This is a genomic window from Stenotrophomonas sp. STEN083, assembly GCF_056759195.1.
In genome coordinates this window covers 1-44,259 of record NZ_JBRRCU010000034.1, presented here as the reverse complement: position 1 = coordinate 44,259, position 44,259 = coordinate 1, and the positions used below count along the sequence as shown (strand labels likewise).

Sequence of the window (44,259 nt, the reverse complement as noted above, 5' to 3'; positions counted from 1 at the left end):
GTGTGTTTGGGGCGTTGCTTTGCTGGGAAAGGTATTTCGGGGTCTCCCTGCCGGCTAGTTGGGGGGGGCACTACCGAAAGCAGCAGAGCAAACCCCTCCCCGGCCCTCCCCTTCGCTTTGCGAAAGGGAGGGAGCAAACCCCACCGTTACTTTGGCCTCATAAACCCGAGCCGGGTTTCAGGCGATAATCCGCCCAGCGTCGGCGTGTTGCCTGCGCACTCCCCCGTTTCGGAATTGCAATGAGCGAGATTCGCAAGGTACCGGCCTCCGCCGGTGCGGAATGGCTGCTGACCGGTTTTGGCCTGCTCAAGCGCGCGCCACTGGCGCTGGGTTCGCTGGGCATCCTGTGGGGCGTCGGCACTTCGCTGGTGCTGTCGCTGTCGATGCTGGTGCCGGCACTGGGCACCGTGGTGCAGCTGCTGCTGTTGTTGGCCGGCCCGTTGTTCATGGGCGGCATGTTGTGGGCGATCCGCGAGGTCGACCAGGGTCGGACCGCCAAGCCTGCGCACCTGCTGCAGGGCGTACAGGAAGGGCGTGCGCCGCACCTGTTGGTCGCCCTGCTGCCGCAGCTGTTCGCTGCCCTGCTGCTGGGCACGCTGCTTCTGGTGCTGGTTGGCACCGACGGCCTGCAACAGCTGTCGGTGGTGATGGTCAAGCTCAACGAGCTCAGCCAATCCGGTGCACAGCCGGACCCGGCGCAGATCGAGGCACTGGTGGCGACACTGCCGGCAGGGCGCATCCTGCTATGGCTGCTGTTGCTGATCGCCAGTTTTGTGGCCGTGACGCTTGCGCTGTTCGTGATGCCGCCGCAGGTGATGTTCGAGCGCTCCGGTGGCATGCACGCGCTGCGCGAAAGCCTGCGCGCCAGCATCCACAACCTGCCTGCGATGCTGGTGTTCTTCGTGTTGGCTTTCATCGCCATCTTCGCGATCTATTTCGCGGTGATCATCGTGGCGCTGTTCATTGGCCTGATCGCCGGCCAGGTCGCTGCCATGGCCATCGCGCAGTTGTTGCTGATGGCGATACTGATGCCGGTCTTTGCCGGTGCCGTGTATGCCGCGTGGAAGCAGATACTGGCGCCAGCCGATGCGACCGGCCCGACCCCGCCGCCGGTAAGCAGCGGTCACGTGTTCGAAGCCTGATCCAAGTTCTCATTTTGCTTGCAACAAGGCCGTGCAGAGATGCGCGGCCTTGTTGTTTCAGACCGTGTCGCGGCTGCGCTTGATCAGGTACATGGCCTGGTCGGCAGCATGCAGCAAGGCATCAACCTCGGCACCGTCCGCCGGGTAGGCGGCCACACCAATGCTGGCGGCGATCGCCAGGGTGAGTTCTTCACCGTCACGCAGGTAGTGCATCGGTGCCTGCAGCGACTGCGTCACCCGCTCCATCAGACGATGGGCGTCGTTGATGTCATCAAGCTCTTCCAACACCAAGGCGAACTCATCGCCGCCCAAACGGGCCACGGTGTCGTTCTCGCGCAGCGCACCGCGCAGGCGTGCAGACAGCTCGATCAGCACCGCATCACCAGCACCGTGACCCCAGGTGTCGTTGACCTCCTTGAAGCGGTCCACGTCCACATAGACCAGCGCGAACATGCCACCATGGCGCTGCGCGCGGTGGTGTGCGCTCTCCAGCCGGTCCATGAACAAGGCGCGGTTGGGCAGCCCGGTAAGCATGTCGTGCATGGCCAGATGGCGCATTTCCTGCTCCATCTGCTTGCGCTGCTCGACTTCGATCTCCAGTTGGCGGTTGCGCTCGGACAGCTCGCTCAGCGCATCACGCAGCGCCACCCGGTGCCGGTACAACTCCAGGAACACCTGCACCTTGGACAGCAGGATGGTGGCCTCCAGCGGCTTGGCCATGTAGTCCACCGCGCCGAAGCCATAACCCTTGAGCCGGTGCACGTCGTCGGCGTAAGTGGCGGTGACGAAGATGATCGGGGTCTGTCGGGTGGTTTCTTCCTGCGACAGGATCTCCGCCACTTCAAAGCCGTTGATGTCCGGCATGTAGACGTCCAGCAGCACCAGCGCGAACTCATCGTCCAGCGTGGCCTTCAGTGCATCGTTGCCGCAGGCCGCCTCGACCACTTCCACGTCGAGCTTGGCCAGCACCCGGCGGATCACCAGCAGGTTGGCGGGGTTGTCATCTACGGCCAGGATTTTGGGGCGTTGCACTGCCGCCGGCTTGGTCACGAGCATAATGCTTCCAGCAAAAAGGGAATTTCGGGGAGAGGCAGGCAATGGTCGGCGCCCGCACGCTCCAGTGCAGCGGCCGGCATGATAGCCACTTGTGCCGTTTCCGGATCCTGAACGATCAGTGTTCCAGCGAAGCTTCGTATCCGCGCACACCCTTCGGCGCCGTCGGAATTTGCCCCAGTCATCAGTACAGCCAACAACTGTCCGCGCCAGACCTCAGCCGCAGATTCAAACAGAACATCGATGGAAGGGCGTGAAAATGCCACTCGCGGGTCGATGCTCAGGGCAAAACGGCCATTGCGCTCCATCAGCAGATGGTATCCCGAGGGGGCCACATAGACCCGCCCCGGCTCAGGCAGCTGGCGCTCTTCGGCCTCCTGCACCGGCAAGCCACTGCGGCTGGCCAGCAGCTCGCAGAACACCCGCATATCCTCCGATCCGCTGTGGCAGACCACTACCATCGGCACCGGCAGCGGCCCTGACAGGCCGCCCAGCAATTGATGCAGGGCGGCAAGCCCGCCCGCCGAGCACCCCACCACAACGGCTTGTGGAGGCTGCCCGGACGCTGTTTTCACAGTAAGCCACCGGCGTTGCGGTACAGCCGCAATTCGGCATCCAGCGGCACAAAATCGCGCGCACTGGGGGCGAAGCGGATCGACTCCCGATTGCCCAGGCACAGGAAGCCGCCGCGGCTGAGGCTGCTGCGGAACAGGCCCAGCACCCGGTCCTGCAGCGTGTCGGAGAAATAGATCAGCACATTGCGGCACAGGATCAGCTGCGCCTCGGTGAACACGCCGTCGCAGACCAGGTTGTGGTTGGCGAAGGTGACCCGCTCCTTGAGCCGCTCATCCAGCTTCATGAAGTCGTAGCGGGCGTGGTAGTAATCGGACAGCGTGTGACGGCCACCGGCCGCCAGGTAATTCTCCGAGTACAGGCGCGCATCGCGGATCGGGAAGATGCCTTCCTGCGCCTTGGCCAGCGCTTCATCGCTGAAGTCGGTGGCGTAGATCTGGCAGCGGTCGTACAGCCCGGCTTCCTTGAGCAGGATGGCCAACGAATAGACCTCCTGCCCGTGCGCGCAGCCGGCCTGCCAGATATTGATCTGCGGGTAGGAGGCCAGCACCGGGAACACCTCGTCACGCAACTTGCGGAACACCGCCGGGTTGCGAAACATTTCCGACACCGGCACCGACAGCTTGGCGATCACCTGCGGCACCATCTCGTCTTCACGCAGCACGCGCGCGGTCAGCTCGCTGACGCTGGACAGGTTCAGCCCATGCGCCAGCGCCAGTACGCGCCGCTTCAACGAGGACGGCGCGTAACCGGTGAAGTCATAGCCATGCCGCCGCGACATCGCGGTGATGAAGGCATCAACTTCGATGTCGTCGATGTCATCGCGCAACGCTTGCGGAGCGATGGGGCCTACTTTTGCAGCCATACACGCATCATCGACAACAGCTTGTCCAGATCCACCGGCTTGGTGAGGTAGTCATTGGCACCGGCATCCAGGCATTTGTCACGGTCGCCATGCATCGCCTTGGCGGTGACAGCGATGATCGGCAGGTTGCTCCACTGCGGCAGCTTGCGGATCTCGCGGGTGGTTTCGTAGCCATCCATGCCAGGCATCATGATGTCCATCAGCACCAGCTCGATGGACGGATTCTCCTCCAACTGCTGCAGCGCCTTGTAGCCGTCCTGTGCCATCGACACATTCACCCCACGCGCGCGCAGTGACTTGGACAGGGCAAACAGGTTGCGCATGTCGTCGTCGACCAGCAGCACCTGACGGCCGCCCAGATTATTGTCGTCGGACGGCGTGGCGTTGGCCCCACGCGAGCCAATGCTGTGCAGGAACAGGCTCACTTCATCGAGCAGGCGCTCGGGCGAGCGCTGGCCCTTGATCACGATGCTGTCGGTGTACTGGCGCAGCTTGAGGCTGTCTTCGCGGCTCAGGTCCTGGCCGGAATAGATCACCACCGGCGGCACTGCAACCAAGGTTGCCGCCTTCTCCAGGAATTCGATGCCGGAGATGCCGCCCAGGTTGAGATCCAGCACGATGCAGTCGTAGCTATGGGTGGCGATGCGCTCCAGCGCTTCTTCGCCGGAGGCGACCTGGTCGATCTCCACATTGTCCGCCTGCAGCAGTCGGGTCAGCGCCAAGCGCGAATCCGGATCGTCGTCGACCAGCAACAGCTTGCGCACGATCTTGCCGGCTACATCCAGCAGATGGTCGAAGGCGGCAACCAGCGCCTTGCGATCCACCGGCTTGGTCAGATAGCCGACCGCGCCCAGCGCAACACCGCGCGCGGCTTCATCAACAGCGGAAATGAAGTGCACCGGGATCGCCGCAGTAACCGGATCATGCTTGAGGTGCTGCAATACCGACCAACCGTCCATGCCCGGCAACATCACATCCAACAAGATGCCGGTGGGACGATAGCGCCGCGCCAGCTCCAGCCCGCTCTCACCATCGGCGGCGGCAAGCGCGCGGTGGCCCTTGCGGCGGATCAGGTCGACCAGGATGCGGGCGAAGGCCGGATCATCTTCCACCGTCAGGATCACCGTCTCGCCGGCGGCAATGGCGTGGCGATCATCGGGAATCCAATCAATCAGCTGCGCGGTAGCGACGCGCGCCGGGCCCGGCGTGGGCGCAGGCCGCTGCTCGCTGCTGGCCTGACTCGCAGCCACCGCGCTGTTGATGGCAGCCGACAACAGCGGCAGCACCAGGCTGAAACTGCTGCCCTTGTCCTGCTCGCTGTCGACCACCAACTGCCCGCCCAGCAACTGCGCCAGGCGCCGCGCAATGGCCAGGCCCAGGCCGCTGCCACCGTAATGGCGGCTGGTGCTGGAATCGACCTGCTCGAAGGCCTCGAAGATCGAGTCCAGGCGATCTTCCGGAATACCGATACCGGTATCACGCACCGTCAGCGCCACATGCTGGTCGTCGGCGGCCGCACCGATGCGGGTCAGCATGGCACTGCTGGCCATCGCCATATGCAGGGTCACCGAGCCTTCGCGGGTGAACTTGAAGGCATTGCCGAGCAGGTTGTTGAGCACCTGCTGCAACTTGGAGCGATCGGTGACCAGTGCCTCGGGCATCGACGGGTCCACCTCGATGGCGAACTCCAGCCGGTTCTCCATCGCCATATGGCGGAAGTGGCGCGTCACCTCGCGGGTGATGGCGTCGATCTTCACTTCTTCGCGGTGCACGTCCATCTTGCCGGCCTCGATCTTGGACAGATCGAGGATGTCGTTGATCAGCCGCAGCAGATTGGAACCGGAGTCGTGGATGACCGCGGCAGCTTCCACTTCCTCCACGTCCAGATGCCCGCTCTCGTTCTCGGCCAGCTCCTTGGACAGGATCAGCAGGCTGTTGAGCGGGGTGCGCAACTCGTGCGACATATTGGCCAGGAAGTCGGTCTTGTACTGGCTGGCACGTGCCAGCTCCTGCGCCTTGAACTCGGTTTCGCGCTGCAATACCTGCAGCACGTCCTTCTGCTCGTTGAGCACTTCGGTCTTCTGCCGCAGCTCCTCGTTGGAGGCCTGCAGCTCCTCGGCCTGCACCCGCAGCTCCTCTTCGGAAGCGGACAGGCGCTGGGCCTGCTCTTCCAGCTCCACAGTCTTACCCTGCAACTCTTCGTTGGTGGCGCGCAGCTCTTCTTCCTGCGCCTGCAAGGCCAGCTGCGACACCTGCAGCTCTTCGGCCTGGGCGCGGGTGTGGTCCAGCAGCAGCTGGGTCTCGTCGGCGCGGCAGATATTGTCCAGGCCCAGTGCCACGGTCGGCAGCACCGAGTCGATGAAGGCTTCCTGGGTGGCGTCGAAGTGGCCGAACGTGCCGAACTCGAACACGCCCAGCAGGCGGTCCTTCAACAGCAGTGGCACCGCTACCAGATGACGGGGCTGCGCCTCGCCCAGCGCCGAATGCACGCCAAAGAAGTCGTCAGGCACCTGCTGCACGCTGATGCGCTTGCGCTCCAATGCCGCCTGCCCGATCAGGCCATCGCCAAGCCCATATTGCAGGCCGAGATGCTTGCGCCGCTGGAAGCCATAGCTGCCCTGCAGGCGCAGCTGCTTTTCTGCTTCATTCCAGGCAAAGAACACCCCGATCGGCGCATCGATACGCGGTGCGATCTGCGACACCAATGCCTGCGCGTAGTCATCCGGGGTCTGTGCGGTCTGCAGCTCTGCGCCAACTTCGCCGACGCTGAGCTTGACCCAGTTGGCGTCACGCGACTCCAGCGAATTGCGCCGGAACACCTCCAGCGCGCGCGCGATCTCGCCGATCTCGTCGCCGCGATTCAGGCCATTGATCTCCACGTCCAGATCGCCGTTGGACAGGCGTGTCATCTTGTCGGTCAGGCGGTTGATCGGATTCACCACCAGCCGCGAAATCATCCACAACGCCAGGATGATGATGACGAAGCCGAGCACCAGCAACACCAGCGAAATCGTGTGCGCGCGGGCGATCCACTGGCTCATCTGGCCACGGTCGCTGAGCAGCTGGGTCATCTCCGCGTCGTAGATCCCGTCCAGCGCATCGGCCAGTGCATTCCCCTGCCCGCCGGCACTGAGTGCGTCCAGCTGCTGCACCTCGGTAAGCTGCGCGGCACCGGCGGCCGGACGCAGCACAGCCATCAGTTCGTTGTCCCAGTTGCGGGCCTGTGCCTGTGCAGCACGCAGGCGCTCGGCCACTGGCTCGGTGCCGGCGGCGGTGAGCGCCGCGGTCAAGGCGGTATCACGGCGCTCGCGCTGTTTGGCCAGCAGGTCCATATGCCGCTCGCCGTCACCAAGCAGGTAATTGCGGACCGCGATCTGCTGCAGGCGCACGGCCTGGATCGCATCCTCGACCTGGCGGATCACCTCGATCTGCACGCCTTCGTGGCGACGCGCGTCGTCGTCCCGCCCGGAGGTGCGGTAACTGACCACGCTGGTGGCCAGGAAACACAGGAAAACCAAGCCAAATGCCGCCAGCATCTTGCTCAGCAAAGGCACGTTGTTGATCCAGCTACTCTTCTGTTGCGTCATGCAGGTGTCCCCCGGGGTGCCACCACGCCTGCCAATCCGCGCGGCCTCTTTTCAGTGAAAATAGCGCAGATTGCTGAAGACCGCCTGCTACGGTTGAATCAGGGTTTCGCGGTCTTGCCCTGGTCGCGCGGCTGCAGCCAACGCGAGGCATGTATGCCCAGTTCGTAAAGGAAACACATGGGTATCGCCAGCATCAGCTGGGACACCACGTCCGGCGGGGTCAGCACCGCCGCCAGTACAAAGATACCGACAATCGCGTAACCGCGGCCTTCACGCAGCTGCTGCGGGCTCACCCAGCCCAGCAGGACCAGGATCACCATCGCCACCGGCAGCTCAAAGCTGGCACCGAAGGCAAAGAAGATCGCCAGTACGAAATCCAGGTAGGCATTGGCATCCGGTGTGATGGCGATCACATCCGGGCGAAAGGTAGTCAGGAAATGGAATACCGCCGGCAGCACCAGGAAATAGGCGAAGGCACAGCCGATATAGAACAGTGCAACCGCCGAGCCCAGCAGTGGCAGCGCGAGGCGCTTTTCACGGGCATACAAGGCTGGCGCCACAAATGCCCAGGCCTGGTACAGCAGCCACGGCACCGCCACGAACAGGGCAGCAAAGAAGGTCAGCTTCAGCGGCGCGAAGAATGCACCGGCTGGATTGGTGGCAATCATCGATTGCCCGGCCGGCAGCTGCGAGATCAGCGGCATGGCCAGATGGGTGTACAAGGTGCGCGAGAAAGGCATCAGTGCCAGCAACACCACGCCCAGACCCAGCAACCCGCGCACCACCCGCGAGCGCAGCTCGACCAGGTGTTCGATCAGGGTGTTTTCGTTGAGATCCGCCGCACTCATGGCGTCCGCTCCTGGCTTGGCGGGGCCTGCTCGGCGCCTGACGGCGCATCACCCAAGGGGATGCTGCGGTTCAACTCGGGGTCGATGGCCGCGTCACTGACTGGCGCCGCGGCCGCATCCTGCGGGGCTGGCTCAGCAGCTGCAGGCGATTCCCCATCGGCCGTCGCTACCGGACGTGGCTCAATGGTGCGCGGCTCGATTACCCGCTCGGCAGCCGATTCCGGCAATTCCACTTCGCGCTTGAAGGCATCACCTTCATTGCGCACCTGCTCGGCCTGGTCGCGCAGCCCGGCCTCGGCCTGCTGCATCGACTGGCGTACATCCTGCAGATTGCGCTTGAGCTCCTCGGCGTGCAGCTCGCGCTCAAGCTCCTGCTTGACCGAATCCCATTGGTTGCGCGCACGGCGCACCCACAGCCCGGCAAACCGCGCTGCCTTGGGCAGACGTTCCGGGCCGAGGACCACCAAGGCCACCACTGCGATCAGCAGCAGTTCGCTGAAGCCGATATCAAACACGTCGCGCGCTCAGGATCAGCGCGCGTCGCGGTCGTGCTCGGCCTGCTTTTCGCCGCTCTTGTCGGCATCACGCGATTCGTCGCCCAGCTGAGCCGCCGGCTTGTCCTCGTCACGCATGCCCTTCTTGAACTCTTTGACCGCACTGCCCAGATCCTTGGCACCGCTCGTCAAGCGCTTGGTGCCAAACACCAGCAGCACGATGACCAGCACGACCAACCAGTGCCAGATGCTGAAACTGCCCATGATCTGCTCGCGTTATCTGTGTGGAGGTTGTCGAGCATAGCGCACAAGGTCTTAACTGATCGCTATGCCAAAGGTCAGTTGCCGCCGTCCAGGCTTTCGGTGCGGATCTCGCCTTCGGAGACCGGCTGGAAGCCCTGCTGCGGCGCCGGTTCAGCGGTGGCGTGCTGCAACGGTGCGGTGGTCGCGGTATCGACGCCAGCGGTATTGGCACCATCGGCATTGGTTGCCGGTGCCTGCACGCTGACCGCATTGCTGCGCGGCGCACTTGCAGCCACCGGTGCAACGCTGCCCTGGGTGCCACGCTTTTCACGCGCGGCATAGGTGGACTCTTCCAGACGGTCACGGAAGGACACGACGTCGGAAGACGGCGCCGTATTCAGGCGGCCTTCCAGGATCATGCGCGGAGTGGTGTTCTGGCCATAGGCATCGAGATTGGCGGCATCGTCGATCTGCAGCACCGCACCATCCAGTGCGACACCTGCAAACAGGCCGCGCGCGCGCGACCACGACCAGATTTCAGCCTTGAGCTGGCCATCGGTGGCGGCCGCGGCATTGCGGCCAACCGGGCCGGCGGCAACGCCAGCATCGGCGCCGAGGGTGAACTTGCCGTTGACGATGTTGTCCAGGCTGCGGTCGTTGCGGAACACCAGGATCACATCTGAAGACTGCACACCGGCCTGGAAGCCGATGCTGCCGCCGGTAAGCTTGATGAATACCGGGTTGGACCAGCTGCCATCGGCCATTTTCACCGACATCAGCCCGTGGCCGCGGCGCCCGCCCAGCACCAGACCGGCCTTGATGGTGTCCGGCAGGACGATGATGGCGCGGCCTTCATCCAGCAGTTTGTCGGGGATGGACTGCTCGGGAATGTTCTGGATTTCACTGAGCACCCGCACCGCATTGCGGGCACGTTGATCTTCCTGCGGACCGGCGACGGCAGTGGCGGACAACAGGCTCGCGGACAACAGCAGCACAAGGCACGGCAGGCGGCGCATGGGTAACTCCGTAGGTCGATGCATAGAAAGATAGCGCAAGTGCCTGAAATTAGTAGCGTGGCTCTGAATAGCTGGTGAGCGGGCGTGAGGCATGAGCACCTGTAGTGCCGAGCCATGCTCGGCAGGGGGCGCTACTAGTAAAGCTTCTGCCGAGCATGGCTGGGCACTACACCAAATCCGTAGAGCTCCCTTCTCCGCCCATACCTGCGAAAATGCCCGGATGTCCAACGCCCCCACTACCGCGTTGCTCGCGGTCAATCTAGGCACGCCCGAGACACCGACCGCTCCTGCGGTGCGGCGCTATCTGGCGGAATTCCTCAGTGACCCGCGCGTGGTCTCGATCCCGGCCTTGCTGTGGAAACCGCTGCTGTACGGGTTGATCCTGCCGTTGCGCAGTGGCCGCTCGGCACAGAAGTACGCGCAGGTCTGGTTGCCGGAAGGCTCACCGCTGGCGGTCCATACCCGGCGCCTGGCCGAAGCCATGCAGCAGCAGCTGCCGCAATGGCGGGTGCATGAAGCCATGCGCTATGGCGAGCCGGCGATGCTGTCGGCACTGGACGCATTGGCTGCCGAGGGTATCCAGCGCATCGTGGTGTTGCCGCTGTATCCGCAGTACTCCACCACCACCACTGCCTCCATCGAAGACCGCGTGCAGCAATGGCAGGCACGCAACCCGAAGGTGACGGTACAGACCATCCGCGACTACGCCGACGACCCGGCCTGGGTCGCCGCAGTCGCCGCCTCCATTGCCGACTACTGGGCCGAGCATGGCCGTGGCGGCAAGCTGGTGTTCTCTTTCCACGGCATCCCGCAACGCCTGGCCGATGCCGGCGACCCCTATCCGCAGCGTTGCGAAGCCAGTGCCAAGGCCATTGCCGCTGCGCTGGGCCTGAGCAGTGATGAGTGGGAACTTGCCTATCAATCGCGATTCGGCCGCGAACGCTGGCTGCAGCCCTACGCCGAGCCACGACTATGGGAACTGGCCGAAAGCGGCATCAAAACCCTGGACGTGGTCTGCCCAGGTTTTGCCACCGACTGCCTGGAAACCCTCGAGGAGGTGCAGATGGGCTTCACCGAAACCCTGGCCGAACGTGGCGCGCGCATGCGCTACATCCCCTGCCTCAACGACAGCGCTGCCCACGCCAGCGCACTGGCAGCATTGGCGGCGGCGCAACCGGCATGAACGCGACGCCTTTTGAACTGCAGCTCGATGGCATCCGCGTGGCCGGCCTGCGCGCTGGCAACCCGGATGGCCTGAAGGTCCTCGCCCTGCATGGCTGGCTCGACAACGCAGCCAGCTTCCTGCCGCTGGCCGAACAATTGCCGACGCTGGACCTGGTGATGGTCGACCTGCCCGGCCATGGCTATAGCGACCACCTGCCACTGACCACGCCGTACACCACCCCGCACGCCATCGTGCAGACCCTGGCCATTGCCGATGCGCTGGGCTGGGACCGTTTTGTACTGCTCGGCCATTCGATGGGTGCGGCAATTGCCAGCCTGATCGCCGCCGTGGCCGGCGAGCGCGTGCAGGCACTGGTATCGATCGAAGCACTGGGCGGACTGACCGCACCGGCCGGCGAAACCGTGCAGCGCCTGCGTGCCTATGTGGAGGCGATGCTGAAACTGGATGCCAAGCAGTTGCGGGTATTCCCCGACCTGAGCGCGCCGGTACGCGCGCGGATGATGGTCAACCAACTCAGTGCGGCCTCGGCACGGCTGCTGATCGAACGCGGGGTCAAACCCGTCCACGGTGGCTGGAGCTGGCGCAGCGACCCACGCCTGATGCTGCCCACCGCGGTGCGCATGACCGAAGAACAGGTCTGCGATGTGGTCAGCGCCATCCTCTGCCCAGTGCAGGTGATCTACGCCACACCGGCCCAGCCCTACTTCCCGGAGCCGGAACGCAGCCAGCGCGCGGCGCTGCTGCCGGATGGTCGCCTGAACACCCTGCCCGGCCATCACCATGTGCACATGGATGACCCCGAGGCAGTCGCGCTGATCATTAGCGACTTCATCGCGGCGTTGCCCGACGCCAGCTGAATATGGAGCCCGGTGCCAATGGCATCGGCTTCAGTAGTAAGCACGGCAGCCGATAACCCCGGCATTGCCGTAATCGAGAAGATGTTCCGCAGCCCCGCAACGGTTGCTGCGCGTCCCACCATCGCATGCCCCCCCGCCCCGCCCTTCGGCCCGGTGTCATCACCGGCCTGATCCTGCTCGCCTGTTGGCTGGGCTGGACCACCAGCAGCGTCGCCGCGCTTGCTCACCGTCCTGGCGGTGACGAAGCAGCGGTGGCAACGCTGGTGGATGGACTGCGCGCGCAGGGGCTGCTGCCTGCGACTGCTGCGCCGTTGGCGATCCGATTGAGCACGCCCGCCTGCGGCTGCGAGCAAAGCGAGCAGGACTGGCAAAAACTCGGCGCCGCGCTGCAGATACACGGCGCACACGCCATCGCACTGAACACAGCTGCGGCCCATGAGTTGCTGGTACTGGCCGCCGATGGTCGCCCGCTCTATGCCGGCCCCTTGCGGCCTTCCGCGCTGGCCTGTGGCCGCAGCGATCCAGCCCTGGCCAGTTGGCTGCCTGCGCTGCTGGCGGAACACAGCCCGCCCCTGATCCTTCCTCCCCGCTGTTCCTGTTGAACCGGAGTTCCCTATGCCCACTCGCCCCCACGCCACGACGCCACCTCCCGACGCCTATTACACGCAGCTGGCCTGCGCGGCGGATCGCATGTTCCTGTACTTCGGCCTGATCCTCGGCCTGGCGTCGTTGGCGCTGGCCCTGTGGTCGGGACAATGGCTGCCGTTCTACGCCGTCAGCCTGCCCTCGCTGGCGCTGATGGCGGTGCAGATCAAACTGGCGCCGGGCAGCCTGCTCAGCCGGGTAACCGTGGCATTGGTGCTGATGGCGCTGGTCGCCGCCACCATCCAGCAGGCCAATGGCCTGGTGGAAATGCACTTCGGCGTCTTCGTGGTGATCGCGCTGCTGCTGTACTACCGCGACTGGATCCCGGTGGTGGTAGCTGCGGCGGCGATCAGTGTGCATCACCTGGCCTTCTACTGGATGCAGGCGCGCGGCCTGCCGGTAACTGCGTTCGCCCCGGGCAGCGGCCTGGATATGGTTCTACTTCACGCCCTGTATGTGGTGGTTGAAACCGCCTTCATCAGCGCGATGGCCGTGCAGCTGCGCCGCCAGGTGCTGACCTTGGGTGCAGCGCCCGCGCGCCTGCGCGCGATGGTGGACGCAATCGCCAACGGTGAAAGCAACGCCGCCATCGGCGACGATCGCCGCTTCGCACCAGGCACCCTGGCCGATGGCGTGCTGCGGATGCGCACCCAGCTTGAGCAGAAGCAGCAGCAGGAAGCCGCACTGCACCACGAAAACACCCAGATTCGCGCTTCGCTGGATGCCTCGCGCACCGGCATGATGATTGCCGACAACGAGCACATCATCCGCTACGTCAATCGCTCGGTGGTGGCTTTGCTGCGCAACCAGCAGGACACCCTGCGCGAGGCTTTCCCCGACTTCAACGTCGATACCCTGGTTGGCAGCAGCATCCACCGCTTCCACGCCAACCCGGCGCGCATCCGCGGCATGCTCGACCAGCTCAAGAAGGTGCACAACGGCCAGATCACCATTGGCCCGGTGCATTTCAGCCAGGTGGTGACACCAGTCTTCAACGCCGACGGTAGCCGCAGCGGCTTTGCGGTTGAGTGGCATGACCGCACCCAGGAACTGCTGCTGGAGAACAGCGTGGCTGATATCGTCGCCGCCGCCTCGGCCGGCGCACTCGACCAGCGCCTGCAGACAGTAAGCGAGGCCGGCTTCATCCAGACGCTTACCACCGGCATCAACCAATTGCTGGAGGTTGTTACCACCACCACCGGCGAGCTGCGCACAATGTTGTCGGCGCTGGCTGCCGGTGATCTGGATCACCGTGTTCGCGGCGACTATGCCGGTGACTTCGAGGCGATGAAGATCGACGCCAACCTCACCGCCGAACGCCTGACCGGCATCGTTGGCCAGATCAAGCAGTGCTCATTGGCAATCAACACCGCCGCGCACGAACTGGCAGCAGGCAATGACGATCTGTCACGCCGCACCGAGCAACAGGCCGCAAATCTGGAAGAAACCGCCGCTTCGATGGAAGAGTTGACGTCGACCGTACGCGAGAACGCAGCCTCGGCCCGTCAAGCCAACCTGCTGGCGGTAGACGCGGCCGATGTTGCCGCACGTGGCGGTGATGTGGTCGGGCAGGTGGTATCGACGATGCGTGCGATCGAACTTTCGTCCAAGCGCATTGCCGAGATCATCGGTGTGATCGATGGCATAGCCTTCCAGACCAATATCCTGGCGCTGAACGCCGCGGTGGAAGCCGCGCGTGCCGGTGAGCAGGGGCGCGGTTTCGCGGTGGTGGCATCGGAAGTGCGCAGCTTGGCACAACGCTCGGCCACGGCCGCACGCGAGATCAAGGAGCTGATCGGCGACTCGATGGGCAAGGTGGAGGATGGCGCCGCGCTGGTCGCACAGGCTGGCAGCACCATGAGTGAGATCGTCGGTTCGGTGCAGCAGGTCAGCGACATCGTCGCGCGGATTGCGGCGGCCTCGCAGGAACAATCGGTCGGCATCGAGCAGGTCAATCACACCGTCGTGCAGATGGATGAAACCACCCAGCAGAATGCGGCCTTGGTGGAGGAAGCCAGTGCGGCTGCGCGCTCGATGGAGGAACAGGCGAGCGCGTTGGCGGAGGCGGTTTCGGTGTTTCGTTATTCGACCGGTGGTGCGCACGAGGTGATGCGCCGGGCGGGGTGGGGTGGCTGTTGCTGTTGCTGTTGCTGTTGCTGTTGCTGTTGCTGTTGCTGTTGCAGGAGCAGGAGCAAAATCAGAAAAAAAAATAAAGGCAGGAGCAAAGGCACCCCTCCCCAGCCCTCCCCTTGCCTGCGGCAAAGGGAGGGGATGGACCATGCACTTGGCGATTATTTCGGCGCCTGCGGTGTCCGCTGTTCTCCCTCCCTTTGCCGCAGGCAAGGGGAGGGCTGGGGAGGGGGGCTTTTGGCTTTTGGCTTTTGGCTTTTGGCTTTTGGGCTTTTGCTGCTGCTTTAGCCCTTCTCCCGCTTGCGGGGTGAGAGGGGCAGTTTGCGAACCACAGGTTCGCTGCCCGTCGAACGCCCTTGCGCCAGCGCAAGGGCCGGGGCGCGGAGCGGGGGTTGGGATGAGGGGACGCTTTTGATCTTCCCGGTAAGGCCCTTGCCGAGCATGGCTCGGCACTACAGTGGCCTTCAGCCCTGCGCCCGCAGCAACTGATGCAAGGTGCTCTTCAACCTGCGGCCTTCCTCGCGCAGGTAATCACGCTCGTCGCGCCACTCAGGAAAACGTGCTTCCACTTCCGCCCAGAACGCCGGCGAGTGGTTGGCCTGCAGCAGGTGACACAGCTCGTGCACCAGCACGTACTCAAACGCAGACGGCCGCGCCAACACCAAGGCCAGATCCAGGGCCATAGAACCGTCCGGCGCCAGCGAGCCCCATTGCGAGGACATCACTTTGGGCCGCAGCCGTGACGGTGCACGCGACAAGCCCGGCAGATAACGCGGCAGCCACTGGCCGACATCAGCACGCACCTGCACTTCGTAGAACTCACGCAGCGCGCGCCGCAATGCAGGTTCCCCTGCACGTGCAGGCAACTGAATGATCACAACACCCGCATCCGCCTCGATGCGGGTAAACCGGCCTTCCTGCCATTGCACCGGCAACAACTCACCGCGCAACGGCAGCACACCGGGCTCACGCAGGCGCAAGGCCGGTGCCAGCAAGCCATCACCGCCCAGCCGCGCCAACTGCTGCTGCAACCATTGCCGGTTGGCCTGCAGGAAACGCTCACCTGAAACCAGGCTTGCCCGCAGCGGCAAGGTCAGCCGTGCACCGCGTTCGTCCACGCTGAGTTTGAGCCGGCGTGCACGCGGATCACGCACGCGCAGCACTTCGATCTCCGCATCGTCCAGACGCAGGCGCACCGTGTCGCGCTGGATCACCGGCGCGGCGGGGGTCATCAGACGGCGAAGCAGACTAACCATGGCTCCAGCATAGTCCCTACCCGGTTACGAAACCGGGTAGGTCAGCAACGGGTTCAGCTATCAGCCTTGCTCAGCTTGAATGCCTGCTCCAACAGCAGGAACAGTCGACGGATTTCACCGCTCTGCAGGGCGAAGCGGGCATCCAGTTCAGCACGGCGGCCTTCCTCGTCAATGTGCTCGAGCTGGTCCAGCGCGCCATCGAGGAATTTCAGCTTGCGCACGATCAGGTCGTCGCCAAGTACGAAGGACAGGTTGTCCTCGAAGATCAGCGCCAGCTTGGTGACCTGCTTGCCGGCATCAAGATGCTTGTCGATCTCGTCGCAACGAAGTTCCTGGTGCTGGCACTTGACCACCGCACCGCCTTCGGCCGGGTCCTTCATCTCGCATTCTTCGCCCAGGCTCAGGCCTTCCGGCAGCGGCTCGCCAGCGATCCACGCGGTCAGGATGGCGCGCGGTGCGACTTCGGCGTTCAACGGCATCGCCGGGAAGCTGCCGAGCATGCCGCGGATGTCGCTCATCACGTTCTCGCCGGTCTTGCGGCTGGAACTGTCGACGGCGACGTAACCGTGCTGCAGGTCGAGGAAGGCATCGGTACGCGAGCTTTTGACGAAGGCGCGCGGCAGCAGCTCGTGCAGCAGGTCGTCCTTCAGGCGCTTGCGCTCACGGCCGCCGGGCTTGCGGCCTTCCTTCTCTTCGATCTCCTCCAGCTTGCGCTGCAGCAGGTCGTTGACCACCACGCTGGGCAGGATCTTGTCTTCACCGCCGACGGTCAGCCACAGCGCATCGCCGATGCGGTGCGAGAACTGGATCTTTTCTTCACGGCCGAACGGCGAGATGAAGCCGCGCGAGGTCATTTCCAGCGCGCCGACCGGCTTGAGCACCACCTGCGGCAGCAGCGTATCGACGTCGGAGAAATCAATGGAGGTTGGGAAACGGAACAGCGTGAGGTTCTTGAAAAACATGGATGTCCTATTTCGTATTCATGGTTCAGGGGCTTGCTTCTCCTCGCAGGAGAAGCTGCTCCGAAGAGCTTGCCGCCATCGAGGCGGGCGGATGAGGGTGATGCGCAGTGCTTGGTTTCAAACCACCGTAGCACTGCCTACCCTCATCCCAACCCTTCTCCCGGAGGGAGAAGGGCTTCTTGATCTTGTTGTTTGTCGCTGCCGTCCAGCCACGCCTGCGCATCAGACTGCTGCGCGTCTTCACGGCGGCCAAGCGCCATGAAATCGAACAGCTTGGGATCGGCCAGCTGCGAGGGACGGATGTCGCCCAGCGCGCGCGAAATCTGCTCGATGCGCCCGGGTGTGTCCTTTTCCCACTGCTTCATCATCAGGCCTACCTGCTTGCGTTGCAGGTTTTCCTGGCTGCCGCACAGATTGCACGGAATGATCGGGAACTGGCGGGTATTGGCGTACTCGATGATGTCCGCTTCGCGCACGTAGGCCAACGGGCGGATCACCACATGCTTGCCGTCGTCGCTGCGCAGCTTGGGCGGCATGCCGGAAATCTTGGAGTGGTGGAACAGGTTCATGAAGAACGTGGCCACCATGTCATCGCGGTGGTGGCCCAGCGCGATCTTGGTGAAGCCATTGGCTTCGGCGTAGGTGTACAGCGAACCACGGCGCATGCGCGAGCACAGCGAACACATGGTCTTGCCTTCCGGGATCACCCGGCTCACCACCGAATAAGTGTCCTGTTCGATGATGTGGTACGGCACGCCTACCGAGGCCAGGTATTCCGGCAGCACATGCTCGGGGAAACCGGGCTGCTTCTGGTCCAGGTTCACCGCCACCAGCTCGAACGGCACCGGTGCCTTCTTCTGCAGCTGTAGCAGGATATCCAGCAAGGTATAGCTGTCCTTGCCGCCGGACAGGCAGACCATCACCTTGTCACCGGCCTCGATCATGCCGAAGTCGGCAATGGCCTGGCCTACCTGGTGACGCAGGCGTTTGCCGAGTTTCTGGTGTTCACGTTCGGCCACGTGCGGATCACGGGCCCGCGGGGCGGGATCGGGCAGGGAAATGACAGCGCTCATCCCCGGCATTCTACCGGCTGGGGCGCGCCTCCACAGCGTCGGCGGCAGCGGCGTTGCATAAAAGCGTAATACCGGCGTCACCCCGCGATGACAGCATTTCTGACTCCCCGTTCAGTTGTTGATTACATCGTGCTCCCTACCCGTCTTGCTTCTGCTGTCTGTCACGCGCTCCTGCTCTCCGCTCTGGCTCCGGCCGCCGCACTGGCCCAGGAAGCCGCCACACCCGCGCCCGCCATGGCCAAGGACCTGGATACCGTCATCGTCACCGGCCGCAGTGGCACCGGCGTGCGTACCAAGGTGGAAACCAGCTATTCGGTGACCAACATCGAGGAAGAACAGCTGCGCATGCAGGCGCCGACCAGCGTCACCGAGGCGCTGAAGTCGGTGCCCGGCTTCTGGGTGGAAGCCTCCGGCGGCGAAGCCAGCGGCAATATCCGCGCACGCGGCATTCCGGTCGACGGCTTCGGTTCGGTGACCCTGCTGGAAGATGGCATTCCGGTGGTGCACGACCCCGCGCTGGGCTATCTCAACGGCGACCAGGCCTTCCGTCTGGATGAAACCATCGAGCGTATCGAAGTGGTGCGTGGTGGCCCGGCATCGGTGATGTATTCCAACGCACCGGCCGGCGCGATCAACTTCATCCCGCGCCAGGTCGGCGACGAAGCCAGTGGCGTGTTCAAGTACAGCGTCGGCGACAGCGGTCTGAACCGCATGGACTTCGCCTACGGCAGCCCGCTGGCCAATGGCTGGAAACTGCTGCTCGGCGGCTTTTACCGGGTCGAGGACGGCGTGCGTGATCCCGGCTTCAACGGCAACGAAGGCGGCCAATTCCGGCTGAATCTGGCCAAGGAGTTCGAAGGTGGCCGCTTCAGCATCGATGCCAAGCACATGGACGACCGCGTCGCCCTGTACCTGGGCATCCCGATGTATACCAATGGCAATGGCGACATCCGTGCGGTGCCAGGCTTCGATGGCAATCACGGCACCCTGGCGGGTCCGGAGACGCGCCATCTGTCGATGAAGACCGCCGATGGCCGTGGCTGGAACTTCGACAACAGCGAAGGCACTCACGTCAAACGTGACCAGCTCACGCTGAAGCTGGAAACCGAGCTTGGCGCAGGCTGGGAGCTGGCGCAGTCGGCACGCTTCAGCAAGACCGACACCATCCGCAACGGCGTGTTCCCGAACTCGCTGACCCCGGCTGCCACCTTCCTCGATGGGCAGAAGAGCCTGCTGGCCGGTGTGCCCGGTGCCACCTCGCTGGGCCTGCGTTACGTCAACGGCAGCGGTGACTTCAACACTGCCAACCAGAACGGCAACGGTTTGCTGGTCATCGGCGGCCTGCGCGGGCTGGACATCCCGGTGCGTGAGTTCGTCAGCGACACCCGTTTGATGCGCAGCTTCGACCTCGGCGGCCAGCAGCACAACCTGACCCTGGGCTATTACATGGCCTCGACCAAGGAAGACTACAGCCGCTATTCGTCCTCGGTGCTGATGGACGCCAGCAACAACGCCAGCCTGCTCGGCCTGGTGGCGCTGGACGCAAGCGGCCAGGTACTGAAGACCTTCACCGACAACGGTGTGTGGCGCTACGGCTACGAATGGAACAACGCTTCCGGTGAACAGAAGACGCATGCCTTCTATGTCAGCGACGAGTGGCAGGTGAATGAGCAGCTGCGCATCGACAGTGGCCTGCGTTGGGAAAAGGCCAGCAGCAGCGGCTGGAACGAGGTCCGCCGCAGCGTCAATGGCGGCACCCTGGCCACCTCGCAGATGCTGACCGGCTCGGGCATGTACGTGAACCATGACCTGAGCTCGGATGACCTGGGTTGGTCGATCGGCGCCAACTGGCAGTTCAACGACAGCATGGGCGTGTTCGGCCGCTGGACCTCGGCCTTCCGCCTGCCCAGCCTGGGCAACTACATCACCCGCAACGACAACTGCGACGCAAGCTCGGCCGAAACCGTGGCCGCTTGCGCCGCCGCCAACGGCAAGGTCGCCGATACCCAGACGATGGACCTGGCCGAGATCGGCTTCAAGTTCGCCAACCCGCTGTTCAGCGCCTACGCGACGGCCTTCTATACCAAGTACGACAACGTCGGCTTCAGCAACTACAACTTCAACCCGAACACCGGCGTGTCCAGCCGCGAAGCCGGCTATGCCAGCACCCGCACCTTCGGCGTGGAGCTGGAAACGGCGTGGTACCCCACCGACTGGCTCGACCTGCGACTGACCGCCACCTGGCAGGACGCGCAGTACCGCGACCTGCGTTACAGCGAACTGGTCAACGGTGCGCCGGTGCTGCGCGATTTCGTCGGCAACCAGCTGATCCGCGTGCCGGAACTGGGCGGGCGCCTCGTCGCCGGCATCAACCTGCTCGATCAGCGCCTGCGCCTGCAGGCCGCCGCCGAGCATCAGGGCGAGCGCTATGTGGATACCGCCAACTCGGTGCGGCTGCCGTCCTACGAAGTACTCAACCTCAGCGCGCGCTACGAACTGACTGATCGCTTCTCGATCTACGGTTACGTGGACAACGTCACCAACTCGCTGGGCCTGACCGAAGGCAATCCGCGCGCCGGTGAACTGTCCAGCAGCGACGCCGGCGCCAGTGCCTTCATCGCGCGCCCGCTGCTGGGCCGCAACTACCGCATGGCCGTGATGTACCGCTTCTGATGCGTAGCTTGCTCCCCGTACTGCTGGCGGCGCTTGCCGCCAGCACCACCGCGCAGGCCGCCGACGTACTGCACTTGCAGGGCACGCTGGAAGGCAAGGACCACCAGCGCTACCTGGCGTTGCCGTTCGAGGTGCCGGCCGGCACCGGACGGGTCGCCGTCACCCTGCAACATGACGGCGCGCAGGACCGCACCGTCATCGACCTCGGCCTGCTCGATGCCAATGGCTTCCGTGGCTGGAGCGGCGGTTCGCGTTCGTCGATCAACGTGTCCCGCTACGACGCCAGCGGCGGCTACCTGCCAGGTGCAATCCCTGCAGGCCAATGGCAGGTGCTGCTCGGCATTCCCAATATCCGCGCCAGCGTGCGGACGCCGTACAAGGTGGAAGTGACCTTGTGGAGCGAGGCCGAGGTGGAGGCCAGCAACGACCGCAACGACCCGGTGCTGCGTGACAGCGCCGGCTGGTACCGCGGCGACCTGCACATGCACAGCACCCACAGCGACGGCAGCTGCAGCAGCCAGCAGGGCCGCAAGGTACCCTGCCCCTTGTTCCTCAGCCTGCAGGCGGCGGTACGCCAGGGCCTGGATTTCGTCGCCCTCACCGAACACAACACCGTCTCGCACCTGGAGGAAGTAGCCCGCCACCAACCGTGGTTCGACCAGTTGCTGCTGATCCCCGGCATGGAGGTCACCACCTTCCAGGGCCATGCCAATGTCTTCGGCGTCAACGGCCCGCTGCCCTTCCGGCTGGGCGAGCAGCTGCCGGACTGGAACAGCCTGCTGGGCCAGCTCAAGCGCAGCGACGCGGTGTTCTCGATCAACCACCCCGCACTCCCCTCGGGCGAGGACTGCATGGGCTGCGGTTGGACCCCGGCCACACCGGTGGACATGGCGGCTGTGCAGGCGGTGGAAGTGGTCAACGGCCATCAGGCCGATGGCCCACGCGCCGGTGTTGGCTTCTGGGAGAAACAACTGCAGCAAGGTCAGCGCATGACCGCCATCGGTGGCAGTGACAGCCACAACCCGGGCGCGGCCAATGGCCCCTCCCCGATCGGCCTGCCGGCCACGCTGGTGCATGCGCCGGCGCTGTCGCGCAACGCCATCCTTGCCGCGCTCAAGCAGGGCCGGGTGGTGGTGGATGTGCGCAATGTCGCCGGCAGTCGCCTGGACCTGTGGCTGCAGAGTGATGCGGGGCAGCGCGCGGAGATGGGCCAGCAGTTGGCATTGCCGGCCGGGCAATGGGCCACTCTGCATGCCGAGCTGGACTATCCGCGGCCGGTGCGAATCGAGCTGATCGTCGATGGCCAGCGCCATCCCGGCAGCGTGGAAACCAGCGCCAATGGTGCGCAGCAGGCCAGTCTGCGCTGGCGCTCGGACGGCAAACGGCATTGGTTGCGGGTGGATGCACGCGATGCCGATGGCAGCCTGTTGCTGCTGGGCAACCCGGTGTACGTGAACTGGCCGCGCTGACCGGCTAAGCTGGCGGCATGTCCGAGCTGCCGCCCATCCACGAGTTGAACCAGCGCATCGCCGAGCTGCGGGCCGAGCACCGCAGTCTGGACGAACGTATCGCCAAGCTGGCCGCCAACCCCGACGACGATCTGGACGCCAAGCGCCTGAAGAAGCGCAAGCTGCAGCTCAAGGACTGCATCATCAAGCTGGAAAGCATGCTGATCCCGGACGAGCCAGCCTGAGCGCGGCTCAACGCAAAACCCGCCAACAAACGGTAGTGCCGAGCCATGCTCGGCAGGGGCTTTCCAATACAACCCCTCAACCCCACAGGGATCGTGGGCGCGGCGTAAGCCGCGAAGCCGGCAGCGTTGAAATCACCGCCATGCCTGCAACCTGATCGAGCCGTGGCTTCGCGGCTTACGCCACCCCTACAAGCCTTGCAGCAAGGCTGCCTGCCGGATCAGTTACAGACCGTAGTCAACGCGGCAATCAAACGCACTAGGCTGACCTGACCCCGCTCCCCGGTCTTGTCATAAATGGTCTTGAGCCGACTCAGCGCCGTACCTTGGGTAATCCCACATTCCTGCGCCGCGACACCGATATCGGCATGCCGATGCAGGGCCGATGCCAATCGCGATTCGGCCTCTGTGAGCCCAAACAACTGTCGCAAGATGGGCTCCAACGATTCCGCCGCCTGCTTGACCTCACGCACGAACACCAGCAATGCGCCCTGCTCTTGCGGCGACCATTGCACAAGCCGATGCGCGGTCAGGACATAGCACGGACGCTGCGCGGCATCATGCAGTATCAATTTCTCCACATCTCCACCCAGCAACTGACTGTCACCGCGCAACGCGCGTTGCAGTAAACCCTGCAACCCCGCCCGGGCACGTCCGGCCACACTCAACAGACCACCCTCGCGGCGCAACAGGCCACATCCCAGCAGGCGTTCCGCAGCCGCATTGCTGCGACAGATGCGCAGATCCTTGCCCAGCATCAACATTGCCACCGGCGAGCACTCAAGTGCCTGCTCCAGCGTGGTCACCTGCTGCTGCAGGCCACTGATCCGCCGCAGCATGGCGTAGGCGTTGATCCAATGTGGGGTCAACGCCTGCAGCAGACCCAGCTCGGCCTCGCCATATGCGCGCTTCAAGTCACCGTGACACATGGACAAGGTCACTGAACTGCTGCCGTCAAACAACCCTACCGAGGCCACCTGCTGGACGATATCCAGCTGCCTGTAATAGGCGTCATGGAAGCCGCTGTTCAACGCCTCGCTGCGGGCCAGAAATGCATCCGTGTTCAACACTCGGCCGATCGCCAACTGCGGTGTAACCCGTTTCATCCACGGGTCCTCGCGCAGGTCCAGATCGGCCAGCAATCCGGCCATGCGGGTAGTGTCCACGCCATGGATATGGCTGACATGCCCCCTGCCAGCGGCAACATCGTGAATAAGCACGCCGGTGATATGGCTGTCGGTGACTTCAGCCAGACGTTGGTTGAATATCTCCAGGGCGGAAATATCCAGTACCGCGGCGTACAGCGACTCGAGCAGTTCGCCCAACCGCCGTTCCTGCTGCTGCGCCGCCGAGGCAGACCGACAGGGCGGTACGTCGATCATCGCTGAGTCGGCACGAACAAGGCTCATTCACGCAGCCCCATCAACACCAGCGAAGGTCGCTCAAACAGCGGCTCCAATCCTGCGACCAGCCCCCCCCATGGGCCTAGCCGGCGCCCGGCGGGGTTGGCAATGCTCCGACGCGATACGAATCGACGTTCTCGTTCCAAGGCCATCCCCCTGTTGTCAAGCCCTGACTGGGAGTGTTTTGGGTTTTTTTGCTGGGGTCAACTGTCATTGACTGACCGCTGCGTGGGTTTCGCTGCAAGACCCACAAAACCAAGGACTTGGTGCCGCAGCGGGGGTGCATTGATGAGACGGAAACCAACCACATCGGCCGTGCGCTTGCTGTGCCCGAGGCCAGGCGTTCATCGGGAGCCGTGGGCCCGCATCACAACATTGCATTCATTCCAATCTAGAGATCGCCATGAAATACACGCACCGCCTGCCGGCAATCTTTCTGTTAGCGGCAACCACATTCCCTGCAAACGCTCAATCCGGATGGCTGGGGAAATGGAAAGAAGCCAGCGATAGAAGTCCCAATGGCATCGAATTCACTGAATTCGATGGCCAAGTCTTAATGACCGGAAGCATATCAATCAATGTTGGAAACAGTACTTACAACTACCCAAGAACTTTGGCCACAACTTTTGTTTTCTCCAAGGATGGGGAGAAGTTCCAGTTCAAGAACAAAGAGGGAGTCACCTACCTGCTCTGCGAGAAACAGACTCCATCCCGCCTTCGCTGCACGTCCACCGATACGTCGGGTGAAGCCGTTTATGAGCGCTCGTAACCCACAGTTGCCGCCGCAAACCAGTGCTACGCCACGCTGGCTGCGACCCTAAGGCGACGTTAACTTGCTGGCGGATTCGGCCACCAGAAGGGGGGGTCAAAGCCGAAACGGGCCGAGCATGACGTCATCAACCAAGAACCGAAACCCAACCCTGCAGCATCCTTGCCCCACGTCCGCTACAGACTGATGCGCATGCGGGCGAAGACCGGCCACTCCCCGCCATTCAAAGGAATCAGGACCACCATGAAGACAATGCCATCAGCGCTGATCATGTTTGCGATGCTCTGCATGCCAAGCACGTCCAGTGCGCAGCATTGGACGACGGATCTGTACCTCTCGAAGCAGTTCAATGACATCAAGCTGTCTGCGACATCTTGCCCGGGAGGTGGGACCAAAGCCTTTGTCATAGGACATCGATCTGACGTAAACAGGTGCATTGATGTCGACTATCGCGCGCAATGTCCTGGACCGCACAATTCCTATGCGCAGGGAACGATGAGGAACTATGTTGGCGGCGCCAGCTGTTATGGCGATTCGAGCGAAATGCGACGTGCGTTGTCGATGACCTGCCAGCCCGAGGATATGAAAGTCTGGGTTACGGATGTCCGCTACTGTCAATGACGACCCTGCCCCGGACCATTTGGCACGCAGTTCAACTGCACCACCTCGCGCCTATACATCATAGTGCTGAGTTCCGTTGGAGGCGCACTGGATGCACGCAAGCGCCTCGCTGGCTGGAACGAGAAAAGCATCTATTGCAACGCATTGGAGAGCGATTGGTTTGATACGGTCTTCGATGCATTGAAATGGATCGCACTTGCCACCACAGCGGCGATGCCTACTGGCGCTCAGATGATCTGTTGAAGAGCGACCTCAGTGATGCAGAAGAGCATCTTCAGGCCCCCCGCCCTGGCGGTTAGCAAGTTTCACACCAGTACCGTTGCCAACCTCGCGGCACAGTGGTTGTTCGCGCACCCCCGCGACCGAAACCTTGCGTATTCGCACCCAATCCAGCACCAACAATGGAGAGAGAGACCATGAGCATCAGTAAGAGGCCATTCGACAGCTTATGCGCGGCAGGGCTTGCAGCGCTTGCAGCGCTGCTTCTGGCAGCACCGGGATGCGCGAACTTCACCCCGCTCGCCAGCAAGCGAACCCTTGACGACGGGTCTACCTGGCTCACCTATGATTCGTCACGTCGCGGAACAATCATCATTCCCGCCGCCTCTGCTGGAAAGTACCGCTTCTGTGCTGAGCCATCACCCGATGTAGCCCTGGTTCTGGCCAGCAAGTTGAAAGCCAGCGGCAAGGTGGTAAAAGGCGCGGAGGCCACGACTGAAATGGATATGTCAGCCAACGCGATGGAACTGGCAGGAAGGAATCATTCTGTTCTTCTTGCACGCGACGCGATGTTCCGTCTGTGCGAAGCCTCTCTCAACAACTCCTTCAGTTCAGCGGAGTATCTGGAGCTCTTCAACCAGATACTGCAGATGACCTTGTCGATAGCAACCACTGATGCGGAAAATGCCAAGGCAAGGGCAGAATTGGCGACCACCCTGAAGGAACAACTGCAAAGAATGCCAACGCTTTCGGAGCAGACACCTGCCGAGACAAAGAGAATTCAGGACACCCTTGAGTCACTGAAATCAATCCGCTGAGCGCAGCTGCGCGTGCACTATCCGCAGCGAACCACACCCATCACCGACGCGTAGTGCCGAGCCATGCTCGGCAAGGAGCCTTGCAGGCAATTTCAGGGCTGTAGGAGCGGCGTAGGCCGCGAGGCCGGCAGCGTTGAAATCACCGGCATGCCTGCGAGCTGATTGACCAGTGGCTTCGCGGCTTACGCCGCTCCTACAAGACAATGGATTTCCGGTAACACTTCAGCGGAGCATGGCTCCGCTCTACGGGGTTGCCGCTCACTCTGCTGGCGGCACGTCCGGCTTCACCGCTTCCGGGCTCACACGTTCGATGGTGTGGCGCAGTTCGCGGCCGAGGATGAACTTGGCGTCCTTGGCCCAGGCATCCAGACGCTCGTCGAACAGCAGCTTGCTGTTCTGGTCCGGCCAGACCAGGCGCAGCTCGCGCATCTTCTGGATGAAGCCACGGAACAGGGTCTTGTCGAAGAACTCCGGTGCGGCCGGTGCGTACAGCAGGCTCAGGCGCTGCGCGGCCTGCTGGCACAGGCTTTCCAGCTCACCAGCGCCGAGCGTGCCCGGGCCGTTCTTCACCAACACCGAGATAGCGATGTAATAGCGTTCGAACGCCTGCTGCAGGGAATGGCCGATCGCGCGCAGACGGAACACTTCGTCGGTCTGGCCGGTGCTGCGCGCGAGCATGCCGCCGTCGTCTTCGCCCACATGCTGGAGCAGGCCTTCGCGGACGAAGACGTCGATGGTCTGGTCGATGCGCGCGGCGAATTCATTCTCGGTCCACGGCAGGAACAGCTCCGCCTGCAGGAACGGGTACAGGCCGCGACCCAGACGCAGCAGGCCGCCACGACTCATGCGGCGGTTGTTCTGGAAGCAGCAAGCCACCCACGAAGACGCAGTGAACAGATGCAGTACGTTGTTGCGGAAGTAGCTCAGCAGCACCGCGGTATCGCCGCTGACGCTGAGCACATCACCCAGCGGGTGCTTGATGCGGGTGAGGACGTTGATTTCCTCGGCGTGGGCAATGATGCGCTCGGGCGAATGCGGGGTGACCGTGACGCGATCGGAGTACGGCATTTCCACCAGCAGCTTCTTGCACAGCTCGATCTGTGCGATCAGGTCGGCCTCACCCATCGCGTGCTTGGGCGTGGACAGCAGCGCCAGCGCCAGCAGGTTGATCGGGTTTACGTCGGCAGCAGCGTTGATGCGCTCCTGGATCTGCTCGGCGAGCACGTCGACGGTGCCGGCCAACCAGCCCGGCTTCTCGTCTTCGGGCACCGGTTGGCCGTCCCATTCGGGCGCCATCTTGGCCAGCACGTCGTTCAGCGCGATGGGTTCACCGAAGTTCACCACCACCTGGCCGTAATTCTGCTTGAGCACCTTGGGGATGCCCCACAACAGCGCCCAGATCGATTCCTTTTCCTTCGGCCGGCCAGTGAGCTCGTCGAGGTAGCTGTTGCCCTCCATCAGCTTTTCGTAGCCGACGTAGATGGGCTGGAACAGCACCGGCTTGCGCGGCTGGCGCAGGAAGGCGCGCAGCGTCATCGAGATCATGCCGCCCTTGGGCTGCAGCAGGCGACCGGTACGCGAGCGCCCGCCTTCGACGAAGTATTCGATCGAATAACCACCGGCCACCAGCTGCGCGACGTATTCACTGAGCACCGCCGAGTACAGAGCGTTGCCCTTGATCGAGCGGCGGATGAAGAACGCGCCGCCTTTGCGCAGCAGGGTGCCGACCACCGGCAGGTTGAGGTTGATGCCGGCCACGATGTGCGGCGGCACGATGCCGCGGTCGTACAGCAGGTAGCTCAGCAGCAGGTAGTCCATGTGGCTGCGATGGCTGGGCACGTAGATGATTTCGTGGCCAGGCGCGGCTTCCTTGAACTTGTCCAGGTGATGCACCAGCACGCCGGCATAGATGCGGTTCCAGACGTGGCTGAGCATGAAGCTGGCCGAACGCACCACCGGGGTGGAGTAATCAGCAGCAATTTCCCAGGCATAGCCCTGCGCCTTCTTCCAAGCGTCAGTGGTCTTGGAGTTGTCGCGCTTGGCCTGCACAGCGATGGCTTCGCGCACCGAATCAGCTTCCAGCACCTTGTCCACCAACAGGCGGCGGGTGGAAAGATCCGGGCCGATGATGGATTCGCGGATGCGACGGAAGTGCGTGCGCAGCACGCGCTGCAGTTTGCGTACGGTGCGCTCCGGCTCCAGGCCTTCATCGACGGTGCCGCGCAGCGACACCGGCGGGGCGAAGCGGACAATGGTGTCGCGACCGTTGAGCAGGATCGCCAGCAGGCGGCGGAAACGACCGACCAGCGCCCAGTTTTCCGAGAACAGCACCGCGAACCAGCCGCTCTGCTTGTCCGGGGCGCGGCCGACGAAGATCGACACCGGCACCAGGTGCACGTCCAGGCCCGGATTGGCGCGGTGCGCCTGCAGCAGCTTGGCCAGCGAATCGGAATGGGTCTTGGCGCCACGCTGTTCGGGCAGCAGCATGTTGTTGCTGGAACGGCGTGACAGCGCCACGTAGGCGCGCTTGCGCCCGGTCGGGTCACCGGCCAGCGGCACCAGCGGCGAGGGCAGGCCGGCATCGCGGCAGGCCTTGTCCAGGATCAGTGCGTTGGACAGACCGTAGTCCTCCAGCACGTACACCACCGGGCGGCCGTCGTTGTAGTCACCGGGCTGCTCGGGCTCGATCTTCAGGCCCAGCCAGGGCTCGATCAGCTTGCCGAGCAGGCGCGACCACAGCGGGCGACGCGCAGCACGGGCCGCAGGCGACGGACGCGCGGAAGCGCCCGGCACAATGGCAGCAGGAATGGCGGGCGTCGCGTTGGCGTCGTCCGGCGGCAGCAGTTCACCCTGATCGGGCTGGGATTTCTGTTTCGACATCGGCGCCATTATGGCTTAGCCGCCGCTGCGGCGTTGTCTGGTATTTCCGGAGCTGTAGTTTCAGCTGGCTGCAAGGCATCGGCCTTGGCCTGTTCGGCAGCGCGCGCGGCCACCAGCACTGCGTCCACATCACTGAGCGTACGTGCCAGATACCAGCGCTTGTCGTGGCGTACCAAAGCCAGTTCCAGATCCAGTTCCTTGCCCGCCAGCGGGTACTGCACGCGCACGGTGGCGCGGTCGCCGTCCTGCGAGACCAGGCCAGTACGCATCTGCTCCACGCTTTCATCCAGCTTCAGGCCATAGGCGGCCAGCACCTGCTTGCTGGCCGCAGCGAACGGGCCGAGTTTCTGCAAGGTGCCGGTCATGCCGGCCTGCTGGAAGTCCTGCTCACTGGCCAGGCCGGTGGCACGGGCAGCAGCAGTGAGGGTGGCAATCGAGGTCTGCGCAAGCTTGGGGTCCGGCAGCGGTGCGGCCTGGGCCCAGTCGCTGAGCGCGGTGACCAGCTGCACGTAGTGCGCACGTTCGGCTGCGTTGTAGTCACCTTGATGGCTGATGTACTGCACGCCGAACAGGCCCAGCGAATGCGCGGCCTGACGCACGGCGGCGGTCTGGCCCTCCAGCTGCGCCTTGAAGGCGCGCTGCAGTTTGCGCTCGGCATCCTGCTCCGACAGCGTGGCCAGCAGCGCCGGCAGCTTTTCGTCCAAGGGCAGCTCGGTCAGTGGCCAGCGGCTATGGCCCTGCGCCCAGGCCGCTTCCAGTTCGGCGTATTGGGCCGGCGGTACCGCAGCGCGGGCATAGCCGACCAGGTCGTTGTTGCGCAGGTGCTGGGTCAGCTGGCGCACCGCTGCGGCCGGCTCGGTGGCGGCTCCGGGCAAGGGCTCGGCGTTGCGCTTACAACCCGCCAACAGCGCTACCAGGCAAACCGAAGCCAGGATGAGGGTGTGGCAGCTGGGTAGTGAACGGCGTTGCATGACGGCGGCTATCCTCCCGTAGGCCAAGCATCTTGATGCCTGCCCGGTGACAGCGGCAAGCACGGCCGTCACGGCACCGAAGGGCAGCACGGAGGCGGGCAACTGCCCGCGCCAGCGCCTTTCTCGATTTTCCGATCCCGGAATAAAAAAAGAGGCCGCCCCGTTGCCGGTGACAGACCCCTCAAACCGACATGAAGCCGGTAGACATGTTTGACGCATCGCCGGCAGAGCCGGACGAGACGTAGCCTACGCGCCGGCTTCAGTTAATGCAATACTTCATGAACAATGCGATAAGTCATTGATTTAATTTGAATGAATCGGCAATTTCAAGTTGCATTGCCAATGCTGCAGCACGCGGGTCGGCAGCCAGACGGATGGGCCGGCCGACGACAATCGCGTCCGCGCCGTCAGCAAAAGCCTGGGCCACACCCACGGTGCGCTGCTGGTCATCGCCCACCGGGCCGCCGGGGCGGATGCCGGGGCAGACGATGGAGAAACCCTGACCGGTAGCGGCGCGGATCGGCGCGGCTTCCTGGCCGGAAGCAATCACGCCGTCGATACCGGCGCGCTGCGCGGCCAAGGCGCGTTCCACCACCACGTCCACCGGTTCACGGTCGATACCCATCTGCGCAAGGTCCGGCCGCCCCATCGAGGTCAGCACGGTCACCGCCAGCAGGCGCATCTCCGAGCTGTTGGCGGCTGCAGCGGCTTCCATCATGCCGGGGTGCCAGCCATGGATGGTGCAGTAGCTCACCGGCCACTGCGACAAACGCTTGATCACGCCGGCAATGGTGGCCGGGATGTCGAAGAACTTCAGGTCGACGAACACGCGCTTGTCGCGCTTGGCCAGTTCGTCGAGCACGTCGAAATACTCGCCCGAGGCCAGCAGTTCCATGCCGATCTTGTAGAACGACACGGCATCGCCAAGCTTGTCCACCCACGCGATAGCTTCGGCCTTGCCGGGCACATCCAGGGCGAAGATCAGGCGCTCGTCGCTACGCAGCGGCAGCGGTGCGCGGCTCATCGGGCCACCTCCAGCGCTTCACGCTTTGCACCGTTGCGCAGGTCCGCCGGCAGCGACCAGGCATTGTTGATGGCCGCACCTTCCCAGCCACCGTAGGTGGGGTTGGACAGGATCCACCAGCGCGAGCCGATCCAGCCCTGGTACTTGTCCAGCAGCAGGTCGCGCGCAGCCAGGCTGTTGTCCTCGACCTGCAGGAAATCGGTGAACTGGTCGCCCACCTGCATCAGCACGCGGTAGTTCTGCGCCACCAGCTGGCGGCGGCAGCCCTTCTCGCTGCCATGTTCGGTGCAGCCCGGCACCGGCGTGCCCAGGCCCAGATAGACGCTGTCATCGGCCACCGGGAAGCCAACCGCGCGCAGGTTGGCGATAGTCGCATCCTTCATCGCCGCGGTGCGGTTGCTGATGTAGATCATGGTCACGCCCTTGGCGGCGGCGGCCTGCGCGAACTGCACCGCGCCGGGTACCGGCTGCGCCTTGCGCTCATCCACCCAGGCTTCCCAGGTCGCGTCGTTGTAGCTGGCTCCATCGCGCACCAGCCGCGCCTGGTAGGGCGAGTTGTCGAGCACGGTCTCGTCCACATCCACCACCACCGCCGGCTTCAGCTTGGCCGACTGGTGCTTGCCGCCCTCTTCCGGCAACAGCGCGGTCCAGCTGCCATCGGCAAGCGCCGCGTCGAGCTGTGCGCCGGCCAGCTTCCAGGTCTGCAGTGCGCTGGCCCGGTATTCCTGCGAACGCTGCACCCACAGCACGGCATTGAGGTTGTCGTTGGGGGCATTGGCCGGCGCTACTACGGCATCGGCCGGGGCCGGCGAAACGCGGCTCAACGGCGCGGTCGAGCTGCAGGCAGCCAGCGACAGCACAGCGCCGGCAAGCAGGGTCAGGGCGGGGAATCGGGACATGGCAACTACCGGGAATCTTTGAAAACCGGGCAAGTTTACCGGCTCCCTGCTTTGCCCGCCTTGCCGGGCTGAAGCAGGAGCTAAAACCGGGGTCAGAGAGGGGTTTCTTTACGAAATCCCACTCTGACCCCGGTTTTAGACCCGGTTTTAGCACTCAGCTATGCTTGCGCCCCCTAGCACCACCAGAGCCCGGACCGTGACCGACGCCAGCCAGACCCCCGACTTCCCCATCCTCGACGCCGCCCAGGCGCGCGTGCTGGGCTGCCTGATCGAGAAAGAGGCCACAACCCCGGATACCTACCCGCTGACGGTCAATGCCACCCAGGTGGCCGCCAACCAGAAAACCGCGCGCGAGCCGGTGATGAACCTGGAAGCCGGCAAGGTGCAGCACGCATTGCGCCAGCTGGAAACGCTTGGCCTGGTGCGCCAGCACTTCGCCTCGCGTGCCGACCGCTACGAGCACCTGACCGGCCCCAAGCTCGACCTGCCACGGCAGCAGGTCGCCCTGCTCGGCCTGCTGCTGCTGCGCGGCCCGCAGACCGCCGGTGAGCTGACCACCCGCAGCGAGCGCATGGCGAAATTCGCCGATGCCGCCGACCTGCGCCACCAGTTGGAGCGCATGCAGCAGCGTGGCCTGGTCGTGCAGCTGCCGCGTGCGTCGGGCCAGCGCGAAGACCGCTTCATGCACCTGCTGTGTGGTGCGGTGGATGTGGATGCTCTGGCAGCGCAGTACCGTGCGCCGGCGGGCGCTGCCTCTGCCGTCGACAACAGCGCCCTGGAAGAGCGCGTGCAGCAGTTGGAAGCCACCGTCGCTGCCCTGCAGGAACAACTGGCAGCGTTGCAGGAGCAGTTGGGCGGCTGAGCTGGCCGTAGCCCGGGTAAGCACAGCGCACCCGGGGCGGTTGGCGGAAAACCAGAAAGAGCTGTAGATCCTTGCCTCCCGGGTGCGCTGCGCTTACCCGGGCTACGCGATTCAGCCTTGTGGCGTGTGCACGAACAGCAGCAGCTGTTCGTCCTTGCCCGGCAGCACCACGGTGCCGTCATCGCGGAAGCCGATTTTTTCCAGCAGCGCGACGGAGCGCGCATTGCCCTGCGAGACGATCGCACGCAGTTCGCCCAGGCCGAGCGTGCCGCGCGCGTAGGCAAGTACGCCTTGCACGGCTTCCAGTGCATAGCCCTGGCCGGTGTAGGCACCCAGCAAGGCATAACCGACATCCGCGCAGGGCAGACCATCGCGTCGTACCAGCCCGGCGTTACCCAACCAGGCGCCATCGCTACGGCGTTCAATCGCATACATGCCGAAGCCATTCGCGGCATAACTGCCGAAGGTGTGGTTGCGCACGTACTCGCGTGCTTCCTCGACGGTGCGCACACCGCGGTCGCCGATGTACTGGTGGAAGCCGGGCTCGTTGAGCAACTGCAGCATCGCGGCAGCATCACCGTCGTCGTCACGTAGCAGGCGCAGTTGCAGGCGTTCGGTCTGAATCAGGGACATTGCGGGCTCGTTGTTTTGCCCCCTCCCTTTGGCGCAGCCAAGGGGAGGGTTTGGGAGGGGTGCTTTGGTTTTTGCCGGTAGAGCCCCTGCCGAGCATGGCTCGGCACTACCTCCTTCTCCTTTGGCCAAGGGTGGCTGAGAGGCTGTTTGCGACGAGCCTCAATCAAACCGCAAAGCCGGGGGCCAAAGCTACCCCCTCCCGGCCTCCCCCTTGGCTTCGGCAAGGGGGAGGGGCGAAGCATCAATCAAACAGCGCTTGAATCGCTGCCAATCCGGCCTTGGCCCGCTCCTGCTTGTGCGCGGCATCGGCCACCGGATCGGCGCCATCGCGCTGGATCTCACCGGCCGGAATCTCATCGAAAAACCGGCTCGGCTTGAGCCGGATGTGCTCGCCGAACTTGCGCGTCAAACGACTGAAGCTCATCCACAGCTGGATCTTGGCGCGGGTGATGCCCACGTACAGCAGGCGCCGCTCTTCCTGCAGATTGCCTTCATCCAGGCTGACCTGGTGCGGCAGCACGCCGTCCTCGCAGCCAACGATGAACACGTACGGGAACTCCAAGCCCTTGGACGCATGCAGCGTCATCATCCGCACCTGGTTGCCGCCGTCGTCCTTGTCGTTGCGCGAGATCAGCGCCAGCTGCGCGGCCATGTCGGCGGCGCTGGCACCGCGCGGGCCGCTCTCGAACCACGAGGCCAGTTCTTCCAGATTATTGGCACGACGTTCGTAGCCGGCAGTGTCCTTGGCCGCATTCCGCAGTTCGGCCAACATGCCCGAATCCTTGGCCACACGCCGCACCAGATCGCCTGAGCTCATGCCACGCATATCCAACCGCAAGGCACGCAGGATGTCGGTGAATTTGCTCAGGCTGTTGGCCGCACGCGGGGTGAGCTGTGCAAGCGCGCCCATGCTTTCAGCGGCCTGCGCCATCGGAATGTCCTTCTCCGACGCAAGCTCGGCCAGCTTGGCCAGCGTGCTTGCGCCGACATCGCGCTTGGGCGACTGCACCGCGCGCATGAAGGCAGTGTCGTCGTCCGGATTCACGATCAGCCGCAGCCACGCCAGCGTGTCCTTCACTTCCTGCCGTTCAAGGAACACGGTGCCGCCATTGAGGTGATACGGCACGCCGACCAGCTGCATCGCTTTTTCCAGCGGACGCGACTGGAAATTGCCGCGGAACAGGATGCAGAAATCACTCCACGGAATCTTGCGGCTGGTCGCCAGGAAATGGATTTCCGCCGCCACTTTTTCCGCTTCGTGTTCGCTGTTGCGGCATTCCCATACGCGGATGCGTTCACCGTCGGCCTGGTCGGACCACAATGTCTTCAGATGCTCATGCGGGTTGTGCGCGATCAGCGCATTGGCCGCGCGCAGCACACGGTTGGAGCAGCGATAATTCTGTTCCAGCTTGATGATCTGCAGCTTGGGGTAATCCACGCCCATCTGCTGCAGGTTCTCGGGATTGGCACCGCGCCAGGCATAGATCGACTGATCGTCATCGCCGACGCAGGTGAAGTTTCCGGCGGGTCCGGCCAACTGTTTGAGCAGCCGATACTGGGCGTCGTTGGTGTCCTGGCATTCGTCGACCAACAGATAGCCGATGCGCTCGCGCCAGGCCAGGGCGATATCCGGGTGTTCTTCCAGCACCTGCACCGGCAGGCGGATCAGGTCATCGAAGTCGACCGCATTGAACGAGGTCAGGCGGGTCTGGTACAGCTCGTAGACCATCGCCGCGTCCTTCTCGCGGTTGCTGCGCGCCGCCGCCATCGCCTGCTCGGGCGACAACCCGGAGTTCTTGGCCCGCGAAATCAGGTTTTTCATGTCCTCGATGTCGTCGGGCTTGGCATTCGTGCCACCCAGCAGATCCTTGATCTGCGCGCCGGCATCGTCGGCATCGAAGATGGAGAAGTTGCGCTTCAGCCCCACCTGTTCATGTTCGATCTGCAGGAACTTCAAGCCCAAGGCGTGGAAGGTACAGATGGTGACCTCGGCCGCGTCCTCGGCGCGCAGACGCTTGGCCACACGCTCGCGCATTTCCTTTGCCGATTTATTGGTGAAGGTGATAGCGGCGATGCGGCGGGCCGGATAGCGGCGGATGCCGATCAGATGGGCGATTTTCTCGACGATCACGCGCGTCTTGCCGCTACCGGCACCAGCCAGCACCAGCAGAGGACCTTCGGCGTGCACAGCCGCCGCGCGTTGGGGGGGATTGAGGGAGTCCAGCATGAGGTGGTTTCAGTCGCAGGCAGGCAGTGTAAGCCATCGCCCGTGAGCGCCGGCTGGCGCGGTAAAATGGGCAATGGCCAAGCTCTATTTCTACTATTCGGCGATGAACGCCGGCAAGACCACCACCCTGCTGCAGTCCGCGCACAACTACCGCGAACGCGGCATGCGGGTTGCGCTGCTGACCCCGCACCTGGACCACCGCGCCGGTACCGGCGTGGTCGCCTCGCGGATCGGCCTGCAGGCTGAAGCCACCACCTTCGAGCGCGATACCGACCTGGAGAAGCTGATCCAGCAGGACATCGCCGCCCACGGCAAGCTCGGCTGCGTGCTGGTGGACGAGGCCCAGTTCCTGAGCAAATCGCAGGTCTGGCAGTTGTCCGAGGTGGTCGACCAGCTGCGCATTCCGGCGCTGTGCTACGGGCTGCGCACCGACTTCCGTGGCGAACTGTTCGAAGGCAGCCAGTACCTGCTGGCCTGGGCCGACGAGATGCAGGAGATCAAGACCATCTGCCACAGCGGCAAGAAGGCAACCATGACCGTGCGTGTGGACGAGAACGGCTTTGCCGTGCAGGACGGCCCGCAGGTGGAGATCGGCGGCAATGACCGCTATGTGTCGGTGAGCCGCGCCGAGTTCAAGAAGATCACCCGCGGTGAGGGTCGGATTGATCCTATGCAGGCGCCGTTGCCGTTGTAACAGGAACTCGCAAGGGTGATGCGTCCCTTCTCCCGTTCACGGGAGAAGGTGCCCCGAAGGGGCGGATGAGGGGAGCTTCTGGGACTCGATGCCTGCTTGCCAAGAGCTTGCCCTCACCCCAACCCCTCTCCCGTAAACGGGAGAGGGACTTAAGCAAAAGCTTCAAGCAAAGCCCTCAATACAACGTCCGCTCCGGCGCACCAGCAGCCGGCGGGGTGTACTGGTACAACCACGTCTCGGTCAGGGTCTTGCCGCCGCTGCGCAGGTACAGCCGCACATCGATCTGCTCTGTGCTGCCGTCCGGCGGCACCAGGTCGAACATGGCGCGATAGCCCTTGATCTCCCGCAACGGGCGCGCTGACACCACTTCCACGCGACCACGGCTGGCCTCCACTACCGCTTCAACTTCGGCCTTGTCGATCAGGCTGGCCAGTTCGCCGCCTTCGAAATCGACGGCGAAGCGCCACGAGAAGTACTCGCGCTTCTTGCCGATGATGCCGCCCAGGCCGGTGCGGCTGGCCACGCAGTGGGCGAGCGGCGGACGTGCCGGCGGCTCAGCGCCCCAGTACAGGCGGTAGCCAACCAACAGCTCCTGGCCCGGCTGCGGCTTGGCCTTGGGGTTCCAGAACGCAACGATGTTGTCGAAGGTTTCATCGACGGTGGGAATCTCCACCAGCTGCACCGAGCCTTCGCCCCATTGCCCCTTGGGTTCGATCCACAGGCAGGGGCGCTTCTCATAGAACACGCCATCGTCCTGATAGTGATCGAAGTTGCGATCACGCTGCAGCAGGCCGAAGCCACGCGGGTTGTTGTCGACGAACATGTTGAAGCGCAGGTTGGCCGGGTTGCACAGCGGCCGCCAGATCCACTCGCCGGCACCGTTCCACATCGACAAGCCGTCGGTATCGTGGATCTCCGGGCGCCAGTCCCAATCCATGCGGCGATCGTTCTCGCCGACCTGGTACATGCTGGTGCACGGCGCGATGCCGAGCCGTTCAATTTCCTTGCGCGGGTACAACGCGCTGTCGATATCCATCAGCAGTACATCGCCATTGGTGATGGCGAAACGATAGGCACCAGCAACGCTTGGCGAATCCAGCAGGCCGTAGACCACCAGCGTGTCCGAGTCGGCTGACGGCTGCTCCAGGTAATAAGCGATGAAGTCCGGGAATTCCTCGGGGCGGCCCATGCCGGTATCGATGGCCAGGCCGCGCGCCGACTGCCCGTACTGGCCTTCCTTGCCTACCGCACGGAAGTAGCTGGCGCCGAGGAAAGCAGCGAAGTCACGGTCGGTATCGCTGCGGGTATTGAGGCGGAAGCCGGCGAAGCCGAGGTCGGCCGGCAGCTCGCCATCGTGAATGCCGCTCTTGCCGTAGTTGAAGGCCGCGCCGTCATAGGCCAGCTCCTGTGCCTTGCCATCGACCACGTCGAACATGCGCACCGGCGAATGGAAGTACAGGCCGAGGTGGAAGAACTTCGCCTGGAACTTGCCGGGCTGGTCGGCCCACAGCGCGTGGTCCTGGCGGTAGCCGATGGACTGGTACTGATCCCAGTCGAGCTTCTCCAGCGCGCCCGGCAGGGTGCGTTTGTGGCTCTCGTAGGGTGCCTGTGCCAGCGCGCGGGCCTGGCCTTTGAGCGTAGCGAAGTCAAAAGGCTGCGGCTGGCCAAGGCGACGCAGGCCCAGCTGCGCGGGTTTGCCCGCAGCACAGGCGCTGAAGGACGGAAGACCAAAGGCCGCCAGGGCGGCAGCGGCGTTGCGCAGGAAGTCGCGTCGTTGCATGGAAAGCAGGCCGGTAGGGGACCGCAGCATGGTAGGCGCAATTAGGTGAATCGACAGCCTTGGACGGGCGGCGGATGAACATCACCTTCAGCCAACCGGCGAAAAGCCAACCCCTCCCCAACCCCTTTCCCGCAGGCGGGACAGGGGCTTGTAGTGCCGAGCCATGCTCGGCAGAAGCTTTACCGGCAACGCCCCAAGCGCAGCAGGGGCTGCGCCCTACCGACAAGCACCAGCCAACTGCAGCGCCGCCGCATGCGCACACAGGAATACGCGCTGCGCCGCCGCGTCATCACCGCCCTCCCATTGCAATAGCGTCCATTGCTCGCCTGCCTGCATCCGTTCGCCGGCTTGCAGCTCACGGTAAGGCGCGTGCACTTCCATCTCCAGTAAACCCGCGGCGATACCGCCGGCATCCAGATACAACTCGATCTGGGCCTGCTCGGGATGGATGCTGGCACGCGGCTGCTTGGCAAAACGGATGATCAAGGCTTGGCTGCCATTGAAGCCTGCCATCCAGCCCACCGTCGGCTGTACGAACCATTTGCCGCGCGGCCCCATGCTGCCAGCACCGGCGTGCAGTACCAGCATGCCATCCTCAAAGCGATGGTCCGGCATGCCCGGATCGGGCGCCCCTTCGACACGGATGTCGCTGGCCATCGCGACCGGCACGAAGACGCGGGTAGCCGGGTGGACACGGGTGTTGAACCACAGATCCCAGGCCACGGGCGTGTCACGGATGTTCTGCCCGCTGACCTGCAGATGCACGGTATCGGCGCGCTCGGGATCAAGCCGGAATGTTTTTTCCAATTGCATGCCGGTCACCGGGCTGGCGGCGCCGCGCAAACGCAGTTGCCTGGCGTCGCGCTGCAGCCATTGCGCAGGAGCGAGCGATAGCCATGGATCCGGCGGCCAGTTGGCGGCAGCTGCTCGGCGCTCGGTATTGAGCTGCTGGTGCAGCCACCACTGCGATTGCGGGCCAACCCAGACGTCATGGCCGAGGTAGGCGATGTCATCGCTGCTGGCGTTTACCGCCGGATCCGGTTGCGTGCGGACCGCTGCACCTATGCGCAGAAAATTGGGCTCGCCGTTGCGCTGCAGCGACAGCACCCGGCCGCCGAAAGCGGAGGTCAGCTGTAGTTGCAGCTCGCGGCTCTCCAGCACTGCGGAGTTGTCGTCTGCCGGGGTATGGGGTTGCGCGATCGCCAAGGATGGCAGCAACAGCAGGCAGAGGGTGATTCGATGATGCAGCTGCATTAGGTGCTCCCTGCGGGTCAGCGGGGATCATGGCAGAGCTTGCAGCGGCCCGCGCCTCTTGTAGTGCCGAGCCATGCTCGGCAGAGGCCTTACCGGTAGAGCTTCTGCCGAGCATGGCTCGGCACTACAGGTGCGGCCCTCAGCGCTGGCAATACCCGCACCACACCGTTGCGCGCTGGCCAATGCTGGCATAGCGCAGCGCGCGCCCGCATTGTTTGCAGTTCTCGCCTTCGCGCCCGTACACAAGCAACTCCTGTTCGAAGTAGCCCGGCGCACCATCGGGGCTGATGAAATCGCGCAAGGTGGTCCCGCCACGGGTGATCGCGTGACCCAGGATTTCCTTCACCGCGTCGGCAAGCCGTTGGTAGCGCGCTCGCGATACCTTGCCGGCTTCACGCAGGGGATTGATGCCAGCCATGAACAGGCTTTCCGCCGCATAGATATTGCCGACGCCAACGACGATGCCCTGGTCCATCAGGAAGGTTTTGATCGGCGCCTTGCGGCCGCGACTGCGCTGGAACAGATAGTCGCCGTCGAACTCATCCTGCAGCGGTTCCGGACCAAGTCCAGCCAGCAGCTCGTGCGTTTCGCCTGCTGGCTGCCATAACAGGCAACCGAAACGACGCGGATCGTTGAATCGCAACAGACGACCATCCTCCAGACTGATATCCACATGGTCATGCGCACGCACCGGTGTATCGCCTGGCAGCACCCGCAGACTGCCGGACATGCCCAAGTGCAACACCGCGCTGCCCAGTTCGGTATCCAGCAGCAGGTATTTGGCGCGACGACGGATCGCCTCGATACGCTGGCCCGGCAGCAGCTGTTCGATCTCGACGGGAATCGGCCAACGCAGATCCGGCCGGCGCAGGATCACGCCGTGGATGCGGCGGTCCACCAGATGTGGTTCCAGGCCGCGCCGGGTGGTTTCTACTTCGGGTAGTTCTGGCATGCGAATCTCAAGACGATTGTGTTTGATGGGTTTTGTGGGAAGGGCGTGAGCCGTGAAGCTGGTTGGTGGTGAACAACGGACCTGTATCGATCGCAGTGCACTATCGGCTTCGGTTGGATTTTTGGCTTCGCGGCTTACGCCGCTCCCACATTCAATGTTCCGTGGCTCAGCGCGGTGGCGCCATCAGCTCACGGGCGCTGAGGTAGCCGTCACCATTGGCATCCTGGCGCGCGAAGCGGGCCAGGATCACCTGGCGCTGTTCTTCGCGGGTGATCGGCTTGCCACGCCCGCCAGGCTGCTCACTCGGCTGCAGGACGCCGTCGCCATTGCGGTCCATCTTGTCGAAGGCGTACAGCATCCACTGCAGGTATTCGTCCGGACTGACGCGGCCATCGCCATCGCTGTCCATGCGCTGCAGGTAGGCATTGGTGTCCTGTACCTGGGCGATGGCTGGCAAGGAAGCAGCAAGCAGGAAAAGAAAGGCAATCGTCTTCATGCGGCGCTGAGCGAATAGCCTTTCAGGCGTGCTGCATACGCCTGCAATGCCGCGCTGCCGCTGGCCTCGGCGTCCTGGCACCATTGCTGCAGGTGGCGCAGGCGCTCGGCGGCGTCATGGCTGCGGGCTTCCAGCAGCGCCGACAGGCGCGCACGGTGCTCGACCAGCAGCTTGATGCGTGGGCGTTGCTGCACCCAGGTCTGCAGCTGCGCACGGCAATCGGGTTTGAGCCAACGGCCATCATTGACCAATCCCTTGCGCATGCGCCGCGGCAACAGCTTGCGCAGCTTGGCGCCTGCAGCCGCCGCCTCCTCCTTCAAGGCAGGTGCAAGCACATTGCGCTGGTAATCGGTCATCGCCTGGAAGCGATGCGACAGCAGCGCCCTCAAGGTATCGGCATCGGGCACGGCGATGTTCGGACGGATGTCCATCGTCGGTGCCACCCGCAACACCTTGGCCAAGCGTAGAACCTCCAGCACACGGATCATCTGCCAGCCGATGTCGAACTCCCAGCGCCGCATCGAGAACCGCGCCGAGCTGGGGAAGGCGTGATGATTGTTATGCAGTTCCTCGCCACCGATCCAGAACGCCCACGGCGTGAGGTTGGTCGAGGTGTCGGCCGATTCGAAATTGCGATAACCCCACCAGTGGCCAAGTCCGTTGACCACGCCCGCTGCCCAGAACGGAATCCACGCCATCTGGATCGCCCACAAGGCGATGCCCGGCAAACCGAACAACACGGCGTTGATCACGAACAGCAGGATCGGGCCGAGATTGGCGTGCGGGGTGTAAAGCCTGCGTTCGATCCAGTCCTCAGGCGCGCCACGCCCATACTGCTCGATATCGCCACGCAGCGTGCGCGCCTCGCTGTACAGCTCCACGCCGCGCCAGAACACGTTGCGGATGCCCTTGGTGACCGGGCTGTGCGGATCGTCCTCGGTCTCGACCTTGGCGTGGTGCTTGCGATGGATGGCCACCCACTCGCGGGTGATCATCGAGGTGGTCAGCCACACCCAGAAACGGAACACATGCGACACCAGCGGATGGAAATCCACGCCGCGGTGGGCCTGGCTGCGATGCAGGTACAGGGTGACCGCGAAGATGGTGAGCTGGGTGAACACCAACAGCACCGCCAGCATGCCCCACCAGCCCAGGCCGACGATGCCACCGGTGAGGAAATCGAGCAGGGCGTCGGACATCACGAACACTCCAGGCAGTCGGTGCCAGATGAAACCAGTGCTACACATGATGGGGGCTGTCAGCGCAAACTTCATCCACCGGCGGTACGTCCGTTGGTCGAATCCTCAGCTGCCGCCTCCAACTGAATGTCCATTGCACCCGCCGCCGAAGCGGCCCCCCTGATCGAACTGGACCATGCCTGCGTCATCCGCGGCCAGGTCCGTGTGTTGCATGAGCTGAACCTGCGTATCGAACAGGGCCAGCACACCGCCATCCTCGGGCCGAACGGCTGCGGAAAATCCTCATTCATCAAGCTGATCACGCGTGAGCTCTATCCGCTGGCACGCGCCGACGGCCATGTGCCGGTCAAGGTGATGGGCCAGACCCGCTGGCAGGTGGACCGGCTGCGTGCGCAGCTGGGCATTGTCACCGGCGACCTGTCCAGCAACCTGTCCAGCATGCCTGGGCTGACCGTGGAGGAAGCAGTGATCGCCGGCTTCTTTGCCAGCTTTGTGGTGCCGGCGCACCGCGATGTCACCGACGCCATGCGCCAACGCGCGCGGCATGCGCTGGAACTGGCGCGTGCCCTGCCCTTGCTGGGCCGCAGCTATGCCGAGCTGTCAGCCGGTGAAACCCGCCGCGTGCTGATCGCCAGGGCGCTGGTCAACCAGCCCAAGGCCTTGCTGCTGGACGAGCCGTCCACCGGCCTGGACCTGATCTCGCGGCAGCATCTGATCGACAGCATGCGCAACCTTGCCCAGCAGGGCATCACCCTGGTGCTGGTCACCCACCACATCGAAGAAGTGATCCCGGAGATCAACCGCGTGGTGCTGATGAAGGGTGGTCGGATCTTTGCTGATGGCGCTCGCGGCGAACTGCTTCGCTCCGGGCCACTGTCAGAGGTGTTCGGCGGGCCGATCGAGGTACGCGAGGACGACGGGCGGATGTCGGCCTGGGTGGGCAGTTTGTAAATTGGCTTTTGCTTGAAGGGCAAAAGCACCCCTCCCCGACCCGTCCGGCCCGAACGCACAGCCTACGGTCGTTCATCAGGCCGCGCGCCAGTGGCGCGCAAGCAGGCCTTCTTCACCCCCTGCGTTACGCGCAAGGGAGGGAGATTGGCCCCTCCCCTTTGGCGCCAGCCAAGGGGGAGGCTGGGAGGGGGGCTTTGGCCGTTGCTTGTGCTGGTTGCTGAAGCTCATGCGAAGAGCACCCCTCCCCAGCCCTCCCCTTGCCTTCGGCAAAGGGAGGGGGCAGAGCGCGGCCGTTGGTGAGATGATGCCGCTCCGCTCCTGTAATCCCTTTGTCGTCGCGATGTCATTTCCCGTTATTCCGCTGCGCCTTGGCGCCGCCCTTGCGCTGGTCGCCGCACTCAGCGCCTGCTCCAGCACTCCGACCCGTCCTTCCGCATCCGGCGAAGACGCCAGCACCAAGATCACCGGCTATCTGATCGGCAGCGCCATCCCCGACAGCCTTGCCCTTAGCCCAGCGCCGCCCGCCCCCGGCTCGGCATCGGCACAGCTGGATGAAGCCGTCGCCAGCCAGGCCCTGAGCATGCAAGGCAGCGCGCGTTTCGCGCAGGCGCATACCGACGCCGACCTGAGCTTCCCGGCCGGCGCCGACCAGTTCAGCTGCGCGCTGGGCGTGGCCGTCACCGCCAAGACCACGCCGGTGCTGTACCGCCTGCTGGAGCGCAGCCGCATCGACGCCAGTGCTGCTACCAAGGCAGCAAAAACCCACTACCAGCGCCCGCGTCCGTTCATGGTCAACAATGCACCAACCTGCACGCCGGACGATGAAGAGGGCCTGCGCAAGAGTGGCTCCTACCCGTCCGGGCATACGTCGATTGGCTGGGCCTGGGGCCTGATCCTGTCGGAAATCGATCCCGACCACGCCACCGCCTTGATCGAGCGCGGCCGCAACTATGGCCACAGCCGCCTGGTCTGCAACGTGCATTGGTATAGCGACGTCCAGCAGGGCCAGTTCATGGGCGCGGCCACGGTGGCGCGACTGCATGACAACCCTGACTTTGTCGCCGACCTGGCCAAGGCACGCGAAGAGCTGGCCCATGCACGCACGCTCAAGCAGCCGCTGCCGCGTGACTGCGCCGCGGAAACCGCAGCGCTGACCTCGGACATCCCCGAAGCGCGCTGAGCCTTACCTGTAGTGCCGAGCCATGCTCGGCAGCAGTCTCCGGTAACTCGATTTTGTGGGAGCGGGGGGCCCACGCCCGAGCTCTGGGACGAACAAGCGCGGGAAACCACGCCCTGGAACAGATCCAGCCTAGG

General features: G+C 63.9%; 37 protein-coding genes. 14 read left to right on the top strand and 23 right to left on the bottom strand.

Going from position 1 to position 44,259, the window contains the following annotated elements; translation table 11 throughout:
- Window positions 1-239 precede the first annotated feature (239 nt).
- Window positions 240-1,142, top strand: a complete 903-nt coding sequence (locus tag ACVOK8_RS11660) for a BPSS1780 family membrane protein (protein ID WP_481515022.1) — start codon at window positions 240-242, stop codon at window positions 1,140-1,142.
- A gap of 57 nt (window positions 1,143-1,199) precedes the next feature.
- Here ACVOK8_RS11660 and ACVOK8_RS11655 read toward each other — a convergent pair whose 3' ends face one another.
- The 8 genes from ACVOK8_RS11655 to ACVOK8_RS11620 all read right to left on the bottom strand — a co-directional run bounded on the left by ACVOK8_RS11655 (window position 1,200) and on the right by ACVOK8_RS11620 (window position 9,821).
- A complete protein-coding gene (locus tag ACVOK8_RS11655) occupies window positions 1,200-2,198 on the bottom strand; it encodes a diguanylate cyclase domain-containing protein (RefSeq protein WP_481566944.1) in 999 nt (332 codons plus the stop codon).
- On the bottom strand, window positions 2,189-2,770 hold the full coding sequence (locus tag ACVOK8_RS11650; protein WP_481566943.1) for a chemotaxis protein CheB: 582 nt from the start codon (window positions 2,768-2,770) through the stop codon (window positions 2,189-2,191). The genes ACVOK8_RS11655 and ACVOK8_RS11650 overlap by 10 nt, the downstream gene beginning before the upstream one ends.
- Complete coding sequence (locus ACVOK8_RS11645; protein WP_481566942.1) at window positions 2,767-3,633, bottom strand: CheR family methyltransferase; 867 nt, start codon at window positions 3,631-3,633, stop codon at window positions 2,767-2,769. The genes ACVOK8_RS11650 and ACVOK8_RS11645 overlap by 4 nt, the downstream gene beginning before the upstream one ends.
- Window positions 3,618-7,220: a hybrid sensor histidine kinase/response regulator gene (locus ACVOK8_RS11640; protein ID WP_481566941.1), complete on the bottom strand. Its 3,603-nt coding sequence runs from the start codon at window positions 7,218-7,220 to the stop codon at window positions 3,618-3,620. Before ACVOK8_RS11640 ends, ACVOK8_RS11645 begins: the two co-directional genes overlap by 16 nt.
- 98 nt (window positions 7,221-7,318) lie before the next feature.
- Window positions 7,319-8,068, bottom strand: coding sequence for a twin-arginine translocase subunit TatC (tatC, locus tag ACVOK8_RS11635; protein WP_481536604.1), 750 nt, complete (start codon window positions 8,066-8,068; stop codon window positions 7,319-7,321).
- Window positions 8,065-8,583, bottom strand: a complete 519-nt coding sequence (gene tatB / locus ACVOK8_RS11630; protein WP_481566940.1) for a Sec-independent protein translocase protein TatB — start codon at window positions 8,581-8,583, stop codon at window positions 8,065-8,067. The genes tatC and tatB overlap by 4 nt, the downstream gene beginning before the upstream one ends.
- A gap of 15 nt (window positions 8,584-8,598) precedes the next feature.
- On the bottom strand, window positions 8,599-8,826 hold the full coding sequence (gene tatA / locus ACVOK8_RS11625; RefSeq protein ID WP_282269413.1) for a Sec-independent protein translocase subunit TatA: 228 nt from the start codon (window positions 8,824-8,826) through the stop codon (window positions 8,599-8,601).
- Between the two features lie 74 nt (window positions 8,827-8,900).
- Window positions 8,901-9,821 (bottom strand): lipid-binding SYLF domain-containing protein, encoded by a 921-nt coding sequence (locus tag ACVOK8_RS11620; protein WP_481566939.1) that lies wholly within the window; start codon window positions 9,819-9,821, stop codon window positions 8,901-8,903.
- Window positions 9,822-10,041: 220 nt separating this feature from the next.
- Here ACVOK8_RS11620 and hemH point away from each other — a divergent pair, with 220 nt between their 5' ends.
- From hemH to ACVOK8_RS11600, 4 genes are all read left to right on the top strand, one after another.
- On the top strand, window positions 10,042-11,004 hold the full coding sequence (hemH, locus tag ACVOK8_RS11615) for a ferrochelatase (RefSeq protein ID WP_481566938.1): 963 nt from the start codon (window positions 10,042-10,044) through the stop codon (window positions 11,002-11,004).
- A complete protein-coding gene (locus ACVOK8_RS11610) occupies window positions 11,001-11,864 on the top strand; it encodes an alpha/beta fold hydrolase (protein ID WP_481566937.1) in 864 nt (287 codons plus the stop codon). Before hemH ends, ACVOK8_RS11610 begins: the two co-directional genes overlap by 4 nt.
- 125 nt (window positions 11,865-11,989) lie before the next feature.
- Complete coding sequence (locus ACVOK8_RS11605; RefSeq protein WP_481566936.1) at window positions 11,990-12,466, top strand: hypothetical protein; 477 nt, start codon at window positions 11,990-11,992, stop codon at window positions 12,464-12,466.
- A 13-nt stretch (window positions 12,467-12,479) separates the two neighbouring features.
- A complete protein-coding gene (locus ACVOK8_RS11600; RefSeq protein WP_481566935.1) occupies window positions 12,480-14,927 on the top strand; it encodes a methyl-accepting chemotaxis protein in 2,448 nt (815 codons plus the stop codon).
- 176 nt (window positions 14,928-15,103) lie between these two features.
- On the opposite strand, the gene ACVOK8_RS11595 is transcribed toward ACVOK8_RS11600, so the two are convergent.
- The 3 genes from ACVOK8_RS11595 to ttcA form a co-directional block, all read right to left on the bottom strand.
- Window positions 15,104-15,895, bottom strand: coding sequence for a M48 family metallopeptidase (locus tag ACVOK8_RS11595; protein WP_481566934.1), 792 nt, complete (start codon window positions 15,893-15,895; stop codon window positions 15,104-15,106).
- A 53-nt stretch (window positions 15,896-15,948) separates the two neighbouring features.
- Window positions 15,949-16,857 carry a recombination-associated protein RdgC gene (locus ACVOK8_RS11590; RefSeq protein ID WP_282269426.1) on the bottom strand — a complete coding sequence of 303 codons (909 nt, stop codon included), beginning with the start codon at window positions 16,855-16,857 and terminating at the stop codon, window positions 15,949-15,951.
- Between the two features lie 143 nt (window positions 16,858-17,000).
- Window positions 17,001-17,930: a tRNA 2-thiocytidine(32) synthetase TtcA gene (gene ttcA / locus ACVOK8_RS11585; protein WP_481566933.1), complete on the bottom strand. Its 930-nt coding sequence runs from the start codon at window positions 17,928-17,930 to the stop codon at window positions 17,001-17,003.
- Window positions 17,931-18,059: 129 nt separating this feature from the next.
- On the opposite strand from ttcA, the gene ACVOK8_RS11580 reads away from it, so the two are divergent.
- The 3 genes from ACVOK8_RS11580 to ACVOK8_RS11570 are packed head-to-tail and all read left to right on the top strand — an operon-like array spanning window position 18,060 to window position 22,296.
- Entirely contained in the window at window positions 18,060-20,603 is a 2,544-nt protein-coding gene (locus tag ACVOK8_RS11580; RefSeq protein ID WP_481566932.1) for a TonB-dependent receptor, read from the top strand.
- A complete protein-coding gene (locus ACVOK8_RS11575; protein WP_481566931.1) occupies window positions 20,603-22,072 on the top strand; it encodes a CehA/McbA family metallohydrolase in 1,470 nt (489 codons plus the stop codon). Before ACVOK8_RS11580 ends, ACVOK8_RS11575 begins: the two co-directional genes overlap by 1 nt.
- 17 nt (window positions 22,073-22,089) lie before the next feature.
- The gene (locus ACVOK8_RS11570) at window positions 22,090-22,296 is read left to right on the top strand and encodes a YdcH family protein (protein ID WP_481536614.1); all 207 of its coding nucleotides are present in this window, start codon (window positions 22,090-22,092) and stop codon (window positions 22,294-22,296) included.
- Between the two features lie 218 nt (window positions 22,297-22,514).
- Here the strand turns inward: ACVOK8_RS11570 and ACVOK8_RS11565 are convergent, their stop codons facing one another.
- Entirely contained in the window at window positions 22,515-23,702 is a 1,188-nt protein-coding gene (locus tag ACVOK8_RS11565; protein WP_481566930.1) for a helix-turn-helix transcriptional regulator, read from the bottom strand.
- A gap of 397 nt (window positions 23,703-24,099) precedes the next feature.
- Here ACVOK8_RS11565 and ACVOK8_RS11560 point away from each other — a divergent pair, with 397 nt between their 5' ends.
- Both ACVOK8_RS11560 and ACVOK8_RS11555 read left to right on the top strand, forming a co-directional pair.
- A complete protein-coding gene (locus tag ACVOK8_RS11560; protein WP_481566929.1) occupies window positions 24,100-24,465 on the top strand; it encodes a hypothetical protein in 366 nt (121 codons plus the stop codon).
- Window positions 24,466-25,502: 1,037 nt separating this feature from the next.
- On the top strand, window positions 25,503-26,123 hold the full coding sequence (locus ACVOK8_RS11555) for a hypothetical protein (protein WP_481566928.1): 621 nt from the start codon (window positions 25,503-25,505) through the stop codon (window positions 26,121-26,123).
- A 258-nt stretch (window positions 26,124-26,381) separates the two neighbouring features.
- On the opposite strand, the gene plsB is transcribed toward ACVOK8_RS11555, so the two are convergent.
- The 4 genes from plsB to ACVOK8_RS11535 form a co-directional block, all read right to left on the bottom strand.
- A complete protein-coding gene (gene plsB, locus ACVOK8_RS11550) occupies window positions 26,382-29,003 on the bottom strand; it encodes a glycerol-3-phosphate 1-O-acyltransferase PlsB (RefSeq protein ID WP_481566927.1) in 2,622 nt (873 codons plus the stop codon).
- Between the two features lie 8 nt (window positions 29,004-29,011).
- The gene (locus ACVOK8_RS11545; RefSeq protein ID WP_481566926.1) at window positions 29,012-29,974 is read right to left on the bottom strand and encodes a hypothetical protein; all 963 of its coding nucleotides are present in this window, start codon (window positions 29,972-29,974) and stop codon (window positions 29,012-29,014) included.
- A gap of 295 nt (window positions 29,975-30,269) precedes the next feature.
- The gene (gene pyrF, locus ACVOK8_RS11540; RefSeq protein ID WP_481566925.1) at window positions 30,270-30,998 is read right to left on the bottom strand and encodes an orotidine-5'-phosphate decarboxylase; all 729 of its coding nucleotides are present in this window, start codon (window positions 30,996-30,998) and stop codon (window positions 30,270-30,272) included.
- Window positions 30,995-31,897, bottom strand: coding sequence for a 5'-nucleotidase, lipoprotein e(P4) family (locus ACVOK8_RS11535; RefSeq protein WP_481566924.1), 903 nt, complete (start codon window positions 31,895-31,897; stop codon window positions 30,995-30,997). Before ACVOK8_RS11535 ends, pyrF begins: the two co-directional genes overlap by 4 nt.
- A gap of 196 nt (window positions 31,898-32,093) precedes the next feature.
- Here ACVOK8_RS11535 and ACVOK8_RS11530 point away from each other — a divergent pair, with 196 nt between their 5' ends.
- Window positions 32,094-32,759 carry a YceH family protein gene (locus ACVOK8_RS11530; RefSeq protein WP_481566923.1) on the top strand — a complete coding sequence of 222 codons (666 nt, stop codon included), beginning with the start codon at window positions 32,094-32,096 and terminating at the stop codon, window positions 32,757-32,759.
- A 111-nt stretch (window positions 32,760-32,870) separates the two neighbouring features.
- Here the strand turns inward: ACVOK8_RS11530 and ACVOK8_RS11525 are convergent, their stop codons facing one another.
- Both ACVOK8_RS11525 and ACVOK8_RS11520 read right to left on the bottom strand, forming a co-directional pair.
- On the bottom strand, window positions 32,871-33,392 hold the full coding sequence (locus tag ACVOK8_RS11525) for a GNAT family N-acetyltransferase (protein WP_481566922.1): 522 nt from the start codon (window positions 33,390-33,392) through the stop codon (window positions 32,871-32,873).
- Between the two features lie 241 nt (window positions 33,393-33,633).
- Window positions 33,634-35,616 carry a UvrD-helicase domain-containing protein gene (locus ACVOK8_RS11520; protein WP_481566946.1) on the bottom strand — a complete coding sequence of 661 codons (1,983 nt, stop codon included), beginning with the start codon at window positions 35,614-35,616 and terminating at the stop codon, window positions 33,634-33,636.
- A 76-nt stretch (window positions 35,617-35,692) separates the two neighbouring features.
- Here ACVOK8_RS11520 and ACVOK8_RS11515 point away from each other — a divergent pair, with 76 nt between their 5' ends.
- A complete protein-coding gene (locus ACVOK8_RS11515; RefSeq protein WP_296250341.1) occupies window positions 35,693-36,313 on the top strand; it encodes a thymidine kinase in 621 nt (206 codons plus the stop codon).
- A 175-nt stretch (window positions 36,314-36,488) separates the two neighbouring features.
- Here the strand turns inward: ACVOK8_RS11515 and ACVOK8_RS11510 are convergent, their stop codons facing one another.
- From ACVOK8_RS11510 to ACVOK8_RS11490, 5 genes are all read right to left on the bottom strand, one after another.
- Window positions 36,489-38,093 (bottom strand): OpgD/OpgG family glucan biosynthesis protein, encoded by a 1,605-nt coding sequence (locus ACVOK8_RS11510; RefSeq protein WP_481566945.1) that lies wholly within the window; start codon window positions 38,091-38,093, stop codon window positions 36,489-36,491.
- A gap of 216 nt (window positions 38,094-38,309) precedes the next feature.
- On the bottom strand, window positions 38,310-39,347 hold the full coding sequence (locus ACVOK8_RS11505) for a DUF4380 domain-containing protein (protein WP_481566921.1): 1,038 nt from the start codon (window positions 39,345-39,347) through the stop codon (window positions 38,310-38,312).
- Window positions 39,348-39,486: 139 nt separating this feature from the next.
- Entirely contained in the window at window positions 39,487-40,299 is an 813-nt protein-coding gene (gene mutM, locus ACVOK8_RS11500) for a bifunctional DNA-formamidopyrimidine glycosylase/DNA-(apurinic or apyrimidinic site) lyase (RefSeq protein WP_481566920.1), read from the bottom strand.
- 166 nt (window positions 40,300-40,465) lie between these two features.
- Complete coding sequence (locus tag ACVOK8_RS11495; RefSeq protein ID WP_481566919.1) at window positions 40,466-40,795, bottom strand: EF-hand domain-containing protein; 330 nt, start codon at window positions 40,793-40,795, stop codon at window positions 40,466-40,468.
- Complete coding sequence (locus tag ACVOK8_RS11490; RefSeq protein WP_481566918.1) at window positions 40,792-41,994, bottom strand: DesA family fatty acid desaturase; 1,203 nt, start codon at window positions 41,992-41,994, stop codon at window positions 40,792-40,794. Before ACVOK8_RS11490 ends, ACVOK8_RS11495 begins: the two co-directional genes overlap by 4 nt.
- Before the next feature lie 126 nt (window positions 41,995-42,120).
- Between ACVOK8_RS11490 and ACVOK8_RS11485 the strand changes: the two genes are divergently transcribed.
- On the top strand, window positions 42,121-42,945 hold the full coding sequence (locus ACVOK8_RS11485) for an ABC transporter ATP-binding protein (RefSeq protein WP_481566917.1): 825 nt from the start codon (window positions 42,121-42,123) through the stop codon (window positions 42,943-42,945).
- A gap of 340 nt (window positions 42,946-43,285) precedes the next feature.
- Window positions 43,286-44,125: an acid phosphatase gene (locus ACVOK8_RS11480; RefSeq protein ID WP_481566916.1), complete on the top strand. Its 840-nt coding sequence runs from the start codon at window positions 43,286-43,288 to the stop codon at window positions 44,123-44,125.
- Window positions 44,126-44,259: the final 134 nt, after the last annotated feature.

Bases quoted from the DNA above. Each gene is read 5' to 3' on its own strand.
- ACVOK8_RS11555 (WP_481566928.1), top strand. From the start codon at position 25,503: ATGAGCATCAGTAAGAGGCCATTCGACAGCTTATGCGCGGCAGGGCTT.
- ACVOK8_RS11545 (WP_481566926.1), bottom strand. From the start codon at position 29,974: ATGCAACGCCGTTCACTACCCAGCTGCCACACCCTCATCCTGGCTTCG.
- ACVOK8_RS11535 (WP_481566924.1), bottom strand. From the start codon at position 31,897: ATGTCCCGATTCCCCGCCCTGACCCTGCTTGCCGGCGCTGTGCTGTCG.
- ACVOK8_RS11655 (WP_481566944.1), bottom strand. From the start codon at position 2,198: ATGCTCGTGACCAAGCCGGCGGCAGTGCAACGCCCCAAAATCCTGGCC.
- ACVOK8_RS11605 (WP_481566936.1), top strand. From the start codon at position 11,990: ATGCCCCCCCGCCCCGCCCTTCGGCCCGGTGTCATCACCGGCCTGATC.
- ACVOK8_RS11600 (WP_481566935.1), top strand. From the start codon at position 12,480: ATGCCCACTCGCCCCCACGCCACGACGCCACCTCCCGACGCCTATTAC.
- ACVOK8_RS11620 (WP_481566939.1), bottom strand. From the start codon at position 9,821: ATGCGCCGCCTGCCGTGCCTTGTGCTGCTGTTGTCCGCGAGCCTGTTG.
- ACVOK8_RS11640 (WP_481566941.1), bottom strand. From the start codon at position 7,220: ATGACGCAACAGAAGAGTAGCTGGATCAACAACGTGCCTTTGCTGAGC.
- ACVOK8_RS11525 (WP_481566922.1), bottom strand. From the start codon at position 33,392: ATGTCCCTGATTCAGACCGAACGCCTGCAACTGCGCCTGCTACGTGAC.
- ACVOK8_RS11575 (WP_481566931.1), top strand. From the start codon at position 20,603: ATGCGTAGCTTGCTCCCCGTACTGCTGGCGGCGCTTGCCGCCAGCACC.
- ACVOK8_RS11510 (WP_481566945.1), bottom strand. From the start codon at position 38,093: ATGCAACGACGCGACTTCCTGCGCAACGCCGCTGCCGCCCTGGCGGCC.
- tatA (WP_282269413.1), bottom strand. From the start codon at position 8,826: ATGGGCAGTTTCAGCATCTGGCACTGGTTGGTCGTGCTGGTCATCGTG.
- ACVOK8_RS11595 (WP_481566934.1), bottom strand. From the start codon at position 15,895: ATGGTTAGTCTGCTTCGCCGTCTGATGACCCCCGCCGCGCCGGTGATC.
- ACVOK8_RS11515 (WP_296250341.1), top strand. From the start codon at position 35,693: ATGGCCAAGCTCTATTTCTACTATTCGGCGATGAACGCCGGCAAGACC.
- ACVOK8_RS11480 (WP_481566916.1), top strand. From the start codon at position 43,286: ATGTCATTTCCCGTTATTCCGCTGCGCCTTGGCGCCGCCCTTGCGCTG.
- mutM (WP_481566920.1), bottom strand. From the start codon at position 40,299: ATGCCAGAACTACCCGAAGTAGAAACCACCCGGCGCGGCCTGGAACCA.
- ACVOK8_RS11560 (WP_481566929.1), top strand. From the start codon at position 24,100: ATGAAATACACGCACCGCCTGCCGGCAATCTTTCTGTTAGCGGCAACC.
- ACVOK8_RS11590 (WP_282269426.1), bottom strand. From the start codon at position 16,857: ATGTTTTTCAAGAACCTCACGCTGTTCCGTTTCCCAACCTCCATTGAT.
- ACVOK8_RS11565 (WP_481566930.1), bottom strand. From the start codon at position 23,702: ATGAGCCTTGTTCGTGCCGACTCAGCGATGATCGACGTACCGCCCTGT.
- ACVOK8_RS11610 (WP_481566937.1), top strand. From the start codon at position 11,001: ATGAACGCGACGCCTTTTGAACTGCAGCTCGATGGCATCCGCGTGGCC.
- hemH (WP_481566938.1), top strand. From the start codon at position 10,042: ATGTCCAACGCCCCCACTACCGCGTTGCTCGCGGTCAATCTAGGCACG.
- ttcA (WP_481566933.1), bottom strand. From the start codon at position 17,930: ATGAGCGCTGTCATTTCCCTGCCCGATCCCGCCCCGCGGGCCCGTGAT.
- plsB (WP_481566927.1), bottom strand. From the start codon at position 29,003: ATGTCGAAACAGAAATCCCAGCCCGATCAGGGTGAACTGCTGCCGCCG.
- tatC (WP_481536604.1), bottom strand. From the start codon at position 8,068: ATGAGTGCGGCGGATCTCAACGAAAACACCCTGATCGAACACCTGGTC.
- ACVOK8_RS11495 (WP_481566919.1), bottom strand. From the start codon at position 40,795: ATGAAGACGATTGCCTTTCTTTTCCTGCTTGCTGCTTCCTTGCCAGCC.
- ACVOK8_RS11570 (WP_481536614.1), top strand. From the start codon at position 22,090: ATGTCCGAGCTGCCGCCCATCCACGAGTTGAACCAGCGCATCGCCGAG.
- pyrF (WP_481566925.1), bottom strand. From the start codon at position 30,998: ATGAGCCGCGCACCGCTGCCGCTGCGTAGCGACGAGCGCCTGATCTTC.
- ACVOK8_RS11505 (WP_481566921.1), bottom strand. From the start codon at position 39,347: ATGCAGCTGCATCATCGAATCACCCTCTGCCTGCTGTTGCTGCCATCC.
- ACVOK8_RS11645 (WP_481566942.1), bottom strand. From the start codon at position 3,633: ATGGCTGCAAAAGTAGGCCCCATCGCTCCGCAAGCGTTGCGCGATGAC.
- ACVOK8_RS11490 (WP_481566918.1), bottom strand. From the start codon at position 41,994: ATGTCCGACGCCCTGCTCGATTTCCTCACCGGTGGCATCGTCGGCCTG.
- ACVOK8_RS11660 (WP_481515022.1), top strand. From the start codon at position 240: ATGAGCGAGATTCGCAAGGTACCGGCCTCCGCCGGTGCGGAATGGCTG.
- ACVOK8_RS11485 (WP_481566917.1), top strand. From the start codon at position 42,121: ATGTCCATTGCACCCGCCGCCGAAGCGGCCCCCCTGATCGAACTGGAC.